Below are 56,123 nucleotides of genomic sequence, written 5' to 3' on the forward strand. Positions count from 1 at the left end.
CCACCAGCCAGACCGCCGGGGCGCGGAAGGTGCGCTTGCGGTCCGGGTCGTTCTTGCGCATCACCATCATGCTGGCGCCCACCGCCATGAAGGCCACCAGCGTGCCCGCATTCGCCATGGCCGCGATCTCGTCCAGCCGCGCCACCCCGGCGAGCGAGGCGACGAGGATCGTCGTCACGACGGTGATCGTGACCGGCGTTCCCGTCCGGGGGTTGACCTTGGCCAGACGGCTCGGCAGCAGGCCGTCGCGCGCCATCACGAAGAAGATCCGGCTTTGCCCATACAGGAAGGCGAGCAGCACCGTCGGCAGCGCCACCACCGCCGCCGCCGCGATCACGGTGGACAGCGTGCCTTGGCCGATTTCGCGCAGGATCAGGGCCAGCGGCTCGGCGCTGTTGGCGAAGACGGTGTAGCTGACGGCGCCAAGCGCGGCCAGCGCCACGAGGATATAGATGATCGTGCAGCCCACCATCGAGCCGATGATGCCGATCGCAAGGTCACGGTCGGGGTTCTTGGCCTCCTCCGACGCCGTGGCGATCGCGTCGAAGCCGTAGAAGGCGAAGAATACGATCGCAGCCGCCGCCATCACACCGCTTTCGATGCCGTTCGAGCCCATGGATTTGATGAAACCGTGCGGCATGAAAGGCTTCATGTTTTCCGGGTTGAAATGGGGCAGGGCGACGGCGACGAAGATCAACAGCGCGGTGATCTTGATGCACACAAGGATCGTGTTCAGCTTCGCGCTTTCATGCGTGCCCCGGATCAGCAGCGCGGCCACCGCGACGGTGATCAGGATCGCGGGCACGTTCAGCACCCCGCCCGCATGTGGCCCCGCCGTCAGCGCGAGCGGCAGTTCGATCCCGAAGCCGTGCAGGAAGCCCACGACATAGCCCGACCAGCCCACGGCGACGGTGCTGACCACCAGCGAGTATTCCAGGATCAGGCACCACCCCACCAGCCAGGCGACGGATTCACCCAGGGCGACATAGGCATAGGTATAGGCGCCGCCCGAGGCCGGGATCATGGCCGCCATTTCGGCATAGGCGAGCGCCGCGCAGGCGCAGACCACCCCGGCCAGCGCGAAGGACAAGAGCACCGCCGGCCCGGCCCGCTCGGCGCCCACGCCGATCAGGGTAAAGATACCGGTGCCGACGATCGCGCCGATCCCCAGTGCCACCAGATGCACCCAAGTCAGTGACCGGACCAGCTTATGCTCGCCGTCATGTGGCATCAGGGCGTGGAATGGTTTTTTCCGAAACACGATAATCTCCGAGTTTTGCTCTCGGGCATTGGGCGGGGGAAGGTGAGCAACTGTCAAGAGAATGTTACCGGATTGGGGGGTTGAAACCGGGACTGATGGGAAACTGTTCGCGCCGTGGCATCGTGGGCGGTCGTTTCGTTCCCGGGTGCGCATGGATCCGGGGGGTGACCTTGCAGGGGGAATCCCGCTGCGGCGCATCCCTGCGGAGCCGGGACCGGTTCGCGGAAGGTCCGCATCGACGTTCGGGTGCCCCTCACGGCAACTTCGGGTGCGCGCGGCGGGGCCGGGATCCGGCCAACGCCCGCAGGCAGGGTTTCCAATCCCGGATCCTCGGGGTCGATTCCACTCGACAACACCCCGGGGAATATGTTGATTGTTTTTATCAAGAACGATGCGCAACCCCGTTCATCCACGAGGAACCGATGACCAACAAGCCCCTGACCGCCGCCCTGAACGATCTCATGAACGGCGAATTGCGCGCCCATCACATCTACCTCCAGACCGCGGCCTGGGCGGCGGAGCGCAATCTCGACGGCTGCCATAAATTCCTGCTGCACCACGCCGCCGAAGAACTGGAACACATGCACCGGCTGTTCGGTTTCCTGAATGACCTCGGTGCTGCGGTGACCTTCGAGGCGCTGCCCGCGCCGAAGATCACCGCCAATGACGTGACCGGATTGTTCAAGGTCGTCGCCGAGCAGGAGGCATCCGTGACCAAGGCCGTCCATGCGGTGCTGGAACAGGCGCGCGCGGCGAATGACCATGCCGTGGCGTCCTTCCTGAACTGGTTCGTGGACGAACAGCATGAAGAGGATACGCTGTGCAGAACCGTCCTCGACCGGATCGCGCTGATCGGGGACGGGCCGCAGGCGCTGTATTTCATCGACAAGGAAATCGGCGCGCTGGCCGCGTGAGGCTGGGTGCCTGTCCCGCAGGCCGGGGCGAGCGCGGGGCGGAATAAGATCCGGCAGGCGCGGGGCAATCACCCCGCGCCAGATTGCCCTGCGGAGCATCGGCGCCCGACTACGACGGGCGTCTGTCATGGGCTTGCCGCCGTTGCATAAGGTCGGGCAATCGCAGATTTCCTGCGCTGCATATAAGAATCTGCGGGAACTGATACGCATGTGCACGGCTTTCATTTATGCAACAGGCCCTGATCACACCGTCGCTCTGGCCGAGATCATATCCTTTTGCGATCATCCTTGCCCGAAATGGGATGGGCGGGGAGCGCGTCATGTCCGGGAACTGCGGTGCTGAATTGTCGAAAGGTGGCCGCGCATCGGGGTGTTTTGATCCGGAAAACGGGGGCCCTGCGTATATCGACCGGGATTCCGCATCGGCGGATGCGCTGGTCCGTCACATGGCGCGGAACTCTTCCCGTTGCGGCGCATTGATATGGTCGGGACCGCGATGGAGTAAAGGCGCCTGATGCCCGAACATGACGATGCGCTTTCGCGCCTGCTCGATCAGTTGGAAGAGGCGGGCCACGAACCCGATCTCTGCGTTGCCGGACTTGCCGATGTGATCGGACGGCGCGCTTTCGCGGCCCTGATGTTCGTCGCCGCGCTGGTGGCCGTCTCTCCCGCCAGTGTCGTCCCGGGCGTGACGAGCGTCGTGGCCGTGGTGTCGTTTCTGCTGGCTGGCCAGATGGTTCTGGGGCAGCGCAGCCTGTGGCTTCCCGGGGTTATCGCTGCGCGCCGCATCGAAGGCGCGCGGCTGCGGGCCGCCGTGCAATGGCTGCGGCGTCCGGTCGGCTGGCTGGAACGGCTCTCCAGGCCGCGGCTTCTGTTTCTGCTGCGCGGCCCCGCGCTCCTGCTCTGGCTGGCGCTCGTGATGGGGCTTTGTCTGGTCATGCCGTTTCTGGAGGTGATCCCGGGCGCGGGCACCCTCGCGGCGACCTGCATCGCGCTGATCGCGGCGGCGATCCTGACGCAGGACGGTGTGCTGGCGGTATTGGGCGCGGGTTTCGCCGCCGCCTATCTGTTTCTTGTCGTGCGGATGTCGTCTTTGGTCGTGTCGGTCTTTTGACCTTGTGGGCGGGAGATGCTGGCGCAAAAAGGCGGTGTCGTTCAGCCGGTAAAGGCGGTGAGGTCGGCCGGGGTGCGCGCGCCGAGGAAGCCCATCGTGGTGCGCATTTCGGACAGGATGACGTCGATCAGCGCCACCGCGCCCGCCTCTCCTCCGGCGGCGAGGCCCCAGAGCGGCGCGCGCCCCAGTTGCACTGCACAGGCCCCGAGCGCGAGGTATTTCAGCACGTCCGACCCGCGCCGGATCCCGCTGTCGGCCAGCAGGTCCGGCACCGTCCCCGAGGCGATGCGGGGCAGGGCCTCGGCGGTGGTGGGCAGGCTGTCGCAATTGCGCCCGCCGTGGGTGGAAACCACGATGCCGTCGGCGCCCTCGGTGCGGGCACGCTCGGCATCCGCCGCGCTCAGGACACCCTTCAGCACGATCCGCCCGGCCCAGGCGTCGCGCAGGGCGCGGAAGTCTTCCCATGTCAGCGCGGGGTCGAGGCGCAGCCCTTCGCTCATCTCTCCGGTCATCAGGCCGTTGCGGAATTCGGGCGGGTAATGGCCGTAGCTCGGCATCCCCCGCCGCAGCACCACGGTCCACAGCCAGCGCGGATGGCACAACATATCGGTGACGTTGCGCAGGCCGGGGCGGAAGGGCACGCCGAACCCATTGCGCAGGTTGTATTCGCGCTTCGGCGGCATCTGCGTGTCCACCGTCAGGACCAGCGTCTCGCAGCCGCTCGCGGCGACGCGGCGCAGCAGATCGGCCGTGCGGGCGCGGTCGTTCCAGACGTAAAGCTGGAACCACAGCTCGGCATCGGGGGCGCCGCGGCGGATGTCCTCGATCGGCTCGACGGATTGGGTCGAGACGGTGAAGGGGATGCCGAAGCGGCTGGCGGCGCGGGCCAGTAGCGTTTCCCCGTTCGCCGCGACCATCCCGGCAAGCGCGGTCGGCGCGATGACCAGCGGCGTGGGGCGCACCCGCCCCAGCACCGTGGTTTCCAGCGACACCGGACAGGCGCCGTTCAGCACCCGTGGCTCCAGCCGCACCGCATCGAGCGACGCGCGGATGCGGCGCAGCGACGCCTCATCCTCGGTCCCCCGGTCGATATACTGGAACAACCCGCGCGGCAGGCGGCGCCGCGCGGCGGCCCGGAAATCGTCCGTGTTCAGCAGCATCTACAGCGCCAGCAGTTTCTCGACCTCGGCGCGCAGCCTGGCCGACCGCTCGGGCTGGCACGGGTCCAGCGGCATCAGGATCTTCTGCGCGCTGATCCCGAACAGGTCGAGCACCGATTTCATTGGGCCGGGGTTGGTCTCGCCGAAGGCCGCGTTCATCATCGGCAGTGCCTGCCGGTGCAGCGCGAGCGCCCCCGCCAGATCGCCCGCCGCCACGAGGTCGTGCATCCGCACCCAGAAGGCGGGCAGCATCGAGGCGGTGACGATGATCCCGCCCTTCGCCCCCGCCGCCATATGCAGCGGAAACAGCGAATCCTCGCCCGACAGGATGGTGAAATCCGCGTCCACGCCCGCCGCGACCTGAAGGAAGTGATACATATCGGTGTTGCACGCCTTCATCCCGATGATGTTCGGATGGCGCGAAAGCTCATGCGTGATCTCGGGCGCGATGGCGACACGGGTGCGATAGGGGATTTCGTAGATCAGCACCGGCACCGGCGATTCATCCGCATAGCGCAGGAAATAATCCCGGATGCCGCGCTGCGTCGGGTTGGTGTAATAGGGCGTCAGCACCAGCAGGCAATTGGCGCCCGCCGCCGCGTAATCCTTGCCGGCCTTCAGCGCGTCATAGATCCCGGTGTCGAGAACGCCGACCATGACGGTTTGCCCCGGCTGGCTTTGCGCGGCGCAGACCGAAACCGCATCGACCCGCGTCGCATGGGGCAGGGCGCCATATTCACCGGTGCCGCCGATCGGCAGCACGCCGGTGGCGCCGCCCGCATAGACGTGATCGACCAGTTTCGCCATATCCCCGCGCGCGAGGCTGTCATCGGCATTCACCAGCGTGGGCAGGGCGGGGATGATCCCGCGGAGGTTTTGGGAAGTCAGCATATCCGTATCTTTCATTTCTGGCGGCGGTTCAGCAGACCTACCGCGATGATCAGCACCGTCACGAACAGGAACAGGCAGGTTGAGACCGCGGCGAGCAGCGGCGAGATCGACAGCGATACTTCGTCCCACAGCTGTTTCGGCAAGGTGTTCGACATGCCGCCCGAGGTGAACAGCGCGATGGTCAGTTCGTCGAAGCTGATGGTGAAGGCGAAGAGGAAGGCCGAGATCATCCCCGCCCCGATGATCGGCAGCGTGACGAGCCGCAGCGTGACCCAGGGCGTGGCGCCAAGGCTTTGGGCCGCAAGATCCAGCCGCACGTCGTAGTTGCGCAGGACCGACATCACCGTGAGCACCACATAGGGCACCGCGATGACCGTATGGCCGATGATCAGCCCGATGTTGGTACCCACCAGCCCGATCTTGGCGTAAAGGTAGAACAGCCCCACCGACAGGATCATGTTCGGCATCACCACCGGCAGGAGCGTGAAGGCGAGCAGTGCCGTCTTGCCCGGCATCCTGCCACGCACCATCAGGAAGGCCACCGGCGTGCCGATCGCCAGCGCCAGAACGGCGGTGGACAGCCCCACGACCAGCGAGCGGGTGAGCGCTCCGGTCCAGATCGGCGAACTGAAGATCTGCTCATACCATTTCAGGGTGAATCCCTGCGGCGGCCAGTTCAGCCCGCTTTCGGCAAAAGACAGCGGGATCATCAGCAGCACGGGCAGCGTCATCACCGCGAGCAGCACCACGACGAAGCCCATCAGCGGACGCGGCGCCGCGCCTTCGGGCGCATGGCGGCGGCGCGGGAACAGGCCGATCACCGCATCCGACGCATGGCCGAGCCCGGTCAGGATCGCGTCGCCCAGCCGCGAGACGATCCCCTTGCGGCCATGGCGCGGCTTCTTCGCCGAGGATTCCCCCGCCATCGTCGAGAGCCCCACCGCCCGGTCATAGACCACGAAGACCGCCAGCACCACGATCAGCAGCAGCACGGCCACCGCGCTCGCAAAGCCCCAGTTCATCGTCTGGATGATCTGCTCGATGATGATCTGCGTGATCATCGTTTCGCGCCGCCCGCCCAGCAGGGCGGGGAAGATGAAGAAGCCGATGGCGGAGACGAACACCATCAGCGCGCCCGAGGTAACCCCCGGGAAGGACAGCGGGAAATAGACCTTCCAGAACGCCATCCCGGGCTTTGCGCCCAATGTCCAGGCGGCGCGGGTCAGGTTGCGGTCGATGTTCTCCATCACCGAAAGCATGGTCAGCACGGCGAGCGGCAGAAGCGCATGCACCATGCCGATCACCACCGCCGGGAAGTTGTACATCAGCGCGACGGAGCTATCTGTGACGCCCACCGCCTGCATCAGCTTGTTCACCACCCCGTTACGGCCCAGAAGGATGATCCAGGCAAAGGCCCGCACGAGGAACGAGGTCCAGAACGACAGCAGGATCCAGAACAGGATCCGGCCCTTGCGCGCCTTGGGCAGGACCGAGATCAGATAAGCCACCGGATAGCCCGCGATCACCGCGAAGATCGTGGTGACGATGGAAATCTTCAGCGTCAGCATCATCACCGTCAGATAGACCGGCGTGCTCAGCAGGCGCTGGTAATTGTCGAGCGAGAAGCCGCCCCCCTTCTGGACCGACAGCAGGAAGAGCTGCGCCGAAGGGTAGATCAGGAAGGTCACCAACAGCAGCACCATCGGCGCCGCCATCAGGATCTGCTTGTTGCGCTGGCTCATCGGCCGGCGGGATGTTGTGGCCATCACGCGGCCTCGCTTGCCGGAATGGCCACGGCGTCGCGCGGGTCAAACGTCAGGCGGTAGTCGCGCCCGGGTTCCGGGGCGGCCTCGCTCAGGCCCGTCGCCCGCGTCGCGATCAGCGGCTTGTCGCCAAGCGCGGGCGCGTCGAGGAAGAACTTCGTGCTGGCGCCGGTGACGGAGGAACTGATCAGCTTGCCCGAGATGCTGTCGCTGTTCGCGGTTTCCGCCAACCGCAGGTTCTGCGGGCGCAGCATGACCTTGACCTCGGTCCCCTGCGCGATCGGGCGGGGCAGGGAGACGCGGATTTCGCTGCCGTCATTCAGCCGGACCATGCCCGCCTCCGACACCAGCCGCCCGTTGATCAGGTTCGCCTCGCCCAGGAAATCCGCGACAAAGATCGACTGCGGCCGGAAATACAGATCCGCCGGGGTGCCCAGTTGCGCGATCCTGCCGTGGTTCATCAGGCAGATGCGGTCGGACATCGTCATCGCCTCTTCCTGATCGTGGGTGACATAGACGATGGTGCCGCCGATCTCCTTGTGGATGCGCAGGATCTCGAACTGCATCTGGTCGCGCAGCTTCTTGTCCAGCGCGCCCAAGGGTTCGTCCATCAGGATCACCGAGGGGCGGTAGATCGTGCAGCGCGCCAGCGCCACCCGCTGCTGCTGCCCGCCCGAAAGTTCCTTCGGGTAGCGGTCGGCGATATGCGGCAGGCGCACCATCTCCAGCGCCTCCTTCACCAGCCGCGCGCTTTCGGCCGCCGAGGTCTTGCGCATCTTCAGCGGGAAGGCGATGTTTTCCGCGATCGTCATATGCGGGAACAGCGCGTAGTTCTGGAACATCATGCCGATGTCGCGCTGATAGGGCGCGGCATAGGTGACGTCCTTGCCATCCATCAAGATCCGGCCGCTGTCGGCCTCGGACAGGCCCGCGATCAGGCTTAGAAGCGTCGTCTTCCCCGAGCCCGAAGGCCCGAGAAGGGTGAGGAACTCCCCCTTCTCGACCGTGATATCCGTGGGGGCGAGGGCGACGAAATCACCGTAAGTCTTGCCCAGCCCCTGCGTTTCCAGCGTGCTCATACCGCCCCCGCTCAGCCGATGAACCAGGTGTTGAAGCGTTCGATCACCGGATCGGCATTCGCGAGCCAATAAGCGGCGTCGATCTGCAACCCGGTCTCGATATTCGCCGGATAGGTCGGGCAGTTCTTTGCCACATCCGCCGGAATGTCGTCGAACGCCGCCGGCTGCACCACGCCCGCCGGAAAGAATTTCACCAGCTGCGCCATGCGCTTCGGGTCCGAGGCGAATTTGATCAGCTCGCGGCAAGCGTCGGCATTGGGCGTGCCCTTGAGGATCGACCAGCCGTCGCAGCCCCAGATGTTCTGGTTCCAGACGATTTCCACCGGCGCCCCCGCCGCCTGCGCCGATTGCGCGCGCGAAACCCAGGTGGCCAGAAGATCGACCTCGCCCGAGATCAGAAGCTGTTCCGCCTGCGCGCCCGAGGTCCACCAGATGTCCGTGGCGGGCTGCACCCGGTCCAGCGCGGCAAAGGCCCGGTCGAGGTCCAGCGGATAGACATCGCCCGCCGCCACGCCATCGGCCATCAGCGCCTGTTCCAGCGTGTCATAGGGGTGGCGGCGCAGCGCGCGGCGGCCCGGGAACTTCTCGGCATCGAACAGATCGGCCCAGGAGGCAGGCGCCGCGCGGCCCTCGAAGGCGTCCTTGCGATAGGCCAGAACGGTGGTGTAGACGTTCGTGCCCACCTGATATTCGTTGCGGAAATGCTGCGGGATCGACTGGATCACCGCCTCCGCATCAAGCCCGATGGGTTCGAGGTATTTCGTCTCGCCGCTGGTCAGTTGCAGCACGGCGGGGACGGAAATCTTGCCCATGTCCCAGGTGTAGGTCCCGGTTTCCACCATCGAACGGATCTGCGCGGTGGGTTCGGCCTGCGCCTGCGCGGGGATGACCTCGATGCCCGTCGCCTCGGTGAAGGGCTTGTAGAAGATTTCGGTATAGGCCTGCGTATAGATCCCGCCGTCGTCGCGCACCACGATGCGTTTCGTCTGCGCCAGCGCCTGCGACGGCCGCCAGATCGCCGGGGCCGCCAGACCCGCCGCCGCCCCCAGAAGCAGCGTGCGGCGTTTGATCGTCGGGGTGATGAGCTTCGTCATTCTGTCTCTCCTGTTGGTCGTTACGTTCAGTGTCCGGTCACGCGGCCGCGGTTCAGCAGGCCCTGCGGGTCGATGCAATCCTTGAGCGCGCGCATCAGATCAAGCTCCGGCCCGGCCTTGTAGCGCTCCATCAGCCCGGTCATCGTCTGGCCTACGCCATGTTCCGCGCTGAACGTGCCGCCGAGTTCGATGGCGATGTCATTGACCGCATTGCGGATTTTCGCCTCAAGCGCCTTGCGTTCGGGCAAAGCGTCCCAGACCGCCTGCGGGAAGAGCGCGATGAAATGGATGTTGCCGTCGCCGACATGGCCGACCACGGTGACCAGAATATCGGGGTGGATTTCCATCACCGCCTGTTCGGCGCGGGTGATGAATTCCGGCACATGCCCCACCGGCACCGCAGTATCCGAGGTGATGCTGACCCCGACCTTGAGGTTCGATTCCGTGACGCTGTGCCGGATCGCCCACATTTCCTCGGCCTGCGCCAGGTTCTGCGCGATGGCACCGTCGAGGATCAGCCCCGCCTCGGTCGCCTCTTCCAGCACCGCCATCATCACCGCGTCAAGGTCGGCGCTGTCGGTGAGTTCGATCATCAGATGCCAGCCGTCACGCTCCGCCACCGGCGCGGTGTAGCTGGTATGGTCGAGCACATTCGCCAGTTGCTGCGCGTTCATAAGCTCGAACGCCGTCAGGCTGCGTCCGGCATGGCGGCGCACCAGTTGCAGCAGTTTCAGCGCATCCGCCGGCGCCGCGATCCGCAGCCAGCACATCGAAATCACCGGCGTTGCGGGGTGCAGCCGCATCACCGCCCCGGTGATCAGGCCCAGTGTCCCTTCGGCGCCGATGAAAAGCTGTTTCAGGTCATAGCCCGAGGTGTCCTTGTGCAGCGCGCGCATCATGTTCAGCACCCGCCCATCGGGCAGGACGACCTCAAGCCCCAGCGTATTCGCCCGCGTCGTGCCATAGCGCACCACCGCCGTGCCGCCCGCATTGGTGGCGATGGTGCCGCCCAACTGGCAACTGCCCTCCGACCCCAGGCTGACCGGATAGAGCATGCCGTTTTCCGCCGCCGCCGCCTGTAGCTGCGCGATGGTGCAGCCTGCATCCGCCGCGATGGTGAGGCCAAAGCTGTCCACCGCGCGGATCCGTTGCATCCGCTCCATCGCAATGATCACCGGGCGGCGGTCATCGGGCGTCGCGCCGCCGCAGAGGCTGGTATTGCCACCCTGCGGCAGCATCGGCCACCCGGCGCCATGCAGCAGTGACACCAGCGCCGCCACCTGCGCCGTATCGCGCGGCTTGCACACGCACAGGGCGGGTTCGTGGAACTTGTGCCGCGCGTCGGTGCAATAGCCCGCCATCTCCGCCGGGGTGTCCAGAACCGCGCCGGGGCCGAGCAAGGCGTGGATGTCTGCCAGAAGGCGCGATTCGGGGATGGTCAAGATTGTTTCCTCCGGACGGTCAGAAGCGACATCTTCGTGATCCGCAGACGGGCGGAATCATTGTTTAATGATTCTTATCGCAAAAATTTCATCATAGATAGAAAAATTATCCTATAAGAGAAAAACAGATCGGAAGGTCCGCGCCGGTCTTGGTTTTCCGCGCGTGATGTGGTCAGAGGGAGAGGCGACGAAAGGCGCTTGCGCCCGTCGGACAGCAGGCTGGAGAAAGATGCCGATCGTGAACCAGGTGGGTGACATCGCGATGAGACAGCGCCAGAGGGCGCGGCCCCGGGCGGAGCAGCCGCTGGACCTCGGGCCGCGGCTCAAGGCGTTCCGCAAGGGCCGGCACCTGACGTTGCAGGAGGTCGCGCGCCTGACCGGGGTCTCCACCTCGGCGCTGTCGAAGATCGAGCGCAACGACCTGTCGCCGACCCTGACCACCCTTCAGCGCATCGCGAGCGGCCTTCAGGTCGAACTGTCGGCCCTGCTGGGCGACGATCCGGGCCATGCCCCGGCCACGGGGCGGCGCAGCATCGCCCGCGCGGGGCAGGGCGACAACATGAACAACGCGACCTGCAACAACCGGTTGCTTTGCGCCGATCTGAAGGACAAGTTCTTCACGCCGATCCGCACCGTGGTCAAGGCCCGCTCGCCCGAGGAATACGAGACCTGGGGCGTGTCGGACGGGGAGATCTTCCTGACCGTGCTGAAGGGCGAACTGGTCGTCCACAGCCGGATCTATGAGCCGCTGGTCCTCTATCCCGGCGACAGCATGTATTACGACGCCTCGACCGAACATTGCTGGACCTCGCAGGGCGAAGGCGATGCCGAACTGATCTGGATCCTGGGAATGCGCCCGGCCTGAATCCCGGGGATCGCGAAAGCGCAACCGCGGCCCATGCTGGCGCCAATGTCCGACCGGGGCGCAGGTGCGGGATACGGCGGTCGCGAAGCTGCTGCTCATCGACGCGCAGACCGGCGGGACCGGCTTGCGCGATGCGCATGCCGACGACAGCCGCAGCAAGATTGCCTGGTTGGGGGGGCGACGAAGAAACCAACCTGTTCGCCACGCTTGCCGGTGCGACGGAGATGGTGCTGAACGCTGTCTGCCGGGTCTGCGCGATGCGACGGGGGAGGCAGTCTCGATTTGGCCGCCACCCGGACCTGCGGCTGTTCACCTTTGCCGACGGATCAACGGGGGCGGTTTCGGGACGCATCGGTGACGTCTACCATATCGCCGAAATCCCCGCCGTGCCGCTTCCGGCTTCGGGTTGCTGGCGGTTGTGCGCGGGGCGTGAAGCCCCGTCACGGGCCGGTGCAGGCCCGCGCCTGCATCAGGCCCGCGCCGAACACCTTGTCGCGCCCGGGCGACCCCAGATCGCGCGCCCCCTTTGTCAGCCAGTCGAGCGCGGCGGCGCTGTCGCGCACCGCCCCCGCCCGCACCGCCGCCGCCAGTTCGACGGTGACGAAGGGCGCCGCGAAGCTGGTGCCCGTCCATTCCGCGCCCTGCGGTGCGCCCGGATCCGCCGCCCAGACATTGACCCCGGCGGCGGCGATATCGACGAAATCGCCGGTCGAGGCGTTGCGGTAGATGCGGTTGCGCCGGTCCGTCGCGGTCACCCCGATCACCCCGGGATAGGCCGCCGGATAGCGCGGCCCCCCGCGCGGCCCGCCATTGCCCGCCGCAGCGACAAGGATCGCCCCGCGCGAGACGCTGCGCGCCACCGCATCCTGAAGAAGCGCGTTCGGAGGGCCCGCGATCGACAGGTTCACCACTTTCACCTTCTCGTCGGCCATCCAGTCGAGCGCCGCCACGAGGTCGATCGCATCGGCATAAAGGGTCTCGCCCCGGCCGTCGAACACCGCGGCGGAATAGAGCACGGCGGAGGAGACCAGTTGCCCCCCGGCCGGTGTTTTCCCGGCGATGATGCTGGCCACGGCGGTTCCATGCGGCGCGGGCCGGAAGCGCGCGGAGGCGGGTTCGCGCCGGATCGCCACCCCGCGCAGCGACGGGTGGTCGGCGATGGCGGTGTCGATGATGCCGATCCGGGCGCCGCTCACGCAACTGCCGCGCACCGGCATCCCCATGACGCCGCGCCCGTAGACCGCCCCGCCCGGCGAATAGACGTGGGACAGGTCGAAGACCGCGCGCGGCGCCGCCGCGACGGCGGCCGCGAGGGCGGCGGCATCCTTCATTCCGGCGGGCGGCGCCAGCCGCGCGGCGATCCCCGAGCTCGCCGTCCGGCTGCGGATGACGCGGAAACCGCGGCTTTGGAGCGCGCTCAGATCCCGTGCGCTCAGCCGTGCCGCCGAGATTTCCGCGCGCCGAACACGGTCCCGCCCGTCACTGCCACTATCGCGGGTGCGCAGGTTGCGGGGCATCCTGTCGTCATCGTCATCGTCATCGTCATCGTCATCGTCATCGTCATCGTCATCGTCATCCTCGTCGTCGTCGCGATCATCATCGTCCCGGTCATCATCCCGGTCGTCGTCGTCCCGGTCATCATCATCCCGGTCGTCGTCCCGGTCCCGCCCGCCCCGGTCTCGCCCGCCCCCGTCGTCATCGCCGCCATCGTCATCGCCCCCGTCATCGTCATCGGCGAGCGCGGCGCCGGCCAGAAGCAGGGCATCGTGCCGCGCCGCCTGTTCCGCCAGCGGCAGGGCGGCCAGCGACGCAAGGACGAAAATACTCAGGAAAGGACGGATCGGTTTCACGGCGGGCCTGTCTGCAACATTCGGATGACAACGGACAAGAGGCATATTTCTTCCCGCCCGAACAGATTTTTTTCGCCGCATGGATGAAAACGGCGGCCTTGCGCGTAATCTGCAAAAGACACGGCGGATGGATTGATGAGACCTGAATTTGCCAATGACCTCGTTCGGCTGGTTCCGCAACTGCGGCGCTTCGCGCTCGGGCTGTGCGGGAATGCCGATGATGCCGACGATCTGGTGCAGGCCGCGTGCGAACGGGCGCTGAAGAATGCGGATGCCTTCGTTCCTGGCAGCCGGATGGATAGCTGGATGTATCGGATCGTGCAGAACCTGTGGCTGGACAGCCGCCGCCGGTCGCAGGTGCGCGGCACCGCCGTCGATCCGGAGGAAGCGGGCCTGCACGACCATGGCAAGGGCGCCCGCGTGGCAGAGGACCGCATGATGCTCGACCATGTGTTCGGCGCGATGGACAGGTTGCCCGACGGGCAGCGCGCCGTGCTGACCCTTGTCGCGGTCGAGGGCCTGAACTACCGCGAAGTCGCCGAGGTGCTGGACATCCCCGAAGGCACCGTGACGAGCCGCCTCGTCCGCGCCCGCGAGGCGCTGGCCGGACGGTTGATGCCGAAAGGAGCCCGCCAATGACCACCGACCACCGGATCGACCCGCTTTTGCTGCATGCCTTCGCCGATGGTGCGCTGAGCCCCGAGGACGCCGCCCGTGTGGTGATACATCTGGCGGACCACCCCGAGGATCAGCAGGAGGTCGACCGCATCATGGCGCTGAACGCGATGCTGGCGCGGGCCTGTTCGGGGCCGATGTCGGAACCCGTACCGGAGGCGATCCGCCGCACCATTTTCGGCGGACCGCGCCGCGCCGGAGGCGGTTGGCAAAACCGGCTGGTGCTGGCGGGGATGGCGTTGGCGGCGGCGGTCGCGGTGGTGGCGCTGCTGCCCCCGACTTCGGGGATGAAGCTGGTGCCGGGGCTGCTCTCTGCGCGCAGCCCGGTCGCGCAGGCGCTGGACGAGATTGCCACGGGGGCGCCGCGTCTGGTCGCCGAGGGGACGGCGCTTTCGGTTCTGGCCAGCTTCCGGGTCGAGGGCGGATATTGCCGCGAATTCGCGCTGCGCGACGATGCCGATGAACAGGTCGGGCTGGCCTGCACCGGGGCCGAGGGCTGGACCCTGCGCGCCCATCGCACCGTGGCCGCGCCGGAAACCGCCGAGGGTTATGTCCCGGCGGCGGGGGAGGCGGGCGATCCGATCGGCGAGATGCTCGAAACCCTTGGCGCGGGTCCGGCGCTGACACCACAGGAAGAGCAGCAGGCGCGCGACGCAGCCTGGCGCTGACCAAACGGCCGCCCCGATCGGGCGGCCGTTTGCCTGCCGTCCCTGTCGTGAACCCGCAGGATTCCGGGACAGGGCCGCGGGAAACAAGGGCTGGGACCATCGCGCCGAGCGCAGCGCTCGGCGCCGGGCCGCCGCGATACGTCCGCGAAAGATTTTCCTCAATCCGGTGGATGGGTTTCCGCGCTGCGGCGTTGTCATGGAAACGTCATGTCCGCCAGGAAAAGGAACCGGGTCCATGCAGCATTTCGCGCCTGATGCGCAGCAACCCTTCGCCGTGCCGCGCCGTATCGGCCGCCCGGGCCGTGTCGTGCTCTATTCGCATGACACGCTGGGCTTTGGGCATTGGCGGCGCAATCTGCTGCTGGCGCAGGCGCTGCGGCGGCTGCCCGAGGCGCCGCAGATCCTGATGATCGCCGGGATGCACGAAGCGGGGGCCTTCGCCCTGCCCGAAGGGGTCGATGTGCTGACCCTGCCGGCCTATGGCAAGGATGGCACCGGCGCCTATCGTGCCCGCAGCCTGGGGCTCGATGTCAAGGAACTGGCCGGGCTGCGGGCGGTGTCGATCCATGCGGCGGTGGCGGCCTTCGACCCGGATCTGCTGATCGTCGACAACGTGCCGCGCGGCGCGCAGGGGGAACTGGACCCGACCCTGAGCATGCTGCGCGCGCGTGGCCATGCGCGGATCGTGCTGGGCCTGCGCGACGTGATCGACAGCGCCGAAACCGTGCGCCGTCAGTGGCTGCAAAGCCGCAACTTCCGCGCCCTGCGCCGCTGGTTCGACGAGGTGTGGATCTATGGCGATCCGGAGTTCTACAACCTGATCGCGGAATACGGCTTTGGCGCCGAACTGGATGCGCGGGCGCGCTTCATGGGCTATCTCGACCAGCGCGAGCGGCTTGCCGTGCCCCCCGCGCCCGTCCGCGCGCCCTATATCCTGTGCACCGTCGGCGGCGGGCGGGACGGCGCGCGGATCTGCGACGCCTTCGCCCGTGCGACCCTCCCCGCCGGGCATCGCGGCATCCTGATTGCGGGCAGCCAGATGCCCCCGGCGGAGCGCGCCGCGCTGCGCGCCCGGATCGCGGCGCGCGGTGACATCGAGATGATCGACTTCCTGCCCGAACCCCTGCCGCTGATCGCGGGGGCGGCGCGGGTGATCACAATGGGCGGCTACAATACCGTGACCGAGGTGCTGTCCTTTGGCGTGCCCACGCTGATCGTGCCGCGCATCCGGCCCCGGCTGGAACAGATGCTGCGCGCCGAAAGGCTTGCCCGGCGCGGGCTGATCGGCCTGATCGACCCCGACCGGCTGACGCCCGAAACCCTCTCCGCGTGGCTCGCCGGGCCGGCACCACGCACCGACCTCGCGCGCGGCGTGCTGAACATGGGCGGGCTGGATGCCGTCCGCCGCCGCGCCGCCGAAATCCTTTGCCCCCTTGACGAAAGAGCCTGCGCATGACCCGTTCGACCCTCCCCGCCCGCACCGGATATGTGGTGAAGCGGTATCCGCGCTTTTCCGAAACCTTCATCGTCAATGAAATCCTCGCGCATGAGGAAACCGGTCGCCAGATCGACATCTTCGCGCTGCGCAGCGTCGAGGAAAGCCATTTTCAGGATGCCATCTCCCGCGTGCGGGCGGCGGTCACCCGCGTGCCGGACCGGCTGCGCGGCACGGATGAGTTCTGGCACCTGATCCAGGCCGCCCGCGACCTGCCGGGGTTCGCCTCGCTGGCCGCGCGCTTTCCAGAGGCTTCGGGCCGGGATGTGGCCCAGGCGATCGCCATCGCCCTTGCCGTGCGTGACCGCGGGATCGAACATCTGCACGCCCATTTCGGCACCGTGGCGGCGACGGTCGCGCGGATCGCCGCCGCGCTGGCCGGGGTCACATGGTCGGTCACGCTGCATGCCAAGGACATTTATTGCCACTATGCCGAAAACCAGCATCTCGACCTGAAGCTGCGCGATGCCGATGCGGTGGTCACCGTGTCGGATTACAATGCCGCCCATCTGCGGCGCAGCCACGACGGGGTGCGGCCGGTGCGGATCTACAACGGCATCGACCTTGACCGTTTCGCCTGGCAACCGCCGCGCGCCGAGGCGCAGGAGATCCTTGCCGTCGGCCGTCTGGTCGAGAAGAAGGGCTTCCACATCCTGATCGAGGCGCTGCGCATGCTGGCCGCGCAGGGGCGGCCGGTGCGCGCGCGCATCATCGGCGCGGGCGAGGAGGAGGCGGACCTGCGGGCGCAGATCGCGTCCTGCGGCCTTGGCGGCAGCGTGCGGCTCTGTGGCCCGATGCCGCAGGCCGAGGTCCGCGCGGCGATGGCCGGTGCCGCGCTGCTCGCCTGCCCCTGCGTGATCGGCGAGGATGGCAACCGCGACGGGATGCCCACCGTCCTGCTGGAGGCGATGGCGCTTGGCCTGCCCTGCGTGGGCTCGGACGTGACGGGGATCCCCGAACTGATCCGCGACGGGGAAAACGGTCTGGTGGTGGAGCAAGGCGATGCGGCGGCGCTGGCCGTGGCGATGGGTCGGCTGCTCGACGATGCCGGTCTGCGGGCGCGGTTCTCGCGCGCCGGGCGCGACACGGTGGAACGCGACTACGACATCCGCCGCAACGTGCCGCATCTGGGCGAGGTCTTCGACCGCACCGCAGCCGCGCGGAGGGCCGCGTGATGCACATCGCCTATGTCTGCACCGATCCCGGGATCGAGGTCTTTGGCCACAAGGGCGCTTCGGTCCATGTTCAGGAAATGCTCGCCGCCTTTCTGGCACGCGGCGATGCGGTTACGCTGATTTCGCCGCGCATCGGGCCGGTTCCGCCGCGCTTTGCCGCGCTGCGGCTGATGCCCCTGCCGCCGCTGCCGCGCGGTACGGAAGCCGAGGTCCGCGCACAGGCGCAGGCCGCGCTGAACGATCTGGTGACGGAGGCGCTGCGCGCCGCGCCCTTCGATCTGGTCTATGAACGCCACGCGCTCCATGCCCATGCCGCGATGGAAGAGGCCCGCCGTCAGGGCATTCCCGGCGTGCTGGAGGTCAATGCCCCGCTGATCGAGGAAACGCAGCGGCACCGGAGCCTCGCGCTGGCCGACCATGCCGCCAGTAGCGCCGCCCGCGCGATGCGCGCCGCCCGGCTGGTCAGCGCGGTCAGCCCCGCCGTGGCCGAAAGCGCCCGTGCCCTTGGGGCGACGCGGATCGAGGTCATCGCCAATGCGGTCGATCCCGCCCGCTTCCCGGAGGTGTCCCGCCCGCAGGACCGCCTGACGGTGGGGTTTCTGGGCACGCTGCGCCCCTGGCACGATGTGGCAACGCTGGTGCGCGCGATGGATCCGCTGCGCCGGGCGCATCCCACGGCCCGGCTGCTGATCGTCGGCGACGGGCCGGAGCGCGCGCGGCTGGCGCCTGAGCTCGCGCGCCTCGGTGCCGAATGCAGCGGTGCGGTGGCGCCGGGCGAGGTGCCGCAGTGGCTCGCGCGGATGGATATCGCGGTGGCGCCCTATGCCGGGGATCAGCCGTTCTATTTCTCGCCGCTGAAGATCTACGAATACATGGCCTCGGGCCTGCCGGTGGTGGCGAGCGACGTGGGCAATCTGGCGCAGGTCGTGCGCCATGGCGAAACCGGGCTGATCTGCCCGCCCGACGATCCGGCGGCGCTGGCCTCGGCGCTGGCCCGTCTGGCCGGGGACAGGGCGGCGGCGCGGCGCATGGGCGCGGCGGGGCGGGCCGAGGCGCTGCGCGATCACACCTGGGCGGGGGTCGCCGCGCGCGTCCTGGCGGAGGCCGCGTGATGGCCCGGCCAGAGACACTGAGCCAGAGCCTGCCGGGCATCGGCCGCATCCTGCGCCGGCTGGCGCCCTATATGCGGCCCCATCGCGGCCTGATCCTTGGCGGTGGCGCGGCGCTGATCGCGGCAACGCTGATGAAGCTCGCCGAACCCTGGCCGCTGAAATTCGTGATCGACCGGCTCGCGGGCGGGGGCGCGGCGGTGACGGAGCTTCAGCTTCTGGGCCTGTGCGCGGCGGGGGTGGTGGCCGCCACCGCCCTGCGCGCGCTGTTCGACTATCTGGCGACGGTGGCCTTTGCGCTGGCGGGCAACCGGCTGCTGACCGCCGTTCGGGCCGATCTGTTCCGGCATCTGCTGGACCTGCCGCTCGCCTTCCATACCCGGGCGCGGGCGGGCGACATCACCATGCGGCTGATCGGCGATGTCGGCATGCTGCGCGAAACGGCGATCACCGCCGCGCTGCCGATAGCGGCGAACCTGCTGGTGCTGGCGGGGATGATCGGGGTCATGCTCTGGCTCGATCCGGTGCTGGCGCTGGCCGCGCTGCTTCCGGCGCCACTGCTCGGGCTGATGACGGCGCGGGCCGGGGGGCGGATCCGCGCGGTCAGCCGCGACCAGCGCAAGCGCGAGGGCGATATGGCCGCCACCGCGACCGAGGCGATGGCGGGCATCCGCACCATTCAGGCGCTTGGCCTACAGGACCGGATCACCGGCCGGTTCGGCGGCGCCAATGCCCGCAGCCTGCGCGAGGGGGTGCGCGGCACGCGCCTCGCCGCCGGGCTGGAACGTCGGGTCGATCTGCTGGTCGGTCTGGCGACGGCGCTGGTGCTGTGGATCGGGGCGCGGGCGGTGCTGGACGCGCGGATCACGCCCGGCGACCTGCTGGTGTTCCTGACCTATATGAAGAACACGTTTCGCCCGGTGCGCGACTATGCCAAATATTCGGCGCGGCTGGCGAAGGCTTCGGCGGCGGGGGAGCGCGTGATTTCGCTGCTCGACACGCCCGGCGGGATTCCGGACGGCCCGGAGGAGGCAAAGGCCTTGTCCGGGGCGCTGTCCCTGCGTGGGCTGCGGTTCGCGCCGGAGGGGGTTCGGGTGCTCGACGGGCTGGACCTGGATGTCCCCGCCGGGCAGTTCGTGGCGATCACCGGGCCTTCGGGCGCGGGCAAGTCGACGCTGGCGAGCCTGATCCTGCGGCTGGCCGATCCGGACGAGGGCGCGATCGAGGTCGATGGCCACGACCTGCGCCGCTTTACCCGCCATTCGCTGCGCGGGCAGATCACCTATGTGCCGCAGGAGCCGTTGCTGTTTCGCGGCTCGATTGCCGAGAACATCGCTATGGGCTGCACGGATGCCTCCCCCCGCAGATCGAGGCGGCGGCGCGGCTGGCCCATGCGCATGACTTCATCGCCGCCCGGCCCGGCGGCTATGACGCGCCTTGCGAGGAACGCGGCGCGAATTTCTCCGCCGGACAGCGCCAGCGGCTGGCCATTGCCCGCGCCGCGCTGCGCGACGGGCCGATCCTTCTGCTGGACGAGCCGACGACCGGGTTGGATCCGGCCTCTGACCGCATCGTGCAGGATGCGATCCTGCGGCTGGCGCGGGGCCGGACGGTGCTGATGATCACGCATGACATGCGCCTTGCGGCGCGGGCGGATCGGGTCGTGGTGCTGTCGGATGGGCGGATCGCCGCGGATGGCACGCCGGAGGAAATCCTGAACGGGGACGCACGCCATGCCGCTGAATGACGCCGATCGCGGGATAGTCGCGCGGGATTCCGGTCTGCCCGGGCTGGCGCTGGCACTCGACGCCGGGGCGCTGGCGCGGGTGCTGGGCAGCGGGCTGCTGCGCACGCGCTACCTGCGCTACAAGCCGGGCGAAAGCTGCACGGTCTGCCTTGATGACGGCGGCGCCGGGCTGATCCTGCGCGCCGTCACGCCCGCGCGCTATGACACCTATCGCCAGCGCGAGAAATGGGTGCGGCCGGGCAGCGGGGTGCGGTTTCTGGACGGCCCATGCAGCGTGGTCCTGCCCGGCACGCTCGACCGGGAGATCCGCGCGGCCCGGCTGCTGCTGGCGCCGGAGCGGGCGAAGCCGCTTCTGGCCGGGCTGATCGGGCCGGGGGAGCATCGGCTCGTCGTTCTGCGCCACAAGCCCGGCCGCCGCATCGTCGCGCGCATCGAGACGGCCGGCCGCCCCGCCGCGCTGCTCAAGGCCGTGCCGCCCGCGCGGTTCGGGGCGCTGCTGGCCTCCGCCCGGATGGCGCAGGCACAGGGGACCGCGCTCCTGGCGGCGGATGCGGAGCTCGGCCTTGTGGTGCAGGGCTGGGTCGCGGGGCAGACCGCCGATCCCGCCCGCGCCGAACCCGGGGATTTTGCCCGGATCGGCGCCGCGCTGGCCGCGCTCCATGCCGCGCCGCGAGAGCCGGGGGAGGCTCCGGAGCCGCATCGCGATGCGCTGGCCGCGCTTGGCCGGTTGTTGCCGGATCTGGCCGGGATGTGCGGGATGCTGTCCGAGGGGCTGACCCTCGCGCTGCGCCGGGATGCGCGCCCCCGGGTTCTGTGCCATGGCGATTTTTCGGCGGATCAGGTCATCGTGCAGCCCGGTTCGCTGCGCTTCATCGACTGGGACCGCGCCGGTCCCGGCCCTGCGGCGGGAGATCTGGGCTGTTTCCTCGCACGGATGGATGCCGATGTGCTGACCGGGGGGCTCGATCCGGCCCGTGCGGACCGTCTGGCGGCGGCCTTTCTGGCCGGATACGGGGCGTGCGATCCGGATCTGGACCTGTTCCGGGCCTCGGCGCTGGCCGCGCTGGTCTGTGAGCCGTTCCGGCAAAGGATGGAGGACTGGCCGGAGAAATCCACCGCGCTTCTGCGCCGTGCGGCGGCCTTGGCCGGGCCGGATGGCGCGCTGGCCCGCGCCTTTGATCGTGCCGACATCGAAGCCCGGATCGCGGCAGAGCGTGGCGGGCCGATCTCCCTCGCCGCGCCTGAACTGATGCGGCTTCGTCCGGGGCGCCGGGCGCTGATCGGCTATGCGTGGCGTGACGGCACCGGGCAGACCACCGCCGCCTGTGGCAAGCTGCGGGTGCGCGCGCCGGACCGGGAAACCCCGGCGTTGCACCGGCGCTTGCTCGCCACGGGTGCGGTGAGCGTGCCGCCCGTGCTGGCCGAACTGCCCTCGGCGCATCTGTGGGTGCAGCAGCGGGTGGCGGGGCGGCTGCTCACGGATCTGCTCGAACCGGGCGGCGACACGCGGCCCGTGGCGGCGGCGGGGGAGGCGCTCGCGCGCCTGCACGCGCTGCCGCTCGCGGCCACACAGCCCCGGCGCAACTGGACCCTGCATCAGGAAGCCGCGGTTCTGGAAAAGGCCCTGGCCGATGCCGCCACCGCCCGCCCGGCCTGCGGCCCCGCGCTGCGCGCGATCGGGCGGGCCCTCGCGGCGCGCCTCGCCCCGCTGACCGAGGCGCCGACCACCGGGATCCACCGTGATTTCTACCCCGATCAGGTCATCATCGACGCGGGCACGACGTGGCTCCTCGACCTCGACCTTTTCGCGGCGGGCGATCCGATGATCGACGTCGGGAATTTCGTCGCTCACCTACAGGAATACGGCCTGCGCCGATGGGGCACGACCGACGCGTTGGAGGCGCAGGCGGCGGCTTTCCTGCGCGCCTATGCGCAACGGCTGCCCGTGGATGCCGCCCGGTTCCGGCTGTTTCGCGATATGTCACTGGCCCGCCATCTGTGGATTTCGCTGCGGATCCCCGAACGGCGGCCCGGCTTTGACGCCCTGCTCGGGGTCATGCGCTTGAGGTCAGTTCCGCCGACAGGCCGCGCAGCATCCGGCGGCAGTCCTCCAGTTCGCCGTCCAGGATGAATTCGTCCGCCCGATGCGCGCGGGTGATGCTGCCGGGGCCGCAGATGATGGCGGGGATGCCCGCCGCGTGGAACAGGCCCGCCTCGGTGCCGTAGCTGACCGATTGCAGCGGCGCGGTGCAGGTCAGGCGTTCCAGCAGGCCGGGCAGGGGGCTGGTGTCGTCGGGCGGCAGCGCGGGATACCCGGCGAGGATTTCGGACGACACCCGGATCCGCCCCTGTGCCAGCGTGGCGAGCCGGGCGAGGATTTCCGCCGTCACCCCTTCGGCGGGCTGTTCGGGGATCGCGCGGACCTCGATGTCGAGCGCCACGCGGTCGGGGATGATGTTGACCGCGCTGCCGCCCCGGATCACCCCGGCCTGAAGCGTCGAATGCGGCGGGTCGAAGCGCGGGTCGTAAGGCCCTTCGGCGGCCAGCCGCAGGGCACGGTCGCGCAGCCAAACCAGCAGTTCCCCCGCCGGATAAAGCGCATTCGCCCCAAGCGCCGGGTTCGAGGAATGGCCCGCCTGCCCCTCGATCACCACCCGGATCGCCTGCTTGCCCTTGTGGGACAGCACGGGGCGCATGTCGCTCGGCTCGCCGACGATGCAGCCAAGCGGCGGCGCGCACAGCCGGGGCAGTTCCGCGATCATCGGGCCAACGCCGCGGCAGCCGATTTCCTCGTCATAGGAGAACGCCAGATGGACCGGGCGGCGCAGCTTCATCGCGGCGAATTCCGGCACCATCGACAGCGCGCAGGCCAGAAACCCCTTCATGTCCGACGTGCCGCGCCCGGTCAGCCGGTCGCCGTTGCGGTTCAGGCGGAACGGGTCGGTGGTCCAGTCCTGCCCCTCGACCGGCACCACGTCGCTATGCCCGGAGAGGATATACCCCGGCACGTCGCGCGGCCCGAGCGTGGCGAACAGGTTCACCCGGTCGCCCTCCGGCCCCGGGATTTCGGTCACCTGAACCCCGGGCAGATGGTCGCGCAGGCACTCCGTCATCACCCGGTTGGGCGTTCCGGGCAGCGAGGGCACGGCCACCAGATCGGCCAGAATCGTTTCCACAGTCATCGCGGGTCTCCTTTGGCGCCACCATCGGCGCGGGGCGGGCGAAGATGGTGCCGAATGGGGCGGTGCGGGCGCAATTCCGTGCCGTTGCGGACGGGGGCGATACAGAATTGCGCGCGAGGGGGCGCAAACGGGACAATCCGCTTGGCCCCGGTACCATCACGGCATATCTGCGCGGGCCCGATGGCCGATCCTTTGCGCAGGTAGAACGGAAGGCCCGGCCATGATCTCATCCTTCGATCCCGACAGTCTGCACCCGCCGCGCGGCCATTTCATCGGCGGCACCTATGTGGCGGATCGCGCGGCGCTGGCGCTGCACCGCCCGGCGGATGGGGCGGAGTTCGGCGCGCTGCCGGTGGCGGATGCGGCGATGGTGGACCGGGCGGTTACGGCGGGGCGCGCGGCGCTGGCGGCATCCGGCTGGGCCAGCGGCGTGCCGCGCGACCGCACGCGGGCGATGCTGAAATGGGCCGACCTGATCGAGGCGGAGGCCGGGACGCTCGCCCGGCTGGAGGCGGTTTGCTCGACCCGCCCCGTTGCGCAACTGCCGGGTGGCGATGTCGCGGTGACGGCGGAGCAGATCCGCTTCTTTGCCGAGATGGCGGACAAGGAGGGCGGCGATCTGGCCCCCACGCGCGACGCATCGCTCGGTATGATCGTCGATGAGCCCTATGGCGTCGTGGGCGCGATCACGCCGTGGAATTTCCCGATGTCGATGGCGGGGTGGAAGCTCGCCCCGGCCTTGGCGGCAGGTAATGCGGTGGTGCTGAAGCCAAGCGAGATGACGCCGTTCTCCGCGCTGTATATGGCGGAACTGTCGGTGCGGGCGGGGATTCCGGCGGGGCTGGTGAATGTCGTGCTGGGCGATGGGCCGGTCACCGGCAATGCGATCACCGGCCATCCCGGCATCGGCAAGGTCAGCTTTACCGGCTCGACCGGCGCGGGGCAGGCGATCATGGGCAATATCGCGCGCACGGGCGTGAAGCCGATGACGCTGGAGCTTGGCGGCAAGTCGCCGCAGTTGGTGTTTGACGATGCGGATCTGGACCTTGCGGCCGATTGCATCGCGCGCAGCATCACCTTCAACGCCGGGCAGGCCTGTGTTGCGGGCAGCCGGGTTCTGGTTGCGCGCGGGGTGGCCGATGCGCTGGCGGCAAAGCTGATCGCGCGGATGGCGGGCCATCGCCCCGGCGCGACATGGGATGCCGGGGCGCAGTATGCGCCGATCATCTCGGAACGCCAGATCACCCGGATCGACGGTATCGTGCAGGCGGCCATCGCGCAGGGCGCCGAGGTGCTCACCGGGGCCGCACGGATGGATCATCCGGGCTGGTTCTATCAGCCGACGCTGCTCACCGGCGTTGCCGCGGACTCCCCCGCGGTGACAGAGGAGATCTTCGGCCCCGTCCTGACCCTTGAGCCCTTCGACGACGAGGAACAGGCCGTGGCGATGGCGGACCACCCGACCTATGGCCTCTGCGCCGGGATCTTCACCCGCGATCTGTCGCGCGCGCTGCGGGTGATGCGCCGGATCGAGGCGGGGACGGTCTGGATCAACCGCTATGGCCGTTCGCGGGATCACATCCTGCCGACGGGGGGGTATAAATCCTCGGGCATCGGCAAAGACCTTGGCCGTGCCGCCTATCACGCCAACCGCCGGCAAAAGACCGTGCTGATCGACCTGTGAGGACCCCATGACCCATAAAATCGCCCTGATTCCCGGTGACGGCATCGGCATCCCCGTCACCGAAGCCGCCATCGCGGTGGCCAAGGCCGCGGGTGCCGCGCTCGACTGCACCACCCTCCCGTGGTCCTGTGACACCTATCTGCAAACCGGGCGGATGATGCCCGAGGACGGGATCGAGACCCTGCGCGGCTTCGACGCGATCTTCCTCGGTGCGGTCGGCTGGCCCGCGAAGGTGCCGGATTCGGTGTCCCTGCACGGGCTGCTGCTGCCGATCCGCAAGGCCTTCGTGCAATATGCCAACATCCGCCCGCACCGGCTGTTGCCCGGTGTCGAGGGGCCGCTGAAGACGCGCGACTTCGACATCCTGTGCATCCGCGAGAACACCGAGGGCGAATATTCCGGCGCGGGCGGGCGCGTCCATGTCGGCACGCCGGACGAGGTGGCGGTGGAGACTTCGGTATTCACCCGCGTGGGGGTCGAACGGATCCTGCGGTTCGGGTTCGAGCAGGCCATGAAGCGGCGCAAAAAGCTGGCTTCGGTGACGAAATCCAACGCGCAGAAATATTCGATGGTGTTCTGGGACGAGATCACCGACCGGCTGGCCGCCGAATACCCCGAGGTCGAGGTCACACATTACCATATCGACGCGATGTGCGCGCGGATGGTGATGGCGCCCGAGAGCCTTGACGTGGTGGTGGCCTCGAACCTGTTCGGCGACATTCTGACGGACCTTGGCGCGGCGATTCAGGGCGGCCTTGGTTTCGCGGCCTCGGCCAATATCAGCCCCTCGGGCGGGCCGTCGATGTTCGAGCCGGTGCATGGCTCGGCCCCCGACATCGCGCACCTTGGCATCGCCAATCCGATGGCGGCAATCTGGTCGGCGGCGATGATGCTCGACCATCTGGGCGAAACGGCGGCGGCCCGGCGGATCATGGCGGCGATGGAGGCCACCACCGCGCGCGGCATCGGCACCGTGCCGGGCCGCGACAGGACCGATGACATCACCAAGGCCGTTCTGGCCGCGCTGGAGGGCTGACATGCAGTTGAACGACAAGGACTTGTTCCGCCAGCAGGCGCTGATCGGCGGGGCGTGGCGCGATGCCGCGAGCGGCAAGGTGGTCGAGGTCACCGACCCGGCGACGCAGCAGGTCATCGGCACCATCCCGGACCTGTCGGGCGCGGAAACCCGCGCGGCGATCGAGGCGGCGGATGCGGCCTTTGCCGCGTGGAAGACACGCACCCATGGCGAACGCGCGGCCCTGCTCGAACGCTGGTTCGCGCTGATGAACGATCATGCCGAGGATCTGGCGCGGATCCTGACCTGGGAACAGGGCAAGCCGCTCGCCGAAGCGCGGGGAGAAATCGGCTACGGCGCCTCTTTCGTGAAATGGTTCGCCGAGGAGGCGCGGCGCATTGACGGCAGCGTGATCCCGGCCCCCACCGCCGACCGCCGCATCCTCACGCTGAAACAGCCGGTGGGGGTTTCGGCGATCATCACGCCGTGGAACTTCCCGAATGCGATGATCACGCGCAAGGTCGGCCCGGCGCTGGCGGCGGGCTGCACCGTGGTCATCAAGCCCTCGGAATTCACGCCCTTCTCGGCGCTGGCCTTGGGCGTGCTGGCGGAGCGCGCGGGGATCCCGGCGGGGGTGATCAATATCGTCACCGGGATGCCCTCGGAGATCGGCGCCGAGCTGACCGCCAACCCCACCGTGCGCAAGGTCAGCTTCACCGGCTCGACCCGCGTCGGATCGCTGTTGATGGCGCAATCGGCGCCGACGGTGAAGCGGCTGTCGCTGGAGCTTGGCGGCAATGCGCCCTTCATCGTGTTCGACGATGCCGATCTGGATGCGGCGGTCGAGGGCGCGATCGCGTCGAAATTCCGCAACGGCGGGCAGACCTGTGTCTGCTCGAACCGGATTCTGGTGCAGGCGGGGGTCTATGATGCCTTCGCCGCGAAACTGGGGGCGAAGGTGCGGGCGATGAAGGTCGGCCCCGGCACCGAAGCGGTGGACATCGGCCCGATGATCAATGCCGCCGCGCTCGACAAGATCGCCCGCCATGTCGCCGATGCGGTGGCGAAGGGCGCCACCATCGCCGCGCAGGCCGACACGCCCCCGGGCCAATACGCCGCCCCGGTGGTGCTGACCGGCGCGACCACCGAGATGGAACTGGCGAGCGAGGAAACCTTCGGCCCCGTCGCGCCGCTCTTCCGCTTCGAGACGGAGGAAGAGGCCATTGCCATTGCCAACGGCACGCCCTTCGGCCTTGCCGCCTATTTCTACACCGAGAACATCCGCCGGTCCTGGCGCGTGGCGGAGGCGCTGGATTTCGGCATGGTCGGGCTGAACACCGGCGCGGTCTCGACCACGGTCTCGCCCTTCGGCGGTGTCAAATCCTCGGGGCTGGGGCGCGAGGGCGCCCGTGCCGGGATCGAGGAATACCTGGAGGTGAAGGCCTTCCACATCGGCGGGCTGTGACCGCCGAAGAACCTGCCGCCCGCCCGCGCGGATACGGCGTTTCATGCTCTGCGCGCCCCGCAAACGGCAGGCAACCCCTGCGGGGCGCGGCATAGGATCAACGGACAGGCGCGACAGGCGCCGCAACGACAGGGACGCACCCATGACCTTCCGCCCGAAATTCATCACCTTCGACTGCTACGGCACGCTGACCAATTTCGACATGGCCGGGGCCGCGCGGCGCATCTATGCCGGGGACCTCGCGGAACCGGCGATGGCGCAGTTCATCCGGAACTTCGCCGCCTACCGGCTGGACGAGATCCTCGGCGCGTGGAAACCCTATGCCGAGGTGGTGCACAATTCGCTCGAACGCACCTGCAAGCGCAACGGCGTGACCTTCCGCGAGGAGGACGCGCTGCGGATCTACAACGAAGTGCCGACCTGGGGGCCGCATTTCGACGTGCCCGAGGGGCTGGCGAAGGTCGCAAAGGAAATCCCGCTGGTGATCCTGTCGAACGCGATGAAAAGCCAGATCATGTCGAATGTGGAAAAGCTGGGCGCGCCCTTCCACATGGTCATCACCGCCGAGGAAACCGGCAGCTACAAGCCGCAGATGAACGGGTTCGAGTATATGCTCGACAAGCTCCGCTGCGGGCCGGAGGACATCACCCATGTGTCGTCGTCCTTCCGCTACGACCTGATGACGGCGCATGACATGGGCATCAAGTCCAAGGTCTGGGTGAACCGGGGCCACGAACCCGCGAACCCCTATTACGAATATACCGAGATCGCGGACATTCGCGGCCTGCCGGGCGTGTTCGGGCTGTGACGATGAAATTCCGGTCCTATTGGCACGACACGTCGCCCGCCTTTACCGGCGCCGCCGCGGCGCTCGGGGGGGAATACGATGTGGCGGTGATCGGCGCGGGGTTCACCGGGCTGGGGGCCGCGCGCAGGCTGGCGATGGAGGGGCATTCCGTCGTGGTGCTTGAGGCCGAGACGGTGGGCTTCGGCGCATCGGGGCGCAACGGCGGGCATCTGAACAACGGCATCGCGCATAGCTATCTGGCCGCGCGGGAGCATTTCGGCGCGGAAAAGGCCCGGGCGCTGTATCACGCCTTCGACGATGGCGTGGCGACCATCGAACGCATCGTGGCGGAGGAGGGGATCGACTGTTCCTTCCGCCGTTCGGGCAAGCTGAAGCTGGCCTCGAAGCCCGCGCATTACGAAGGGCTTGCGCGGAATTACGAGGCGCTGAGGGATGCGGACACGGACACCGCGCTGCTCACGCGGGCGGACCTCGCGGCGGAGGTGGGGTCGGATGCCTTCCACGGCGGGATGCTGCAACGGAAAAGCGCGATGATGCACATGGGCCGCTTCGTCGTCGGCCTGGCCGAGGCCGCCGTGCGGCGCGGCGCGGTGATCCATGAACACGCCCCCGTCACGGCGCGCGAAAAGGCGGGTGCAGGCTGGCGGCTGATCACACCGAAGGGCAGCGTGACGGCGGGCAAGGTGCTGCTGGCGACGGGCGCCTATACCACCGACGCCTTCCCCTGGTTCCGCCGCCGGATCGTGCCGGTGGGCAGCTTCATCATCGCCACCGCGCCGCTGACCCCGGCACAGGTGGCGGCGGTGATGCCGGGCAACCGCACCTGCGTCAATACGATGAACATCGGCAACTATTTCCGCCTGTCGCCGGACAACCGGTTGATCTGGGGCGGGCGGGCGCGGTTCTCGGCGCGCTCGGATCAGCAGTCGGATGCGAAAAGCGGCGCGATCCTGCGCGACAGCCTGCTGCGGATCTTTCCGCAACTGCGCGACGTGCCGATCGACTATTGTTGGGGCGGGCTGGTGGACATGACCGCCGACCGCTTCCCACGCGCGGGGCAGGCCGACGGGCTTTATTTCTCCATGGGCTATTCCGGCCACGGCGCGCAGATTGCGACGCATATGGGCGAGATCATGGCCGGGCTGATGACCGGGCGCGACAGCCGCAACCCGTGGGAGGGGCTGCCCTGGCAGGCCGTGCCCTTCCACACCGGCAAGCCGTGGTTCCTGCCGCTGGTTGGCCTTTATTACAAGACGTTGGACAGGATACGCTGATGAGCCTGCTGAAGAAGATCGACCCCATGGGCACGCCGGTGCCGTCGAAATGCGCGCCGGAAAAGCTGATCGCCGGGGATCCGGATTTCCTGACCTGGGCGCTGGATGAAAGCGCGGCGCAGGGCCCCGTGCGCACCGGTATCTGGCAGGCGACGCCGGGCGAGAACCATTCGATCAAGGGCGAGACCTTTGAATTCTGCCATCTGCTCGACGGTGTGATCGAGCTGACCGAAGAGGGCCAGCCGCCGCGCATCTTTCGCAAGGGCGACAGTTTCGTGATGAAGCCCGGCTATCGCGGCGTCTGGAAGACGATCGAGACCGTGCGCAAGATCTATGTGATCGTCGGATGAGTATCGTTCCCTTCCTGCCCGAACATATCCCCGGCGCGGTGGCGCTGTCGCGTGCCGAGGGCTGGCCGCACCGGACCGAGGACTGGGCGCTGATCCTTGGCCTCAGCCGGGGGGTGGTGGCGCTGGACGAGAACCGCGTCGTGGGCACCGCGCTCGCCACCGGGTTCGGCCCGGTCGGCATGCTGAACATGATCATCGTCGCCGCCGAAATGCGGGGCCGGGGCCTTGCGCGGCGGCTGATGGAGGCGGTGATGGCGGAGGCGGCGCAGGAATGGCGGCTGGTCGCCACCGAGGCGGGCCTGCCACTTTATCGCAAGCTGGGCTTTGTCGAACAGAACCGGGTGGTGCAGCATCAGGGCATCCTGACCGGCACCACGGCGCCCGAAGGCGTGGACTGGGGCGGGGAGGTCGAGACCCTCGCCGCGCTGGACCATGCCGCCACCGGGGCGGACCGGCGCAGCCTGATCGCCGCGCTGCTGCGCGAGGGCCGCGTGGCCGTGCTGCGCCGCGAGGGGACGGTGGCGGGCTATGCCGCGCTGCGTCCCTTTGGCCGGGGCGAGGTGGCGGGGCCGGTGATCGCGGGGAATGCCGAAGACGCCCGCGCGCTGCTGTCCTTCGTGCTCGCCGACCGCGCCGGGCGGTTCATCCGCGTCGATACCACCGAAGACAGCGGGCTGGCGCCATGGCTTGCCGAACTGGGCCTTGCCCATGTCGGCGGCGGCATCGGTATGAGCCGGGGCACGCCCGCGCCCCGCACCGGGGAATTCCACCGTTTCGCCCTTGCCGCGCAGGCATTGGGCTGATCTGACAGGAGAGAGAACATGCTGGCCAATTCACTGGTCGAACTCGACCGCGCGCATCTGGTCCATCCGGTCGCAAGCTGGCGCGGGCATGAGGCGGCGGGCGTGCGCCTGCTGACCTCGGGCAAGGGCGCGCGGATCACCGATGCGCAGGGGCATGAACTGATCGACGGTTTCGCCGGGCTGTGGTGCGTCAACGCGGGCTATGGGCAGGAAAGCGTGGTCGCCGCCGCGACGAAGCAGATGCAGGATCTGGCCTATGCCACCGGCTATTTCGGGCTGGGCGCGGAACCTGCGGTGCGGCTGGCGGCGCGTCTGGCCGATGCTGCGCCGGGCGACCTGAACCACGTCTATTTCGGGCTGGGCGGGTCGGATGCGGTGGATACCACGGTGCGCTTCGTGCGCTACTACTGGCACGCGCGGGGCAAGCCGGCGAAGGATCAGTTCATCTCGGTCGCGCAGGGCTATCACGGGTCTTCGACGGTGGGGGCGGGGCTGACGGCGCTTCCGGCGTTCCATGCCGGGTTCGGCGTGCCCTATGACTGGCAGCACAAGATTCCGTCGCATGACACCTATCGCAACCCGGCGGGCAGCGATGCGGCGATCATCGAGGCCTCCAGGGGCCACCTGCTGGCCAAGGTCGCCGAACTGGGCGGGCCGGAGCGCGTCGCGGCGTTCTACATCGAGCCGATCCAGGGCTCGGGCGGGGTTCTGGTGCCGCCGAAGGGCTGGATGAAGGCGATGCGCGATTTGTGTGCGGAGCTCGACATCCTGTTCATCGCCGATGAGGTCATCACCGGCTTTGGCCGCACCGGCCCGCTGTTCGCCTGCGCCGAGGAGGGGATCGTCCCCGACATGATGACCACGGCGAAGGGGCTGACCTCGGGCTATGTGCCAATGGGGGCGGTGTTCCTGTCGGATCGGGTTTACAGCACCATCGCCGATGGCGCGGGCGCGGCGGCGGTGGGCCATGGGCAGACCTATTCGGCGCATCCGGTTTCGGCGGCGGTCGGGCTGGCGGTGCTGGACCTGTACGAAGGCGGGCTGCTGGAGAACGGCCAGCGGATGGGCGCGCGGCTGATGGCGGGGCTGCGGGGGCTGTCGGATCACCCGCTGGTGGGCGATGTGCGCGGGCGCGGCATGCTGGCGGCGATCGAACTTGTCACCGACAAGGCGGCGAAGACGCCGCTGCCTGCGGCGGCGCAGCCCGCGACGCGGATTTTCGACCGCGCATGGCAGGCGGGGCTGGTGGTGCGCGCCTTCGGCTGGGGCGTGATCGGCTATGCGCCGCCCCTGTGCTGCACCGAGGAGGAGATCGACCAGATCGTCGCCCGCACCCGTGTGGTGCTGGACCAGACGCTGGACGATCCGGACGTGCGCGCGGCGCTGCGCTGATGGCGGTGCTGTTCCTTTCGACCCCCGAACGGGGCGCGGTGTTCCGCGACCTGTTCGCGCGGGACCTGCCCGACATGCCCTTTCACGTCGGGCAGGCGCCGGATCCGGAGGCGGTGCGCTACATCGTCGCCTGGACCGCGCCAGAGGGGCTCGCGCGGGACTATCCGAACCTGCGGCTGATCTTTTCGACCGGGGCGGGGGTGGATCAGTTCGACCTGCCCGCCCTGCCGCCGCGGGTGGGCGTGGTGCGGATGCTAGAACCCGGGATCGCGCGGCAGATGCGGGAATATGCGGTCATGGCCACGCTGGCGATGCACCGCGACCTGCCCGCCTATCTGGACAGCCAGCGGCGCGAGGCATGGACCCCGCGCGCCAACACCCCGGCGGCGGAGCGGCGCGTGGGGGTGATGGGGCTGGGCAATCTGGGGCAGACGGTGCTGGCGGGGCTGCGGCCCTTCGGCTTTGATCTGGCGGGATGGAGCCGCAGCCCGCGCGGGGTCGAGGGTGTCACCTGCCTGACGGATCTGGATGCCTTTCTGGCGCGGACGGACATCCTGCTGTGCCTGCTGCCGCTGACGGCCGAGACGGAGGGGATGCTGAACGCCGATCTGTTCGACCGGCTGCCGATGGGGGCGCGGCTGGTGCATCTGGGGCGCGGGCGGCAGCTCGACCACGGCGCCCTGCGCGCCGCGCTGGACACGGGCCGGATCGCGCAGGCGATGCTCGACGTCACCGATCCGGAGCCCCTGCCGCCCGGCCATTGGCTGTGGCGCGACCCGCGCGTGATCGTCACCCCCCATATCGCCAGCCAGACCGTGGCGCGCGAGGGCGCGCTGCATGTACTGGCGGGGATTCAGGCCGATCTGCGCGGCGACAGCCCGGCGGGGCTGGTGGACCGGGCGCGCGGATACTGAGCGCGGGCGCCATGCCGTCGGGCCGCCGCGATACGGAATTTTATGCTGCACCGGGGCGCGATTTGAAGTTTTCCGCGCCCGGTTTGCCGGAAGGATAAGCCGACCAACGGGGCCGTAGAATGGGGCAAACCCCTCCGGCCGGAAACAGGCGCAATGGCGCCGGATTTAACAGGGAATGCCACAATGCCAGCAAAACCGCTGTCACACTTCACATACATGAGCTTCGATGTCGTCGGCACGCTGATCGACTTTGAATCCGGGTTGACCGGCGCGCTGGCCGCGATTGCGGCGGAGCAGGGCGTGGCCTTCGATCCGGAGCGCGCGCTGGAACTGTATCGCGCGGCGCGCTACCTGCCCGATGTCGGGCATTTCCCGGATGACCTGGTGCGGGTGTACAAGGTGATCGCGCCCGATCTGGGCCTGCCTGTGGATGACGCCCATGCCACGCGGCTGCGCGATGCGGTGCCGGGGTGGAAGCCTTTTGCGGATTCCGTCGCGGCGCTGGCGAAGCTGAAGGAAAAATACCGGCTGATCGCGATGACCAATGCGCAACGCTGGGCGTTCGAGCATTTCAGCGCCGCGCTCGGCCATCCGTTCCACGCGTCCTTCACCGTGGACGATACCGGCACGGAAAAGCCCGATCCGGCGTTCTTCGAGAAGGTCTTCGCCTTTGTCGAAAGCGAAGGGGCGACGAAGGACGACATTCTGCATGTCGCGCAAAGCCAGTATCACGATATCGGCGTGTCGCGCGCGCTTGGCATGACCAACTGCTGGATCGAGCGGCGGCACGCGCAAAAGGGCTATGGCGGCACCATCGCGCCCGCCGAATTCACCACCCCGGACTATCACTTCACCTCGATGGCCGAACTGGCCGGGGCCGTCTGAACCAATCCAACAAGGGAAACAAGAAATGGCTGACAGGGAAATCACCAACTGGACCCGTGCCGATGACGCGATGGTCGAAAACGCGCTGCGCCGGGGGGCGAACCGGCGCGACCTGCTGCGCATGTTCATGGCCGGGGGGATTTCGGTCGCGATGGGCGGCACGATCCTTGGCCGCGCCACGGCTGCGCTGGCGCAGACCCCGGTCTCGGGCGGGCATCTGAAGGCGGCGGGCTGGTCGTCCTCTACCGCCGACACGCTGGACCCGGCGAAGGCCTCGCTTTCGACCGATTATGTGCGCTGCTGTGCCTATTACAACCGGCTGACCTTCATGACCGAGGACGGTTCCATCGAAATGGAACTGGCCGAGAGCGTGGAAAGCGCCGATGCCTTGGTCTGGACCGTCAAGCTGAAATCCGGCGTGACCTTTCACGATGGCAAGACGCTCGACGCCGAGGATGTGGTGTTTTCGCTGCAACGGCACCTTGATCCGGCGGTCGGCTCCAAGGTGGCCGCCATCGCCGCGCAGTTCAAGGAGATCAGGGCCGTCGATCCGACCACGGTGCAGATCACCCTTGCGGCGGCCAATGCGGATGTGCCCGTCCTGCTGGCGATGCACCATTTCATGATCGTGGCGAAGGGCACCACCGATTTTTCCAAGGGCAACGGCACCGGGGCCTTCGTCTCCGAAGTGTTCGAGCCCGGCGTGCGCTCGATCGGCAAGCGCAACGAGAATTACTTCAAGCCGCAGAAGGCGCCGCTCGAAAGTTTCGAGTATTTCGCCATTGCCGATGACAGCGCGCGGGTGAATGCGCTTCTGTCGGGCGATATTCACTTCGCCGCCACGATCAAGCCGCAGGCGGTGCGGCTGGTGAAGACGCAGCCCGATTTCGTGCTGTCGATCACCACGGGCGGCAATTACACCAACCTGAACGCGCGGCTGGACATGGCGCCGGGCGACAAGGCGGGCTTTGCCGAGGGCATGAAATATCTGCTCAACCGCGACCTGATCAACAAATCCGCCCTGCGCGGCCTGGGCGAGATCGCGAATGACCAGCCCGTGCCGCCGATGAGCCCCTATCACAACGCCGATCTGAAGCCGCGGGAGTTCGACCCGGACCGCGCGAAGGCACTGTTCGAGAAGGCCGGGCTGCTGGGGCAGACGATCCCGCTGGTGGCTTCGGATGCGGCGTCCTCGTCGCTCGACATGGCGATGATCTTCCAGCAGGCCGGGGCGGAAATCGGCATGAAGTTCGACATCCAGCGCGTGCCCTCTGATGGCTACTGGTCGAACTACTGGCTGAAGGCGCCGCTGCATTTCGGCAATATCAACCCGCGCCCGACGCCCGACATCCTGTTCTCGCTGCTCTATGCCTCGGATGCGCCGTGGAACGAGAGCCAATACAAATCCGAGAAATTCGACCGGATGCTGCACGAGGCGCGCGGCGAGCTGGACATGGCGAAGCGCAAGGCGATCTACGACGAGATGCAGGTCATGGTCGCGAACGAGGCGGGCACGGCGATCCCGGTCTATATCTCGAACGTCGATGCGCATTCGGGCAAGGTCAAGGGCCTGAAGCCGAACCCGCTCGGTGGCCAGATGGGCTATGCGCTGGCCGAATACCTCTGGCTGGAGGCCTGATCCCCCACGGCCCGCGATCCGTCGCGGGCCTTCACCCCATTGCGGAGGCCTGACATGAATTCACAGGTCGTCTCACTGGTGCTGGGCCGGATCGGCGTTGCCGTCATCACCCTTGTCATCGTGAGCTTCATCGTTTTCGCCGCAACCGAGATGTTGCCCGGCGACATTGCGCAGATCCTTCTGGGCCAGGCCGCCACGCCTGAGGCCGTGGCCGGGCTGCGCGAGGCCATGCACCTCAACGACCCGGCGATCCTGCGGTTTCTGCGCTGGATGGCGGGGCTGTTGCAGGGCGACCTTGGCACATCCTACGCCAACAACATGCGGGTCGCGGATCTGATCGGCGGGCGGCTGGTCAATACGCTCAAACTCGCGGCGGTGACGGCGATGTTCGCGGTGCCGGTCGCGCTGTTCCTCGGCATCACCACGGCGATGGCGCGCGGCAGCCTATATGACCGGGCGGTGAACACGGTGGTGGTGGGCGTGATCTCGGTGCCCGAATTCATGATCGCCACGCTGGCGGTGCTGATCTTCGCGGTCTGGCTGCACTGGCTGCCCGCGCTGTCGTTTTCGGGCGACACCACCACGGTGATGGGCCTGCTCAAGGCCTATGCGATGCCGGTCATCACGCTGAGCTTCGTGATTTCGGCGCAGATGATCCGGATGACCCGCGCCGCGGTGATCGAGACGCTGAAGATGCCCTATGCGGAAATGGCGCTGCTGAAGGGCGCATCGCGGCCGCGCATCGTGCTGCGCCATGCGCTGCCCAATGCCATCGGCCCGATCGTCAACGCGGTGGCGCTGTCGCTGTCCTACCTGCTGGGGGGCGTGATCATCGTCGAGACGGTGTTCAACTATCCCGGCATCGCCAAGCTGATGGTGGATGCGGTCTCGACCCGCGACCTGCCGCTGATCCAGACCTGCGCGATGATCTTCTGTCTGGGCTATCTGGTGCTGATCACCATCGCCGATGTCATCGCCATCATCTCGAACCCGAGGTTGCGCAAATGACGGCCCGTTCCCATGGCCTTTTCGGCTATCGTATCAACGCCGTCGGGCTGCTGGCCTCTGCGGTGATCCTGTTCTGGATGTTCATCGCGCTGTTCGGCGATCAGTTGACGCCTTACCCGCCGGGCGAGATCGTCGATTTCGACTATTTCGGCCCGATGTCCGGTCAGTTCTGGCTGGGCAGCGACTATCTGGGCCGGGACATGCTGTCACGCATCCTGATGGGCGCGCGCTACACCGTGGGGATTTCGCTGGCTGCGGTGGTGATCGCCTGTTTCGCGGGGGTGGTGCTGGGCATGACGGCGGCGGTTCTGGGCGGCTGGTTCGACACCTGCCTGAGCCGGTTCCTGGATGCGCTGAGTTCGATCCCGTCGAAGCTGTTCGGCCTGGTCGTGGTGGCGGGGATCGGCTCTTCGATCCCGGTTCTGGTGGGGGTGCTGGCGCTGATCTATACGCCGGGCGCCTATCGCTTTGCCCGGGCGCTGGCGGTGAATATCTCGACGATGGATTTCGTCACCGTTGCGCGGGCGCGGGGCGAACGCACGCCCTATCTGATCACGCAGGAGGTGCTGCCGAACATCCTCGGCCCGGTGCTGACGGATATGGGGCTGCGCTTCGTGTTCATCGTGCTGCTGCTGTCGGGGCTGTCCTTCCTGGGCCTTGGCGTGCAGCCGCCGAATGCGGACTGGGGCTCGCTCGTGCGCGAGAATATCGGCGGGCTGGCCTTTGGCGCGCCTGCGGTGATCATGCCCTCGATCGCCATCGCCACTCTGACGATTTCGGTCAACCTGCTGATCGACAACCTTCCCGTGCGGATCCGAGACAGGAGCGAATGATGACAGGTTTCGTTGAAATCCGCGATCTGAGGCTGGGCGCGGTGACGGATCCCGGCCGTGACATCGAGATCATCAAGGGCGTCAGTTTCGACATCGCCGAGGGTGAGATCGTCGCGCTGATCGGCGAATCCGGTTCCGGCAAGACCACCATCGCGATGACGCTGATGGGCCATTGCCGCCCGGGCTGCTCGATCCGCGCGGGGTCCGTGACGGTGGCGGGCAGGGACATGGTGACGCTGACCGAGCGCCAGCGCGCCGCGATGCGCGGCACCGAGGTTGCCTATGTCCCGCAAAGCGCGGCGGCGGCCTTCAACCCCTCGAAACGGCTGATGGATCAGGTGATCGAGGTCGCGCGGATCCACGACCTGATGCCGCTCGATCAGGCCCGGGCGAAGGCGGTGGAGCTGTTCCGCGCGCTGGCCCTGCCGGAACCGGAAACCATCGGCCAGCGCTATCCGCATCAGGTTTCGGGCGGGCAGTTGCAGCGGCTTTCGGCGGCGATGGCGCTGATCGGCGGGCCGAAGCTGGTGATCTTCGACGAGCCGACCACCGCGCTCGACGTGACGACGCAGATCGAGGTGCTGCGCGCCTTCAAATCGGTGATGGCGGCGGGCGGCATGGCGGGGGTCTATGTCAGCCATGACCTTGCCGTGGTGGCGCAGATCGCCGACCGGATCGTGGTGCTGAAGGGCGGCGAGGTGCAGGAGATCGGCACCACCGAACAGATCCTGCACGCTCCGCAGCACCCCTATACCCGCGATCTGCTGGCGGCCTTCCACCCGGTGCCGCATGCGGTGGTGGCGCTGCCCGAAGGCGAACGGCGGGTGCCCGCGCTGGAGGTGATCAACGTCTGTGCCGCCTATGCCCCCGGCAGGCTGGCGCTGCGCGATGTCAGCTGCACGCTCGACAAGGGCCGCAACCTGGGCGTGATCGGCGAATCCGGTTCCGGGAAATCCACCATGGCGCGGGTGATTTCGGGGCTGTTGCCGCCGGTGTCCGGGTCGATCCTGATGGGGGGGCGGGAACTCGCCGCGGATGCCCGCCAGCGCAGCAAGGACGACCTGCGCCGGTTACAGATCGTGTTCCAGCTGGCCGATACCGCGCTCAATCCGGCGCGGTCGGTGGGGGATATTCTGGGCCGGCCGCTGACCTTCTATCACGGGCTGAAGGGGCGCGCGCGCGAGGCGCGGGTGGCCGAGCTTCTGGACATGGTGCGCCTGCCCGCCGCGATGCGCCACCGGCTGCCGGGGGAGTTGTCGGGCGGGCAGAAGCAGCGCGTCAACCTGGCCCGTGCGCTCGCGGCGCAGCCCGAGGTGATCCTGTGCGACGAAATCACCTCCGCGCTGGATACGGTCGTGGCGGCGGCGGTGATCGAACTGCTGAAGGAATTGCAGCGCGAACTGGACCTGTCCTATGTCTTCATCAGCCACGACCTGTCCACCGTGCAGGCGATCTGCGACGAGGTGATGGTCATGTTCAACGGCGAGAAGGTCGAGCACCTGCCCACCGACCGGATCCAGAACGGCGCCGAACATCCCTATTCCCGGCTGCTCTTCGCCTCGGTGCCGAAGCTGGATCCCGGCTGGCTGGACGGCCTCGCGCGCGATCCGGAGTTCAGCGCGGCTATGCGGCGGTAAGCGTCCCTGTGTCACATAGCCATCAGGTTATGGGTGGTGATTGCCGGTCTCCCCCCGGAAGGAGGGCTTCACGGCACGTTTTCCGAGTGGGGTGTGAGTCAACCCCTGCGTCCGACGGAGGCACGCTGAAACGGCATCTTCCGGCGGCCGAGGATCGGAACGCCCCGGGTTCCCGCACGCCTTGGCCCCTGTACGACCTGCGTGAACCGCTGCGCGCCCGGCAGCAAGGCGGGTTTTCACGGTGTCGGGGAGGCATTGGCCCCACTGACGGGGATGCCGACGAGAAGCTTGACAGCCCGCCCCGTCCCCAGCATTTTCATTGAAAATCAACGGGATTTAGTGGATGGATTTCTTGGGCTGGCTAAACGAGTTTCGGCAGATGGTTCTGGGTTGGCCGATCGAAGTGTGGGTGCCGATCATCATTTCCTTAGTCGCAGCGCTTGCTGCCGTAATCGCAGCGGGTGCTGCCATAATCTCAGCGGTTGCGGCGGTGGACAGCGCACGCTCCTCACGGCAGCTGGCTGCTCTCACGAAGAAGGGTATGCAGCGCAAGCCGCCATCGTTCGAGTTGACGACGTATGACAAGGGCAGGAGGCCAGAAGGCTGGGATTGCCTGGGCATCAAGATCAGCAACTTGGAAACGGTCAGCGTGGATGTCACGAGCATTCGGACAAAGAGGAAAGATCATTATATAATAGAGCAGAATGAAGCTTACGACGGAAGCGAGCCTTCTCATCCGTTTCCTACTTTCAAAGACCCCATCCCCCAAGACAATGTTGTTGAACTAGGCACCTTTCGCGTGGAACCAGCCGGAAAGACTTCTGGTCAGGAGTATTCCGGTGTTGAGGATGTGTGCCTGTTCAGCCAAGGGGTTTCCGACGTGAACGACTTGGAGTTTCAATGGAAATGGGCTGATGGCCGCAGTTGACCCCCATCAGCCCCTCGCGCGGGGGCAACCACGCCGCGCGATTCGGAGTTCAACGCGGCGCTAGACGTCGAACAGCGTGCGTAGTGGCAGGTGCGGCTTGGCGAAGGGGGTCTTGATGACGACGAAGCTGAAATATTTGTCGATGCCGACCTCGGCGTCGATCAGCCGCTCCATGGTCGACTGGTAATCCGAAATCCCGGCGGTGACGAATTTCACCAGATAGTCGTAACCGCCGGAGATCAGGTGGCATTCGATCGCCTCCTCGATCTTCTCGATCGCCTGCTGAAACCGGGCGAAGTCGATCTGGCGGTGGTTCTTCAGCGTGACCTCGGTGAAGACGGTCAGCGTCGGGCCGAGCTTGGCGATGTCGATCTGCGCCGAATAGCCGGTAATATAGCCGGATTTCTGCAACTTCTTCACCCGCATCAGGCAGGGGCTGGGCGACAGATGCACCAGTTCGGCCAGCTCGACATTGGTGATGCGGCCGTTCTTCTGCAATTCATGCAGGATGCGGATGTCTATGCGGTCGAGCTTCACGGAACACCTGTAAGCGAGTCGTTAACAGCGTAGCATAAACTGCCGCGACCTCAATCTGCCGTGCCGGGTCTTGCCGGGGATATATAGGCAGCATAAGGCGCTGCTGCCGGGTTTTCGTGCAAAAGGAAATGCTGCAATTCCGGCAACTGCGGCACAATCCGCCCGGCGGGGCGGGTAGTGTGGAGCCAAAGGAGCCTTGCCATGCCCGCCCCCCTGCTGCCGATCGAAACCTCTGCCCCGCTGCCCGAACAGGCGGATGTGGTCGTCATCGGCGGCGGTATCGTCGGCAGTTGCGCGGCCTATTACCTGGCGCGGCGCGGCATCCGCGTGGCGCTTGTGGAAAAGGGCCGGATCGGGGCGGAGCAGTCCAGCCGCAACTGGGGCTGGTGCCGGCAACAGAACCGCGACGCGCGGGAACTGCCGATGGCGACGCGGAGCCTCGATCTGTGGGAGGCGATGGCGGCGGATATTGGCGAAAGCGTGGGCTTCCGCCGCTGCGGGTTGCTGTATCTGTCGGATGACGAGGCCGAGATCGCCGGTTGGGCGCGCTGGCGCGATTTCGCCCGGGGGCAGGGGGTGGTGACGCATATGCTCAGCGCTGCCGAGGCCGCCGAGAAGGGCCGCGCCACCGGCAAGGCGTGGAAGGGCGGCGTGTTCTCCCCCAGCGACGGCATCGCCGATCCGGAGCGCGCGGCCCCGGTCATCGCCCGCGGGGTCGAGAAATTCGGCGGCACGGTGCATCAGTTCTGCGCAGCGCGCGGGCTGGAGCTGGAGGCCGGGCGGGTGGCCGGGGTGGTCACCGAAACGGGCGTGATCCGCACCCGCATCGTGGTTCTGGCCGGGGGGGCGTGGGCGTCGTCCTTTTGCCGCCAATACGGGGTGGCCTTTCCGCAGGCTGCGGTGCGGTCCTCGATCCTGGCCGTCGGGCCGGGGGTGCAGGGGCCGGATGCGCTGCATACCGCGCGGGTGTCGCTGACGCGGCGGGGCGATGGCGGCTATACGCTGGCGGTGTCCGGCACCGCGCGGGTCGATCCGACGCCGCAGCAGTTACGGTTCGCGCGGCAGTTCCTGCCGATGTTCGCGCGGCGCTGGCGGGTGCTGCGGCCCGGCGGGATGCAGGGCTGGCAGTCGGGGCACGAGACGCTGGGCCGCTGGCGGCTGGACCGGCCGACGCCGATGGAGCGGATGCGGATCCTCGACCCGCGCCCCGACGCGGCGATGATCGCGAAAACGCTCTCCCGTGCGCGGGCGCTGATCCCGGGGCTGGCGGGGGTGCCGGTGACGGCTCAATGGGCGGGCTATATCGATTCCACCCCCGACGGCGTTCCGGCGATTGGCGAAACGGCGGTGCCGGGCCTCGTGCTGGCGGCGGGGTTCAGCGGGCATGGCTTCGGCATCGGCCCCGGCGCGGGGCATATGATCGCCGATATGGTGAGCTGCGTGACCCCGATCCTCGACCCCGCGCCCTACCACCCCGCGCGGTTTCGTCAGGGAAGCTGGGGCAAGGTCTCGGATTTCTGAGGTGCCCGCCCTAGCCGAGCGCCTGGCTGAACAGCCCGAAGATGCGGGGGTGCCGCTGGGAAAACCGCTCGGTGCCGCGCGACATCGAGGTCGCCATTTCTTGCAGCTTCATCCCGCAGGCGGTCAGGTAATCGCGCAGCGGCCCTTCGGTTTCGCGGGTGTCGAGCCGCAGGAACCCGCCGGGATGGGCGCGGATATGCGGCGCGATCAGGGCGATGGCCTCCTGCTGCGTATCGGCCACCACCGGGCCGATGACATGGCCGCGCCCGAACGGACGGCAGAAGGCGAACCCCGCGATCCGCCCCTGCCGCAGCAGAACGGTGCCCTGGCCGATGGCGCGCAGGTGGTCCATCACGCGGTCGCGCGGAACGGTGAAGGCGTGGGCGTCCAGCGCGCGGACCTCGGCCTCGTCCTCGGGGCGGAGCGGGCGGACCTCCAGCGGGGGGGCGTCGGGCGGCGTGGTGGCAAAGCCGCTGTGCAGATGGATCGTCGGCCCCGGCGTCAGCCCGAGCGAGCAATACAGCCGGTAGGCGGCATTCGTCGCACTCAGCATCAGGTCGCGCTCTCCGGCCCGGTCGAGGATCTGCCCCATCAGCCAGCGCCCGGTGCCGTATTCCTGCAACCGGGGCGCGGTGATGACCATGCCGATCGAGGCCAGCCCTTCGGTGAAGGGAAACCACATCGCCGAGGCGACCGCGCGGCCGATCTCGTCCACGACGAAGATCCCCTCGCCAAGGCTCAGCACCGCCTCCCAATCCTCGGGCCGGTGGGTCCAGCCGACGCCGACCGACAGATGGTGCAGCCGGGGAATATCGGCCCGGGTCATGGGCTGCGCAACCAGCGCGAAGGTTTCGACCGTCTTCGTGGGATGGGCCTGCATGGGTCACCTGCTTTTGCGTGCGGGCCATCTTATCGCGGGACTTGACGAATTTTCTACTTCATTGCCTCGCCTAACTGGCAGGAACTGCGTTGCGGGGGCATAACGAGCGGGAACGGAGGGGCGGGGATGCTATTGACACGCTGGCCGCAGGGGGTTCGGTGGCTGGTGGCCATCGGTGCGGGGTTGGCTTTGGGCCAGGGGCTGGGCCTGCTGCATCTGCCGGCGGCGGCGATGGTCGGGCCGATGGTGGCGGGGGCGGCGGTCGCGCTGGCTGGCGGGCGGCTCTATGTCGCGCCGCAGCTCAGCCAGATGGGGCAGGGGGTGGCGGGGTGCCTGATCGCGCTCAACCTCGATGCCGGGGCGCTGCGGCAGACGCTGGCGATCTGGCCGGTGGTGCTGGTCTTCGTGGCGCTGACCTTTGCCGTCGCCTGCCTGAGCGGGCTGGCCGCCAGCCGCTGGACCCGGCTCGGGCGCGAGGTCACGCTCTGGGGGTTCCTGCCCGGGATGATGGGCACCATCATCGCGCTGGCGCATGAACGGGGGCTGGACAGCCGGATGATCGCGCTGATCCAGATCCTGCGGCTGATGCTGGTGATTGCGGCGATGGTCGTGGTGGCGGCGGGGATCAGCGGCCCGGCCCCGCCCCCGGCGCATGCGGGCAGCCCGGCGATTGCCGTGGCGCTGGCCGCGTTGGGGGTGGCGGCGGCGCGCTGGCTGCCGCGGATCCCGGCGGCGGCGACGCTGGTGCCGCTCAGCCTCGCCACCGTGCTGGTGCTGAACGGGGTGGCGCTGGCGGTGCCGGGCTGGCTGGTGGCGCTGGCCTTTCTGGCGATCGGGTTGCAGGTCGGGCTGCGCTTCACGCCGGATCTGCTGCGGCAGGGGCTGGTGGCGCTGCCGGGGCTGTGCGCCGCCTGCCTGCTGCTGATCGGGCTGTGCGGCGCGAGCGGGCTGGCGCTGTCCCGGATCGCGGGGGTGGGGGTGATGACCGGGATGCTCGCCACCGTGCCCGGAAGCATTGATTCGATTGCCATTCTGGCCATCGGCGCGGGGGCGGATGTGGCCTTCGTGATGACCTTGCAGACCGTGCGCCTGTTCGCGGTGGTGATCTTCGGGCCGATCCTGGCGAGCGCGATCGCGCGCTGGATGGACCGCTGAGGGCTTAGCACGCGAACCAGCGCAGCGACATGCACGACAGCCCGGCATCGACCTTGCGGATTTCCCTTGTGTCGAGCGGCACCACCCGGAACCCCGGGAACAGCGAGCCGAGGCCCAAGAGCCACAGTTGCAACAGCGGCGTGCCCCGGATCACGGTGCAGAACCCTGCCGCAGGGGCGGAGAGCCAGGCCGGCCCCGTCACCTGCACCAGCCCGACCGGCAGAGAACCCCGCCCAGCACGGCCGACCTCGCCATCGTGACTTCGAGGCCCTGCACCAGCAGTCAGGACCATTCCCGGGCCACGGTGGCCAACGCGGCAACACCCAGGGAACCGCCGCCATCCCCGGCGAAGGCCAGTTTGGACAGCCGCGTGACGGCCAGCTACAGCGCCCCCGCCACCATGAAGAACAGCAGATAGTGTTTCGTCGTACCCGCCGCCTGCCGGGTGGCGAGTGCCAGTTCGGTGAACCCCACCACCGCCAGCAGCGCGGTATCCTTCGTCGCGATCAGCTACAGATTGGCTAGGCACGGGAGCGCATGGGGCAGCATCGCCGGAAGGGTCACCCGGCGCAGGCCGTGCCCGAAACCTCGGCGATGGCCTCCGGATCCGGGGCCAGCGCACCCTTCATGTCGCAGCACGCCTTGCCGGTATCGGCGGCCAGCAGTCGCACAGGGTGATTTCATCCGCCTGCACCGGATCGACGCGGCCAGATCGGCATTCGCCTCGTCCTGCGTCTGATATTCGCGCAAGGTGGTGCCTGCGGGGCGAAATGCTTCTGCACATCGGCCAGACGGATCGCGCCGACCTGAACCTCCAGCAGCTTGTCCGCCAGCCCGGCGGGGGGCGCGAACGTCACCTCCTTCAGCCCGATCACCACGGGTTTCGAGCGGTAATAGCCATCGCTGAAGTCGATCACCTTCTTGCGCTCCGGCCCGACATCGAGGCGATGATCAATTCGATCTTGCCGCTGGTCTGCGCCGGGATGATCCCGTCCCAGGCAACCGGGGTCACGACGCAATCCAGCGCCGCCTGTTTGCAGACCGCCTGCATGAAGTCGATCTCTCAGTCGTGTCAGTTTCCGGCGGAATCGGGCACGGTGAAGGGCGGATAGGGTGCCGATCCGGACCTGTGCGGCCCATGCCGCCGAGGCAAGGCCGCGAGGGCGGCTGTCTTCATGGTTTCCCCTGTCGGTTTCTTGCCGTTTGAAAGGCGTGGCGCGGATCCACCACCCCTGACCCGAGCCTTGCCGGGGTGGGCGAGCCTTGTTCTGCCACGCGGTCCGGCGGGGTGGGCAAAACACGATCGCACCGAAATTTTGGCGGGTCTCGCGGTGCATTGCCCGCGGACCATGCAATCGTGCAGCCGTCATGTGGCCCCACGGCTTGCACCCGGCCCGGTGCGCGTGCGCTCTTCCAACGGTCGGGGGAGGCGCCGCTTCTGGCCGCTTCTGGCGGCGAAATATACCCGGCGCAGCGGGCGGGCGTTCGACGCCGGGAATTTCCTGTGCTTTCCGGGCACGCAGACGGCGCTGGCGGTGGTGATGCAGGGTGCTGCTGCCCGGCCACCTACGAAAGGGTGATCCGTGCCACCGGCGCCACGTTCGTGCCGGTCCCCCTGCACAGGGAACACCGCGTCCACCTGCGCGCCGCGGATCTTGAGGCAGCGATCGTTCCGGGCTGCCGGTGCTGCTGCTCAATACCCCGCACAACCCGACGGGCGCCGTGCTGAGCCGCGACGAAATCGCCGCCATGACCTGTGGATCGTCGCCGATGAGGAACTGGTGTTCGCGGGCGGCTTCACCTCGCCGCTCGATATTGAAAGCCTGGCGGAGCGGGTGGTGGTGGCCTTGATCTCGAAATCCCATGCCGCGCCCGGGTTCCGCTCCGGCTGGCGGTGGGTAGCGCCGAATTCTGCAACCGGCTGCTGCCGCTTTCGGAAACCCTGCTGCTCGACATCGGGGATCTGGGTGTGAGCGGAGGGGTGTTTGCCGAGGCGCTGCGGGAACGGGGTGTCCCTTGGCGTGCGGGCGGGGCGGTTCGTGACGGGCCGGACCGAACGCCGCCTGTGCCCGGGCGTTCGGTTCCGCGGGCGGATTGACGCTTGCGGCCCGCCGCCCGCTCCGGCACAGTCTGCCCATGACCACGGAACGGTTCACCCTGCACGGCCGCCTTGCCCCCGGAGCCTTCGCGCCCTGGATCGAACGCCATGCGGCGCGGATCGGCGTTTCCGTTCGCTTCGGCCCGCGCGCGGCCACGCGGATCACCTTTGCCGCCACCGGTGCGCCGGACCTGCTCGATGCGCTGGAAATGGGCTGCCTGCTCGGCCCGCGCGAGGTCTGGGTCGAGTTGATCGACAGAATGCCCGCGTAACGGGCATAATTTGCCATGCCGCGTAAAATATAAGCCGATTGCAACGTCGCGCGCTGCCCGTTCATTTACGGTCTGGTAAATTTTAACCGCCCGGTGCATGGAAAATCATCACAAGCGTTAGCGACAAAGCCATGCCTGCCCTTTCCCCCTGGACCCCGCTCGCCCTTTCCCGCGATCTTCCGCCCGGCACCGTTGCGCCTGCCCATATGGCGGGGCAGGATCTCGCCCTGTGGCGCAGCGCGTCGGGGCGGTTGTCGGTCTGGTCGGATCGCTGCCCGCATCGCGGGATGCGGCTGTCGCAGGGTTTCGTGCGTGGCGAGGCGCTGTCCTGCATCTATCACGGCTGGCGTTATGCCGAGGGCGGCCAGTGCATCCGCATTCCCGCGCATCCGGACCTGACCCCGCCCGCCGCGATCCGCGTGCCGACCTTTGCCGGGGTGGAGCAGGACGGGGTGATCTGGGGCGCCGAGGGCACGCCGGACACGCCGCCTCCGGCTTTCGCGGGCTTCACCGGGTTCCGCTCGTTGCAGGTCGCGGCGGAGCTGCCCGCCTGCCAGCGGCTGACCCTTGCCGGGGTGGATCTGATCGTGCTGGCGCAGCCCGGCGGCATGGTCCATGTCCTTGCGCCGATCGGGGCGGGTGACCCCGACCGGCTGTCCGCCGCGCTCGAAATCGAACGCAGCCTCTGGGAAGAACAGGGGGTGCCCGCATGAGCATGCGCGATCAATGGTATCCGGTCGGCATGATCGCGCAGCCCGCCGCGCGCGACAGCCTGCTTCTGGGCGAGCCGATCCATGTCGCGGGCGGCGTGGTCACCGATGCCACGGGGCGGCGCCTGCCGGTGATCAACCGCTTCGGCCATGTCTGGACCAGCCTCGGCACGCCGGAGAAAGACCTGTTCACCATCCCCGAGGCCGATGCCCCCGGTCGCCGCCTTGTCGATGTCGGCGTCTGCCGGGTGCGCTGTTCGCCGTTGCGCGCGGTGGAGAATTTCCTCGACATCGCGCATTTCCCCTTTGTCCATACCGACATTCTGGGCGCCGAACCGCATACCGAGGTGGACCGCTACGAGGTCGCGATCCGCGATGACGTGGATGAGGTCTGGGCGACCGAGGTGCAGTTCTATCAGCCGCAGGCGGCGAAATCGGCCGAAGGCGGGATCACCACCCGTTACATGTATCGCGTCCCGGCGCCCACCTGTTCGGTTTTGTATAAGACCTGCCCGCCGCGCCCCGGCGAATGGGATGTGATCGCGCTGTTCGTGCAGCCGCTGACCGAAACGCTGTGCGACGTCTGGCCCTGGATGGCGCTCTATGACGACGACAGCACGATGACCGAGATGATCCATTTCCAGCAGATGATCTTCGTGCAGGACCGTTCGATCCTGGAAAACCAGATCCCGGCGCTGTTGCCGCTCGACCCGGGCAAGGAAATCCCGACCCGGGCCGATATGCTCTCCGTCGCCTATCGGCGCTGGCTCAAGCGGCACGGCTTCACCTATGGCGCGCAACTGGTGGCGGCATGATCCTGTATGACTATATCCTGTCGCCGTCCTGCTATCGGGTGCGGCTGCTGGCGGCGCTGACGGGGCAGGTGCTGACGCTGCGCCCGGTCGATTTCCATCCGGGCGGGGAACATCGCGGGGCCGCGTTGCGCGCGCTCAACCCGGCGGGGACGATCCCGATCCTGACCGATGGCGATCTGGTGCTGACCGAATCCACCGCGATGCTGGCCTATGTCGCGGCGCTGTCGGCGCCCGAATGGCTGGGCGAGGATGACGCGCCGATGCGTGCCCGTGTGGCGCAGTGGCTGGCCTTTTCCGCGCGGCTGACGGTGGCGGCGGGGGGCGCGCGGGCGCATGACATGTTCGGCGGGCCGGGCGACATCGCGGCGCTGCGGCGCGCGGCCACGGCGGCGCTGCGCGAACTCGAAGCGGCGCTGGATGCGCGGCGGCGGCGGGGCGGGGTGTTTCTGGCGGGGGATCGCCCGACCATCGCCGATATTGCCTGTTTCCCGCATGTCGCGCTTGCGCCCGATGGTGGGCTGCCGCTGGCGTCCTATCCGTCGATCCGGCTGTGGATGCGGGCGATCCGGGCGCTGCCGGGGTTCATCGAGATGCCGGGGATCCACCGGCTGCACGAACTTCTGCCCGAACCCGGCCCCCAACCCGATGTGATCCGCAAGGAGGCGATCTGATGGCCTATCTGTTCAAGGGCTGCGCGGCCATTGTCACCGGCGACGCGGTGATCCGCAATGCCGATCTCTTGACCGAAGGCCCCGCGATCCGTGCCATCGGCCCGGGCCTGGCCGCCCCCGGGGCCGAGGTGATCGACGCCAGCGGCTGGTTCCTCTACCCCGGGCTTGTGAACACGCATCACCACTTCTTTCAGTGTTTCGTGCGCAACCGGGTTGATCTGGACTGGACGAAGCTGTCGGTGATCGAATGGCTCGACCGGATCTATCCGATCTTCGCGCGGCTGAACGAGGAGTGCTTCTATCACAGCTCCCTCACTGCGCTGGCGGAACTGGCGAAACACGGCTGCACCACGGCCTTTGACCACCAATATTGCTTCCCGCGCAAGGCGGGTACCCATATCGTCGACCGGCAGTTCGAGGCGGCGGAGAAGATCGGCCTGCGCTTCCACGCCGGGCGCGGCACCAATACCTTGCCGCGCGCAGAAGGCTCGACCATCCCCGACGAGATGCGCGAGACGACCGAGGAATTCCTGACCGATGTCGAGCGGCTGGCGGGCCTGTATCACGACCCCGCGCCGTTTTCGATGCAGCAGGTGGTGGTTGCCCCCTGCCAGCCGGTGAATGCCTATCGCGAGACATTCACCGAATCCGTGGCGCTGGCCCGCCGCCTTGGGCTGATGCTGCACACCCATGTCGGCGAGGGCGAGAGCGAGGTGATCCGCGCCCGTCACGGGATGCGCACAGTGGAGTATCTGGAGGACATGGGCTTTTGCGGCCCCGATACCTTCTATGCCCATTGCTGGGAACTGACCGGGGCCGAGATCGCGCGCCTGGCCGCCACCGGCACCGGCGTTTCGCATTGCCCCGAGCCCGTCTATCTGGTCGGGGCCGAGGTGACGCCGATCCCGGCAATGGCGGCGCAGGGGGTGCGGATCGGGCTGGGCTGTGATGGCGCGGCCTCGAACGACAACTCGAACCTGATGCACTGCCTGCATTCGGCCTATATGCTGCAATGTCTCGTGGCGCAGACCCGCGCCGATCCGGTGCCCGAACCCGCGGCCTTCTTGCGCTATGGCACTTCGGGCGGGGCTTCGCTGCTTGGGCGCAGCGACATCGGGCGGCTGGCACCGGGGATGGCGGCGGACCTTTTCGCCATCGACAGCCGCCGGATGGATTACGTCGGCACCCGGCACGACCCCGAAAGCCTGATCCCCCGCGTCGGCATCGGCATGGCCACCGACCTGACCATGGTCAACGGCCGCATCGTCTGGCGCGACGGCGCCTTCCCCGGCCTTGACGAGGCGCAGATGGCCGCCGAGGCCGAAGCCGCCCTCGCCACCATCGACATCTGACACCCAGCCCCGGAGCGTGACATGACCCTGCCCCTGAACCGCCGATTGTTCCTGCAAACCGCGATCGCGGCGGGCGCGCTGCCCGCGATGGCCCGGGCGGGGGATGCGCCGCTCGGCGTCGGGCTCGTGCTGCCCTCGCCCAATGGCGATGTCGGCTGGTCGCATGCGCTGGTCGCGGGGCTGGCGCCGATCCGGGAAAAGCTGGGCGACGGGATCAAGGTCACCATCCTCGAAAACATCCCCGAAGGGCCGGATGCCGACCGGATCATGACCAAGCTCGTCGCCGACGGGCACAAGTTCCTGATCGCCGGTTCCTTCGGCTATCAGAACGGCGCGATGCAGATCGCCCGGCGCAACAAGGATGTCAGCGTGCTGCACGCCTCGGGCTTCATGGTGGCGCCGAATTTCACCCCCTTCGCGGCGCGCTACTACCTCGGCACCTATCTGATGGGCATGGCCGCCGCATCGCTGTCGAAGACCGGCAAGCTCGGCTCCGTCGCGGCCTTCGCGATCCCGGAGATGATCACCTCGATCAACGCCTTCACGCTCGGGGCGCAGGCGGTCAACCCGGCGGTCGAGGTCTCTGTCGTCTGGGTCAATTCCTGGTTCGATCCGGCAAAGGAACAGGACTCCGCCAGGGCGCTGCTCGCGCAGGGCTGCGATGTGCTGTTCTCGAACGCGCAGGACACGCCTTCGGTGGTTTCCGTCTGCGAGGAAGCCGGGGCCTATGTGTTCAACCTCAACTCCTCGATGAAGAAATACGCGCCGACGAAATACCTTGGCTGCGTGGCGACGGACTGGTCCCCCTTCTTCACCCAGCAGATCGAGGCGCATCTGGCCGGCAGTTTCGCGGGCCATAACGCTTTCCTCGGTATCGCCGATGGGGTGGTGGAACTGCTCGACGTCAGCCCCGACCTCTCCGCCGAGGCGCGGACCCGGATCGAGGCGAAGAAGGCCGAGATCGTCGCGGGCAGCTTCAGCCCCTACAGCGGCCCCCTCACCCGGCAGGACGGCAGCGCCGCGCTGGCGGCGGGCGAGACCCTGACCGATGAACAGATCATCGCGATGGACTGGCATGTGAAGGGCGTGACCACGCCCCTGCCGAAGTGACGCCATGCCCGCGCTCCTGTCGCTGAGGGGGATCACCCGGAGCTATGGCCCGGTCCGGGCCAATCGCGGCATCGACCTCGATGTCGCGCCGGGGTCGATCCACGCCATTCTGGGCGAAAACGGCGCGGGCAAATCCACCCTGATGAAGCTGATCTACGGCGTCGAAACCCCGGATGCGGGCGAGATGCTGTGGAACGGCGTGCCGATCCGCCCCGGCTCCCCGGCAGAGGCGCGCAAACTCGGCATCGGCATGGTGTTTCAGCACTTTTCGCTGTTCGAGACGCTGACCGTGACGGAGAACATCGCCCTGATCGTCCCCGGATCGCGGGCCGAGCTTGCCCGCCGGGTGCGTGCGATCGGCGCCGAATTCGGGCTGGAGGTCGATCCCGCCGCCCATGTTCATGCCCTTTCGGTGGGCGAGCGCCAGCGGGTGGAGATCATCCGCGCGCTGATGACGGACCCGAAACTGCTGATCCTCGACGAGCCTACCTCGGTGCTGCCGCCGCAATCGGTCACGCGGCTGTTCGAGACGCTGACCCGGCTGCGCGACCGGGGGGTGTCGATCCTGTTCATCTCGCACAAGCTCGATGAAATCCGCGCGATCTGCGACCGGGCGACGATCCTGCGCGACGGCAGCGTGACCGGCACGCTCGATCCGCGCGACCACGATGCCCATGACCTCGCGCGGCTGATGATCGGGCGCGACATGCCCGCGCCCCTGCCGAAGACCCCGCATCCGCCGGGGGAGGTGGTGCTCGAACTCGCGGGGCTGGACGTGACGCCTGACGATCCCTTTGCCGTGGCGCTGTCGCGGGTCAGCCTGTCGCTGCGTGCGGGCGAAATCCTCGGCATCGCCGGGATTTCCGGCAATGGGCAGGCAGAGCTCGCCCGCGCGATTTCGGGCGAAACCCCCGCCGCGCGCGACGAGGTGCGGATGTTCGGCCAGCCCGTGGGCACGCTGGACGCGGCGGCGCGGCGCGCGCTCGGCTTTGCCTTCGTGCCCGAGGAACGGCTGGGGCGCGGCGCGGTGCCGGAAATGTCGCTTGCGGACAACAGCCTGCTGACCGCGCACCGCAATCTTGTGCGCCACGGTCTGATCGACCGGCGCCGCGAGGCCGAATTCACCGCCCGCTGCATCGCCGATTACGACGTCCGCACCCCCGGCCCCGAGGCTGAAGCCGGGGCGCTTTCGGGCGGCAACCTGCAAAAATTCATCGTCGGGCGTGAAATCATGCTCGCCCCGCGCATCCTGTTCCTTGCACAGCCGACATGGGGCGTGGACATCGGCGCGGCGACGCAGATCCGCCACCGGCTGGTGGCGCTGCGCAATGCGGGCCTCGCGATCCTCGTCATCTCCGAGGAGGTCGAGGAACTGTTCGAGATCTGCGACCGGATTCAGGTGATCCACGCGGGCCACCTCTCGCCGCCGCGCGACGTGGCGGGGCTCAGGGTCGAGGATGTCGGCAAATACATGATCGGGGCGGAGGCGGAATGAGCTTCGGGTTTCACCTTGTGCGCCGCAGTGGCGCCTCGCGCCGGATGGCGGTGGCGGCGCCCTTCGCGGCGGTCGTGCTGGCGGTGGTGCTCAACCTCGGGCTTTACCGGGTGCTGGGCAAGGATCCGGGGGCGATCCTGAGCGCGATGCTGATCGAGCCGTTCTCCTCCCTCGCCGCGCTTTCGGAAGTGCTGCTGAAGATGACGCCGCTGCTGCTCATCGCGCAGGGGCTGGCGGTGGGGTTCCGCGCGCGGATCATCAACATCGGCGCGGAGGGGCAGTTCATCCTGGGCGCGATCTTCGCCTCGGCGATTCCGGTCTATCTGCCGCAGGCCGAAGGGCTCTGGGTCTGGCCCGCGATGATGCTGTTCGGCACACTCGGCGGGATGCTCTGGGCGGTGGTGCCCGCTTTCTGGCGCGCGCGGCTGAATGCGTCGGAAATCCTCGTCACGCTGATGATGAGCCTGATCGCGGTGCAGCTTCTCAGCTATCTGCTGGTCGGCCCGTGGAAGGATCCGATGGGGTTCAACTTTCCGCAGACCGTGATGTTTCCGATGGATGCGATGCTGCCGGTCCTGCCCGGAACCCGGCTGACGGTGGCGGTGCTGTTCGCGCTGGTGGTCTCGGCGGGGTGCTGGCTTTACATGCAGCACAGCTTTTCGGGCTATCGGCTGCTGGTCGGTGGCGCGGCCCCGGCGGCGGCGGGCTATGCGGGCTTTTCGCAGGGCCGCGCGGTGTGGATTTCGCTTCTGGTCGGCGGGGCGGCGGCGGGGCTTGCCGGGGCGGCCGAAGTCGCCGGGCCGCTTGGGCAGCTGCAACGCTCCATCGCGCAGGGCTACGGCTATGCCGCGATCATCGTCGCCTATCTGGGCGGGCTGAACCCGGTCGGCATCGTGTTTTCCGCGCTGGCGATCGCGGCGCTGTATATCGGCGGCGACAATGCCATGGTTTCGGCCGATCTGCCGGTGGCGGCGGTGCGGGTGTTTCAGGGTTCGCTGCTGGTGTTCTACCTCGCGGCGACGGTGCTGGTGCGTTACCGGATCGAACCCCGGCGGGAGGTCGCGGCATGAGCGGCCTTGCCTTCATCCTCGCCGGGATGCTCGCCGCGGCGACGCCCTTCCTGCTTGCCGCGCTTGGCGAGCTGGTGGCCGAACGGACCGGGGTGCTGAACCTCGGGATCGAGGGGATGATGGCGCTTGGCGCCGTCACCGCCTTCATCATCGTGTTTCAGGGCGGCGGCCACCCCATGGCCTTCGCGGTGGCGGCGCTGGTGTCGATGGGGCTCGCGCTCGTCTTCGGCTGGCTCGCGCTCAGCCTGCGGGCCAATCAGGTTGCGGCGGGGCTCGCCATCGGCATCCTCGGGCAGGGGCTCTCGGCCCTTTTCGGCAAGGATTACGAAAGCCGCACTATCGCCGGCCTGCCCCGGCTGTCGCTGCCCGGGCTGTCCGAAATCCCGCTGATCGGCGGGCTCTTCACGCAAGACATCGTGGTCTGGCTGACGCTCGGCCTTGCCCTGGCGATCTGGGCGGTGCTGCGGTTTTCCAGGGTCGGGCTGGTGATCCGCGCGGTGGGGGAAAACCCGCATGCGGCGCGCGCGCTCGGCTATCCGGTGATCGCGATCCGCTATGGCGCGGTGGCCTTCGGCGGCGCGATGGCGGGGCTGGCCGGGGCCTATGCGGCGACGGTCTACACCCCGCTTTGGGCCGATGGGATGATCGCCGGGCGCGGCTGGATCGCGCTGGCGCTGGTGGTCTTTGCGACATGGATGCCGGGGCGGCTGTTCTTCGGCGCGGTGCTGTTCGGGGCGCTGTCGCTGTCGCAGCTTGCGGCGCAGGCCGGGGGCGTGGCGATGAACTCGCAACTGCTCACCGCCTTGCCCTATGTGGTGACGATCCTGGTGCTGGGGCTGATTTCGTCGAACCGGCGCCTGCTGCGGATCAACGGCGTCGCCTCGCTGGGCGAGCCGTTCTAACCCCGCCCGCGATAGGGCGGCACGCCCTGATCCGGGATCCAGACGTTTTGCGGCGGCGCCCCGGTCTGCCAGAAGACATCAATCGGGATACCCCCGCGCGGATACCAGTAGCCGCCGATCCGCAGCCAGCGCGGGCTGAGGAAATCGACCAGCCGCCGGGCGATGGAGATCGTGCAATCCTCGTGAAACGCGCCGTGGTTGCGAAAGGCGCCGAGGAACAGCTTGAGCGATTTCGACTCGACCAGCCAGTCGCCCGGCACATAGTCGATCACCAGATGCGCGAAATCCGGCTGCCCCGTCATCGGGCAAAGCGAGGTGAACTCCGGCGCGGTGAAGCGGACGGTATAATCCACATCGGCCTGCGGGTTCGCCACCCGCTCCAGAACCGCCTCGCTGGGGTCCGTGGGCAGAACCGTCTTGCCGCCCAGTTGCGTCAGGTTCGCATAGATGTTTTCGGTCATCTCCGGTCCTTTCGTCAGACGCCGCGCTTGTTGCCCCAGATCAGGACATGAAGCTGCGGCAGGATGCGCGGGCGCAGCCAGCCCGCGCCGATGGTGCGATCGACCAGCCATTCGAGCCGCGCGGCAAGGGCATCGAGGCTGACGGGGGTATCGGGGTCGCTCTCCGGATTGCCGGGTTGCAGGCAGAGCGACAGCTCCGGATGGCGCGCGGCGGCGGTGCGGGCATAGTCCAGATCGGCATCGTCAAAGACGACGATCTTCATCACCCGCGGCGCATCCCCCGCGGCGGCAAGGCAGGCGTCGAACTTCGCCCAATCCGTCGTTTCGCCGCTCGACGGTGGCTTGGGCGAGAGCACCAGCATGTCGAGCGCGGCGAACCAGTCCCGCGCGACAGAACCCTGCGTCTCGCAGGCGAAACGATAACCCTTTGCCCGGCCCATCGCGATCAGCGGGGCGAAATCCTGAATCGCCGGATTGCCGCCCGACAGGGAGACCATCATCGGCTGTCCGCCCGACAGCGCCCCAAGCCGCGCCATCACCTCGGCGGGCTCCATCGGGGTCCAGTCCTGCCGGAACCGGCTGTCCACCGCATGCGGGCTGTCGCACCAGCTACAGCGGTAATCGCAGCCGCCTGCGCGCACGAAGAGCGTGGGTTCCCCGATCAGCGCGCCCTCGCCCTGAATCGTGGGGCCGAAGACCTCGGCGATGCGCAGGGTCATGGCCGGTACTCGGCCCAGGTCTTCGGCGTTTCCGATACTTTCACCGCCGTCACCTCGGGCCAGCGCGCCACGGCCCAGTCGTAGAAATACCGGGCGATATGTTCGGCGGTGGGGATGGGCAGGATGTCGTTCAGATGGCGGTGGTCGAACGCCGCGTCGATATGCGCCTTGAGTTCGGCCAGATCGTGGTAATCCCGCACGAAGCCATCCGGGCTCAGCGTTTCCGCCGCGAGTTC

General features: G+C 67.9%; 55 protein-coding genes and 3 pseudogenes (2 of these 58 cut by a window edge). 40 read left to right on the top strand and 18 right to left on the bottom strand.

Features of this window, described 5'->3' with window-relative positions; all coding sequences use genetic code 11:
* Positions 1–1,261, bottom strand: the 5' portion of a protein-coding gene (locus tag QM789_RS19660; RefSeq protein WP_420353540.1) for an amino acid permease. Its footprint begins 155 nt before the window's first position; only the first 1,261 of its 1,416 coding nucleotides appear in the window; the start codon lies at positions 1,259–1,261; the stop codon falls past the left edge of the window.
* A 422-nt stretch (positions 1,262–1,683) separates the two neighbouring features.
* On the opposite strand from QM789_RS19660, the gene QM789_RS19665 reads away from it, so the two are divergent.
* Both QM789_RS19665 and QM789_RS19670 read left to right on the top strand, forming a co-directional pair.
* Positions 1,684–2,175: a ferritin gene (locus QM789_RS19665; RefSeq protein WP_420353541.1), complete on the top strand. Its 492-nt coding sequence runs from the start codon at positions 1,684–1,686 to the stop codon at positions 2,173–2,175.
* A gap of 514 nt (positions 2,176–2,689) precedes the next feature.
* Entirely contained in the window at positions 2,690–3,289 is a 600-nt protein-coding gene (locus QM789_RS19670) for an exopolysaccharide biosynthesis protein (protein ID WP_420353542.1), read from the top strand.
* 41 nt (positions 3,290–3,330) lie between these two features.
* On the opposite strand, the gene QM789_RS19675 is transcribed toward QM789_RS19670, so the two are convergent.
* Genes QM789_RS19675 through QM789_RS19700 form a run of 6 tightly spaced genes read right to left on the bottom strand, consistent with a single transcriptional unit; the run spans position 3,331 to position 10,718 of the window.
* A complete protein-coding gene (locus QM789_RS19675) occupies positions 3,331–4,449 on the bottom strand; it encodes an alpha-hydroxy acid oxidase (protein ID WP_420353543.1) in 1,119 nt (372 codons plus the stop codon).
* Positions 4,450–5,340: a dihydrodipicolinate synthase family protein gene (locus QM789_RS19680; RefSeq protein ID WP_420353544.1), complete on the bottom strand. Its 891-nt coding sequence runs from the start codon at positions 5,338–5,340 to the stop codon at positions 4,450–4,452. It abuts the gene before it with no gap.
* Positions 5,341–5,351: 11 nt separating this feature from the next.
* The gene (locus QM789_RS19685; protein ID WP_420353545.1) at positions 5,352–7,106 is read right to left on the bottom strand and encodes an ABC transporter permease subunit; all 1,755 of its coding nucleotides are present in this window, start codon (positions 7,104–7,106) and stop codon (positions 5,352–5,354) included.
* Positions 7,106–8,182, bottom strand: coding sequence for an ABC transporter ATP-binding protein (locus QM789_RS19690; RefSeq protein ID WP_420353546.1), 1,077 nt, complete (start codon positions 8,180–8,182; stop codon positions 7,106–7,108). Before QM789_RS19690 ends, QM789_RS19685 begins: the two co-directional genes overlap by 1 nt.
* Positions 8,183–8,193: 11 nt before the next feature.
* Positions 8,194–9,276, bottom strand: coding sequence for an ABC transporter substrate-binding protein (locus tag QM789_RS19695; protein ID WP_420353547.1), 1,083 nt, complete (start codon positions 9,274–9,276; stop codon positions 8,194–8,196).
* 26 nt (positions 9,277–9,302) lie between these two features.
* A complete protein-coding gene (locus tag QM789_RS19700) occupies positions 9,303–10,718 on the bottom strand; it encodes an FAD-binding oxidoreductase (RefSeq protein ID WP_420353548.1) in 1,416 nt (471 codons plus the stop codon).
* Between the two features lie 229 nt (positions 10,719–10,947).
* Between QM789_RS19700 and QM789_RS19705 the strand changes: the two genes are divergently transcribed.
* On the top strand, positions 10,948–11,583 hold the full coding sequence (locus QM789_RS19705) for a helix-turn-helix domain-containing protein (RefSeq protein ID WP_420353549.1): 636 nt from the start codon (positions 10,948–10,950) through the stop codon (positions 11,581–11,583).
* 440 nt (positions 11,584–12,023) lie between these two features.
* Here the strand turns inward: QM789_RS19705 and QM789_RS19710 are convergent, their stop codons facing one another.
* Positions 12,024–12,914, bottom strand: coding sequence for a S8 family serine peptidase (locus QM789_RS19710; protein WP_420353550.1), 891 nt, complete (start codon positions 12,912–12,914; stop codon positions 12,024–12,026).
* Here QM789_RS19710 and QM789_RS19715 point away from each other — a divergent pair.
* The 9 genes and pseudogenes from QM789_RS19715 to QM789_RS19755 all read left to right on the top strand — a co-directional run bounded on the left by QM789_RS19715 (position 12,846) and on the right by QM789_RS19755 (position 22,433).
* Positions 12,846–13,520, top strand: coding sequence for a hypothetical protein (locus QM789_RS19715; RefSeq protein ID WP_420353551.1), 675 nt, complete (start codon positions 12,846–12,848; stop codon positions 13,518–13,520). The two genes, QM789_RS19710 and QM789_RS19715, sit on opposite strands and share 69 nt — an antisense overlap.
* A gap of 48 nt (positions 13,521–13,568) precedes the next feature.
* On the top strand, positions 13,569–14,072 hold the full coding sequence (locus QM789_RS19720) for an RNA polymerase sigma factor (RefSeq protein WP_420353552.1): 504 nt from the start codon (positions 13,569–13,571) through the stop codon (positions 14,070–14,072).
* Positions 14,069–14,776 (top strand): anti-sigma factor family protein, encoded by a 708-nt coding sequence (locus QM789_RS19725; protein ID WP_420353553.1) that lies wholly within the window; start codon positions 14,069–14,071, stop codon positions 14,774–14,776. The genes QM789_RS19720 and QM789_RS19725 overlap by 4 nt, the downstream gene beginning before the upstream one ends.
* 235 nt (positions 14,777–15,011) lie before the next feature.
* Positions 15,012–16,232, top strand: coding sequence for a glycosyltransferase family protein (locus tag QM789_RS19730; RefSeq protein WP_420353554.1), 1,221 nt, complete (start codon positions 15,012–15,014; stop codon positions 16,230–16,232).
* Positions 16,229–17,446 (top strand): glycosyltransferase family 4 protein, encoded by a 1,218-nt coding sequence (locus QM789_RS19735; RefSeq protein WP_420353555.1) that lies wholly within the window; start codon positions 16,229–16,231, stop codon positions 17,444–17,446. Before QM789_RS19730 ends, QM789_RS19735 begins: the two co-directional genes overlap by 4 nt.
* Positions 17,446–18,558: a glycosyltransferase family 4 protein gene (locus QM789_RS19740; protein ID WP_420353962.1), complete on the top strand. Its 1,113-nt coding sequence runs from the start codon at positions 17,446–17,448 to the stop codon at positions 18,556–18,558. Before QM789_RS19735 ends, QM789_RS19740 begins: the two co-directional genes overlap by 1 nt.
* 71 nt (positions 18,559–18,629) lie before the next feature.
* Positions 18,630–19,907 (top strand): annotated as a pseudogene (locus QM789_RS19745) (ABC transporter ATP-binding protein); the annotation flags it as partial.
* A 221-nt stretch (positions 19,908–20,128) separates the two neighbouring features.
* A complete protein-coding gene (locus tag QM789_RS19750) occupies positions 20,129–20,302 on the top strand; it encodes a hypothetical protein (protein ID WP_420353979.1) in 174 nt (57 codons plus the stop codon).
* Complete coding sequence (locus tag QM789_RS19755) at positions 20,289–22,433, top strand: phosphotransferase (protein WP_420353556.1); 2,145 nt, start codon at positions 20,289–20,291, stop codon at positions 22,431–22,433. Before QM789_RS19750 ends, QM789_RS19755 begins: the two co-directional genes overlap by 14 nt.
* Here QM789_RS19755 and argE read toward each other — a convergent pair.
* The gene (argE, locus tag QM789_RS19760) at positions 22,357–23,484 is read right to left on the bottom strand and encodes an acetylornithine deacetylase (protein WP_420353557.1); all 1,128 of its coding nucleotides are present in this window, start codon (positions 23,482–23,484) and stop codon (positions 22,357–22,359) included. The genes QM789_RS19755 and argE overlap by 77 nt on opposite strands.
* Before the next feature lie 220 nt (positions 23,485–23,704).
* On the opposite strand from argE, the gene QM789_RS19765 reads away from it, so the two are divergent.
* The 15 genes from QM789_RS19765 (at position 23,705) to QM789_RS19835 (ending at position 40,119) form a co-directional block, all read left to right on the top strand.
* Positions 23,705–25,168, top strand: coding sequence for an aldehyde dehydrogenase family protein (locus QM789_RS19765; RefSeq protein ID WP_420353558.1), 1,464 nt, complete (start codon positions 23,705–23,707; stop codon positions 25,166–25,168).
* Positions 25,169–25,175: 7 nt separating this feature from the next.
* The gene (locus QM789_RS19770; protein WP_420353559.1) at positions 25,176–26,204 is read left to right on the top strand and encodes a tartrate dehydrogenase; all 1,029 of its coding nucleotides are present in this window, start codon (positions 25,176–25,178) and stop codon (positions 26,202–26,204) included.
* A 1-nt stretch (position 26,205) separates the two neighbouring features.
* Positions 26,206–27,648, top strand: coding sequence for an NAD-dependent succinate-semialdehyde dehydrogenase (locus tag QM789_RS19775; RefSeq protein WP_420353560.1), 1,443 nt, complete (start codon positions 26,206–26,208; stop codon positions 27,646–27,648).
* Positions 27,649–27,790: 142 nt separating this feature from the next.
* On the top strand, positions 27,791–28,456 hold the full coding sequence (locus QM789_RS19780) for a haloacid dehalogenase type II (protein WP_420353561.1): 666 nt from the start codon (positions 27,791–27,793) through the stop codon (positions 28,454–28,456).
* A 2-nt stretch (positions 28,457–28,458) separates the two neighbouring features.
* A complete protein-coding gene (locus tag QM789_RS19785; protein ID WP_420353562.1) occupies positions 28,459–29,730 on the top strand; it encodes an NAD(P)/FAD-dependent oxidoreductase in 1,272 nt (423 codons plus the stop codon).
* Entirely contained in the window at positions 29,730–30,080 is a 351-nt protein-coding gene (locus QM789_RS19790) for a cupin domain-containing protein (RefSeq protein WP_420353563.1), read from the top strand. Before QM789_RS19785 ends, QM789_RS19790 begins: the two co-directional genes overlap by 1 nt.
* Positions 30,077–30,883, top strand: a complete 807-nt coding sequence (locus QM789_RS19795) for a GNAT family N-acetyltransferase (RefSeq protein ID WP_420353564.1) — start codon at positions 30,077–30,079, stop codon at positions 30,881–30,883. Before QM789_RS19790 ends, QM789_RS19795 begins: the two co-directional genes overlap by 4 nt.
* 18 nt (positions 30,884–30,901) lie before the next feature.
* Complete coding sequence (locus QM789_RS19800; protein WP_420353565.1) at positions 30,902–32,275, top strand: aminotransferase class III-fold pyridoxal phosphate-dependent enzyme; 1,374 nt, start codon at positions 30,902–30,904, stop codon at positions 32,273–32,275.
* Positions 32,275–33,189 carry a 2-hydroxyacid dehydrogenase gene (locus QM789_RS19805; RefSeq protein ID WP_420353566.1) on the top strand — a complete coding sequence of 305 codons (915 nt, stop codon included), beginning with the start codon at positions 32,275–32,277 and terminating at the stop codon, positions 33,187–33,189. The genes QM789_RS19800 and QM789_RS19805 overlap by 1 nt, the downstream gene beginning before the upstream one ends.
* Positions 33,190–33,405: 216 nt before the next feature.
* Entirely contained in the window at positions 33,406–34,074 is a 669-nt protein-coding gene (locus QM789_RS19810) for an HAD-IA family hydrolase (RefSeq protein WP_420353567.1), read from the top strand.
* Between the two features lie 25 nt (positions 34,075–34,099).
* Positions 34,100–35,713 carry an ABC transporter substrate-binding protein gene (locus QM789_RS19815; RefSeq protein WP_420353568.1) on the top strand — a complete coding sequence of 538 codons (1,614 nt, stop codon included), beginning with the start codon at positions 34,100–34,102 and terminating at the stop codon, positions 35,711–35,713.
* Between the two features lie 54 nt (positions 35,714–35,767).
* Complete coding sequence (locus QM789_RS19820; RefSeq protein ID WP_420353569.1) at positions 35,768–36,721, top strand: ABC transporter permease; 954 nt, start codon at positions 35,768–35,770, stop codon at positions 36,719–36,721.
* The gene (locus tag QM789_RS19825; RefSeq protein ID WP_420353570.1) at positions 36,718–37,554 is read left to right on the top strand and encodes an ABC transporter permease; all 837 of its coding nucleotides are present in this window, start codon (positions 36,718–36,720) and stop codon (positions 37,552–37,554) included. The genes QM789_RS19820 and QM789_RS19825 overlap by 4 nt, the downstream gene beginning before the upstream one ends.
* Positions 37,554–39,191: an ABC transporter ATP-binding protein gene (locus QM789_RS19830; protein ID WP_420353571.1), complete on the top strand. Its 1,638-nt coding sequence runs from the start codon at positions 37,554–37,556 to the stop codon at positions 39,189–39,191. The genes QM789_RS19825 and QM789_RS19830 overlap by 1 nt, the downstream gene beginning before the upstream one ends.
* A gap of 343 nt (positions 39,192–39,534) precedes the next feature.
* Positions 39,535–40,119, top strand: a complete 585-nt coding sequence (locus QM789_RS19835; protein ID WP_420353572.1) for a hypothetical protein — start codon at positions 39,535–39,537, stop codon at positions 40,117–40,119.
* A 60-nt stretch (positions 40,120–40,179) separates the two neighbouring features.
* On the opposite strand, the gene QM789_RS19840 is transcribed toward QM789_RS19835, so the two are convergent.
* The gene (locus QM789_RS19840) at positions 40,180–40,656 is read right to left on the bottom strand and encodes an Lrp/AsnC family transcriptional regulator (RefSeq protein ID WP_420353573.1); all 477 of its coding nucleotides are present in this window, start codon (positions 40,654–40,656) and stop codon (positions 40,180–40,182) included.
* Between the two features lie 201 nt (positions 40,657–40,857).
* Between QM789_RS19840 and QM789_RS19845 the strand changes: the two genes are divergently transcribed.
* On the top strand, positions 40,858–42,177 hold the full coding sequence (locus QM789_RS19845) for an NAD(P)/FAD-dependent oxidoreductase (RefSeq protein ID WP_420353574.1): 1,320 nt from the start codon (positions 40,858–40,860) through the stop codon (positions 42,175–42,177).
* Between the two features lie 10 nt (positions 42,178–42,187).
* On the opposite strand, the gene QM789_RS19850 is transcribed toward QM789_RS19845, so the two are convergent.
* Positions 42,188–43,057 (bottom strand): GNAT family N-acetyltransferase, encoded by an 870-nt coding sequence (locus QM789_RS19850; RefSeq protein WP_420353575.1) that lies wholly within the window; start codon positions 43,055–43,057, stop codon positions 42,188–42,190.
* A gap of 126 nt (positions 43,058–43,183) precedes the next feature.
* Here QM789_RS19850 and QM789_RS19855 point away from each other — a divergent pair, with 126 nt between their 5' ends.
* Positions 43,184–44,212: an AbrB family transcriptional regulator gene (locus QM789_RS19855; RefSeq protein WP_420353576.1), complete on the top strand. Its 1,029-nt coding sequence runs from the start codon at positions 43,184–43,186 to the stop codon at positions 44,210–44,212.
* A gap of 88 nt (positions 44,213–44,300) precedes the next feature.
* On the opposite strand, the pseudogene QM789_RS19860 reads toward QM789_RS19855, so the two are convergent.
* From QM789_RS19860 to QM789_RS19875, 4 genes and pseudogenes are all read right to left on the bottom strand, one after another.
* Positions 44,301–44,438: pseudogene (locus QM789_RS19860) on the bottom strand (ABC transporter permease); the annotation flags it as partial.
* 158 nt (positions 44,439–44,596) lie between these two features.
* A pseudogene (locus QM789_RS19865) lies at positions 44,597–44,785 on the bottom strand (ABC transporter permease); the annotation flags it as partial.
* A gap of 107 nt (positions 44,786–44,892) precedes the next feature.
* Positions 44,893–45,129, bottom strand: coding sequence for a hypothetical protein (locus QM789_RS19870; protein WP_420353577.1), 237 nt, complete (start codon positions 45,127–45,129; stop codon positions 44,893–44,895).
* Positions 45,126–45,263 (bottom strand): transporter substrate-binding domain-containing protein, encoded by a 138-nt coding sequence (locus QM789_RS19875; protein ID WP_420353578.1) that lies wholly within the window; start codon positions 45,261–45,263, stop codon positions 45,126–45,128. Before QM789_RS19875 ends, QM789_RS19870 begins: the two co-directional genes overlap by 4 nt.
* A 319-nt stretch (positions 45,264–45,582) precedes the next feature.
* Between QM789_RS19875 and QM789_RS19880 the strand changes: the two genes are divergently transcribed.
* The 11 genes from QM789_RS19880 (at position 45,583) to QM789_RS19930 (ending at position 54,707) form a co-directional block, all read left to right on the top strand.
* Positions 45,583–45,792 carry a hypothetical protein gene (locus tag QM789_RS19880; RefSeq protein ID WP_420353579.1) on the top strand — a complete coding sequence of 70 codons (210 nt, stop codon included), beginning with the start codon at positions 45,583–45,585 and terminating at the stop codon, positions 45,790–45,792.
* A gap of 75 nt (positions 45,793–45,867) precedes the next feature.
* Entirely contained in the window at positions 45,868–46,185 is a 318-nt protein-coding gene (locus tag QM789_RS19885) for a hypothetical protein (RefSeq protein WP_420353580.1), read from the top strand.
* Between the two features lie 163 nt (positions 46,186–46,348).
* Positions 46,349–46,582, top strand: coding sequence for an acylphosphatase (locus QM789_RS19890; RefSeq protein WP_420353581.1), 234 nt, complete (start codon positions 46,349–46,351; stop codon positions 46,580–46,582).
* A gap of 131 nt (positions 46,583–46,713) precedes the next feature.
* On the top strand, positions 46,714–47,295 hold the full coding sequence (locus tag QM789_RS19895) for a Rieske 2Fe-2S domain-containing protein (RefSeq protein WP_420353582.1): 582 nt from the start codon (positions 46,714–46,716) through the stop codon (positions 47,293–47,295).
* On the top strand, positions 47,292–48,107 hold the full coding sequence (locus QM789_RS19900; protein ID WP_420353583.1) for an aromatic ring-hydroxylating dioxygenase subunit alpha: 816 nt from the start codon (positions 47,292–47,294) through the stop codon (positions 48,105–48,107). The genes QM789_RS19895 and QM789_RS19900 overlap by 4 nt, the downstream gene beginning before the upstream one ends.
* Positions 48,104–48,778 carry a glutathione S-transferase family protein gene (locus QM789_RS19905; protein WP_420353584.1) on the top strand — a complete coding sequence of 225 codons (675 nt, stop codon included), beginning with the start codon at positions 48,104–48,106 and terminating at the stop codon, positions 48,776–48,778. The genes QM789_RS19900 and QM789_RS19905 overlap by 4 nt, the downstream gene beginning before the upstream one ends.
* On the top strand, positions 48,778–50,130 hold the full coding sequence (locus QM789_RS19910; RefSeq protein WP_420353585.1) for an amidohydrolase: 1,353 nt from the start codon (positions 48,778–48,780) through the stop codon (positions 50,128–50,130). Before QM789_RS19905 ends, QM789_RS19910 begins: the two co-directional genes overlap by 1 nt.
* Before the next feature lie 21 nt (positions 50,131–50,151).
* Positions 50,152–51,240, top strand: a complete 1,089-nt coding sequence (locus QM789_RS19915) for a BMP family ABC transporter substrate-binding protein (protein ID WP_420353586.1) — start codon at positions 50,152–50,154, stop codon at positions 51,238–51,240.
* A 4-nt stretch (positions 51,241–51,244) separates the two neighbouring features.
* Positions 51,245–52,735 (top strand): ABC transporter ATP-binding protein, encoded by a 1,491-nt coding sequence (locus QM789_RS19920; RefSeq protein WP_420353587.1) that lies wholly within the window; start codon positions 51,245–51,247, stop codon positions 52,733–52,735.
* Complete coding sequence (locus QM789_RS19925; protein WP_420353588.1) at positions 52,732–53,805, top strand: ABC transporter permease; 1,074 nt, start codon at positions 52,732–52,734, stop codon at positions 53,803–53,805. The genes QM789_RS19920 and QM789_RS19925 overlap by 4 nt, the downstream gene beginning before the upstream one ends.
* On the top strand, positions 53,802–54,707 hold the full coding sequence (locus QM789_RS19930) for an ABC transporter permease (RefSeq protein WP_420353589.1): 906 nt from the start codon (positions 53,802–53,804) through the stop codon (positions 54,705–54,707). The genes QM789_RS19925 and QM789_RS19930 overlap by 4 nt, the downstream gene beginning before the upstream one ends.
* Here the strand turns inward: QM789_RS19930 and queF are convergent.
* The 3 genes in view from queF to queD are tightly spaced (at most 14 nt apart) and all read right to left on the bottom strand, a layout consistent with a single transcriptional unit that may run on beyond the window.
* On the bottom strand, positions 54,704–55,168 hold the full coding sequence (queF, locus tag QM789_RS19935) for a preQ(1) synthase (RefSeq protein WP_420353590.1): 465 nt from the start codon (positions 55,166–55,168) through the stop codon (positions 54,704–54,706). The two genes, QM789_RS19930 and queF, sit on opposite strands and share 4 nt — an antisense overlap.
* 14 nt (positions 55,169–55,182) lie before the next feature.
* Positions 55,183–55,887 carry a 7-carboxy-7-deazaguanine synthase QueE gene (gene queE, locus QM789_RS19940; RefSeq protein ID WP_420353591.1) on the bottom strand — a complete coding sequence of 235 codons (705 nt, stop codon included), beginning with the start codon at positions 55,885–55,887 and terminating at the stop codon, positions 55,183–55,185.
* Positions 55,884–56,123: the 3' portion of a 6-carboxytetrahydropterin synthase QueD gene (gene queD, locus QM789_RS19945; protein WP_420353592.1), read on the bottom strand. Its footprint extends 111 nt past the window's final position; the window shows 240 of its 351 coding nt (coding positions 112–351); its start codon lies beyond the right edge, outside the window; its stop codon occupies positions 55,884–55,886. The genes queE and queD overlap by 4 nt, the downstream gene beginning before the upstream one ends.

The organism is Paenirhodobacter sp. (assembly GCF_047600745.1).
Classification (GTDB): domain Bacteria; phylum Pseudomonadota; class Alphaproteobacteria; order Rhodobacterales; family Rhodobacteraceae; genus Rhodobacter.

Bases quoted from the DNA above. Each gene is read 5' to 3' on its own strand.
- QM789_RS19665 (WP_420353541.1), top strand. From the start codon at position 1,684: ATGACCAACAAGCCCCTGACCGCCGCCCTGAACGATCTCATGAACGGC.
- QM789_RS19670 (WP_420353542.1), top strand. From the start codon at position 2,690: ATGCCCGAACATGACGATGCGCTTTCGCGCCTGCTCGATCAGTTGGAA.
- QM789_RS19675 (WP_420353543.1), bottom strand. From the start codon at position 4,449: ATGCTGCTGAACACGGACGATTTCCGGGCCGCCGCGCGGCGCCGCCTG.
- QM789_RS19680 (WP_420353544.1), bottom strand. From the start codon at position 5,340: ATGCTGACTTCCCAAAACCTCCGCGGGATCATCCCCGCCCTGCCCACG.
- QM789_RS19685 (WP_420353545.1), bottom strand. From the start codon at position 7,106: ATGGCCACAACATCCCGCCGGCCGATGAGCCAGCGCAACAAGCAGATC.
- QM789_RS19690 (WP_420353546.1), bottom strand. From the start codon at position 8,182: ATGAGCACGCTGGAAACGCAGGGGCTGGGCAAGACTTACGGTGATTTC.
- QM789_RS19695 (WP_420353547.1), bottom strand. From the start codon at position 9,276: ATGACGAAGCTCATCACCCCGACGATCAAACGCCGCACGCTGCTTCTG.
- QM789_RS19705 (WP_420353549.1), top strand. From the start codon at position 10,948: ATGCCGATCGTGAACCAGGTGGGTGACATCGCGATGAGACAGCGCCAG.
- QM789_RS19710 (WP_420353550.1), bottom strand. From the start codon at position 12,914: ATGAAGGATGCCGCCGCCCTCGCGGCCGCCGTCGCGGCGGCGCCGCGC.
- QM789_RS19720 (WP_420353552.1), top strand. From the start codon at position 13,569: ATGAGACCTGAATTTGCCAATGACCTCGTTCGGCTGGTTCCGCAACTG.
- QM789_RS19725 (WP_420353553.1), top strand. From the start codon at position 14,069: ATGACCACCGACCACCGGATCGACCCGCTTTTGCTGCATGCCTTCGCC.
- QM789_RS19730 (WP_420353554.1), top strand. From the start codon at position 15,012: ATGCAGCATTTCGCGCCTGATGCGCAGCAACCCTTCGCCGTGCCGCGC.
- QM789_RS19735 (WP_420353555.1), top strand. From the start codon at position 16,229: ATGACCCGTTCGACCCTCCCCGCCCGCACCGGATATGTGGTGAAGCGG.
- QM789_RS19740 (WP_420353962.1), top strand. From the start codon at position 17,446: ATGCACATCGCCTATGTCTGCACCGATCCCGGGATCGAGGTCTTTGGC.
- QM789_RS19755 (WP_420353556.1), top strand. From the start codon at position 20,289: ATGCCGCTGAATGACGCCGATCGCGGGATAGTCGCGCGGGATTCCGGT.
- argE (WP_420353557.1), bottom strand. From the start codon at position 23,484: ATGACTGTGGAAACGATTCTGGCCGATCTGGTGGCCGTGCCCTCGCTG.
- QM789_RS19765 (WP_420353558.1), top strand. From the start codon at position 23,705: ATGATCTCATCCTTCGATCCCGACAGTCTGCACCCGCCGCGCGGCCAT.
- QM789_RS19770 (WP_420353559.1), top strand. From the start codon at position 25,176: ATGACCCATAAAATCGCCCTGATTCCCGGTGACGGCATCGGCATCCCC.
- QM789_RS19775 (WP_420353560.1), top strand. From the start codon at position 26,206: ATGCAGTTGAACGACAAGGACTTGTTCCGCCAGCAGGCGCTGATCGGC.
- QM789_RS19780 (WP_420353561.1), top strand. From the start codon at position 27,791: ATGACCTTCCGCCCGAAATTCATCACCTTCGACTGCTACGGCACGCTG.
- QM789_RS19785 (WP_420353562.1), top strand. From the start codon at position 28,459: ATGAAATTCCGGTCCTATTGGCACGACACGTCGCCCGCCTTTACCGGC.
- QM789_RS19790 (WP_420353563.1), top strand. From the start codon at position 29,730: ATGAGCCTGCTGAAGAAGATCGACCCCATGGGCACGCCGGTGCCGTCG.
- QM789_RS19795 (WP_420353564.1), top strand. From the start codon at position 30,077: ATGAGTATCGTTCCCTTCCTGCCCGAACATATCCCCGGCGCGGTGGCG.
- QM789_RS19800 (WP_420353565.1), top strand. From the start codon at position 30,902: ATGCTGGCCAATTCACTGGTCGAACTCGACCGCGCGCATCTGGTCCAT.
- QM789_RS19805 (WP_420353566.1), top strand. From the start codon at position 32,275: ATGGCGGTGCTGTTCCTTTCGACCCCCGAACGGGGCGCGGTGTTCCGC.
- QM789_RS19810 (WP_420353567.1), top strand. From the start codon at position 33,406: ATGAGCTTCGATGTCGTCGGCACGCTGATCGACTTTGAATCCGGGTTG.
- QM789_RS19815 (WP_420353568.1), top strand. From the start codon at position 34,100: ATGGCTGACAGGGAAATCACCAACTGGACCCGTGCCGATGACGCGATG.
- QM789_RS19820 (WP_420353569.1), top strand. From the start codon at position 35,768: ATGAATTCACAGGTCGTCTCACTGGTGCTGGGCCGGATCGGCGTTGCC.
- QM789_RS19825 (WP_420353570.1), top strand. From the start codon at position 36,718: ATGACGGCCCGTTCCCATGGCCTTTTCGGCTATCGTATCAACGCCGTC.
- QM789_RS19830 (WP_420353571.1), top strand. From the start codon at position 37,554: ATGACAGGTTTCGTTGAAATCCGCGATCTGAGGCTGGGCGCGGTGACG.
- QM789_RS19835 (WP_420353572.1), top strand. From the start codon at position 39,535: ATGGATTTCTTGGGCTGGCTAAACGAGTTTCGGCAGATGGTTCTGGGT.
- QM789_RS19845 (WP_420353574.1), top strand. From the start codon at position 40,858: ATGCCCGCCCCCCTGCTGCCGATCGAAACCTCTGCCCCGCTGCCCGAA.
- QM789_RS19850 (WP_420353575.1), bottom strand. From the start codon at position 43,057: ATGCAGGCCCATCCCACGAAGACGGTCGAAACCTTCGCGCTGGTTGCG.
- QM789_RS19855 (WP_420353576.1), top strand. From the start codon at position 43,184: ATGCTATTGACACGCTGGCCGCAGGGGGTTCGGTGGCTGGTGGCCATC.
- QM789_RS19875 (WP_420353578.1), bottom strand. From the start codon at position 45,263: ATGCAGGCGGTCTGCAAACAGGCGGCGCTGGATTGCGTCGTGACCCCG.
- QM789_RS19890 (WP_420353581.1), top strand. From the start codon at position 46,349: ATGACCACGGAACGGTTCACCCTGCACGGCCGCCTTGCCCCCGGAGCC.
- QM789_RS19895 (WP_420353582.1), top strand. From the start codon at position 46,714: ATGCCTGCCCTTTCCCCCTGGACCCCGCTCGCCCTTTCCCGCGATCTT.
- QM789_RS19900 (WP_420353583.1), top strand. From the start codon at position 47,292: ATGAGCATGCGCGATCAATGGTATCCGGTCGGCATGATCGCGCAGCCC.
- QM789_RS19905 (WP_420353584.1), top strand. From the start codon at position 48,104: ATGATCCTGTATGACTATATCCTGTCGCCGTCCTGCTATCGGGTGCGG.
- QM789_RS19910 (WP_420353585.1), top strand. From the start codon at position 48,778: ATGGCCTATCTGTTCAAGGGCTGCGCGGCCATTGTCACCGGCGACGCG.
- QM789_RS19915 (WP_420353586.1), top strand. From the start codon at position 50,152: ATGACCCTGCCCCTGAACCGCCGATTGTTCCTGCAAACCGCGATCGCG.
- QM789_RS19920 (WP_420353587.1), top strand. From the start codon at position 51,245: ATGCCCGCGCTCCTGTCGCTGAGGGGGATCACCCGGAGCTATGGCCCG.
- QM789_RS19925 (WP_420353588.1), top strand. From the start codon at position 52,732: ATGAGCTTCGGGTTTCACCTTGTGCGCCGCAGTGGCGCCTCGCGCCGG.
- QM789_RS19930 (WP_420353589.1), top strand. From the start codon at position 53,802: ATGAGCGGCCTTGCCTTCATCCTCGCCGGGATGCTCGCCGCGGCGACG.
- queF (WP_420353590.1), bottom strand. From the start codon at position 55,168: ATGACCGAAAACATCTATGCGAACCTGACGCAACTGGGCGGCAAGACG.
- queE (WP_420353591.1), bottom strand. From the start codon at position 55,887: ATGACCCTGCGCATCGCCGAGGTCTTCGGCCCCACGATTCAGGGCGAG.